This window comes from Actinoplanes sp. NPDC049598 (assembly GCF_040675435.1).
In the GTDB taxonomy this organism is placed as follows: domain Bacteria; phylum Actinomycetota; class Actinomycetes; order Mycobacteriales; family Micromonosporaceae; genus Actinoplanes.
On the sequence record NZ_JBFAOX010000008.1, the window covers coordinates 230,097 to 287,240 of the forward strand.

A 57,144-nucleotide genomic window follows, 5' to 3' on the forward strand; every position below is an offset into this window, starting at 1 on the left:
AGGACGCGACAACCGTCCGCCTGCGTTTGCTGCGGCGGCATGCGCTGATCGGCGGCACCACCGACTCGGGCAAGAGCGGCGTTCTCAGCGTCATCCTCGGCAACCTCGCCGCCTGTTCCGACGTCGTCCTGTGGGGCATTGACCTCAAAGGCGGCATGGAACTACGGCCCTGGGCGCCCTGCCTAGCCCGGCTCGCAACGACACCGGATGAAGCAACTCGATTGCTCGCCGAGGCCGTCGCCGTCCTTGACGCCCGCGCCCACGCGGCCGGCCACGACAACACCCGCGTCTGGGAACCCACGCCCGACACACCGGCGCTGGTCATCGTCATCGACGAGTACGCCGAACTCGCCGACACCGCACCGGCCGCCGTCGCCTACGCCGAATCGGTTGCCCGGCGCGGCCGGGCGGTCGCGGTCGACCTGCTCGCCGCGACGCAACGCCCAACGCAGAAGGCCATGGGTGGGGGAGCGCTGCGCTCGCAGATGAGCGTTCGCGTCTGCCTACGCGTTCGGGAGCGTCGCGACGTCGACCTCATCCTGGACAAGGGCATGCTCGCCGTCGGCTGGCACGCCCACACCCTCGACGCACCGGGCAAGTTCTACGTCCTCGCCGACGGCCACAACCAACCGCGTCGAGCCCGTGGCTACCTCGTCACCGACGAGGACGTGCGGAGACAGCCGCACGCTACGCCGATCAGCGACCGGACCTCGACGAGTTGTCGCAAGCCGCCATCGACCACCAGCCGCAAGCTATCGAACCACCGTCGTCCGGCACCATCGATCCGGAACAGGCACTCCTGACGGCGCTCGACGAGGCGCCGGACGACGGTCTCACGATTCCGGAACTCATCGATACGACCGGCATGCGCCGAACTTGGATCTACGGCCGGCTCCAAGCGCTCGCCGCCGCCGGCCGTGCCCGGCAGGTCACTCGGGGGCGCTGGCACGCCTGACTCAATCGTCCGCGCGGACGTCCGTCCGCTCGCGCGCGTCTGCGCATCCCCATCGCGCGGACGGACGACGGACGGACGACCGCGCGGACGCCCATCCCGACCAGAAAGGAGGCCCACGATCACCACCGAAGACCGAACCGATGAGAGGAGAAATCGCAGCATCCGAACGTGCACTACGCTTGAAATCGAGAATGGGCAGCTCAACACGTCCCTAGACGTCCCGGTCTCCGATGCCGCCGCAGACATGCTGTGGCGCATCATCGACCGGGCCCGGAAGACTCGGCAAACATGAGGTTCGCCTTCTACGGACGCGTGTCGACCGAAGACCAACAGGACCCGCAGGCGTCGAAAGCCTGGCAGTTGTCCCGCGCTCGGAGCCTGATCGAGCCGGCCGGCGGCGAGATCGTGGCCGAGTTCTTCGACATCGGGCAGTCCCGCTCGCTGCCCTGGAAGCGGCGCCCCGAAGCGCTGCGTTTGCTCGACACGATCAAGAGCCCCGGCCGTGACTTCGACGCCGTGGTGATCGGCGAGCCGCAGCGTGCGTTCTATGGCAGCCAGTTCGGCATGACGTTCCCGGTCTTTGTGCACTGCGGCGTTGGCCTGTGGGTGCCGGAGATCGGCGGCGCGATCGACCCCGGCTCGGATGCCCATGATCTCGTGATGGCGCTCTACGGCGGGATGAGCAAGGGCGAACGCAACCGCATCAAGGTCCGTGTCCGCTCAGCGATGAAGGCGCAGACCGAGTTGGAGGGGCGTTTCCTCGGCGGACGCCCGCCGTATGGCTACCGGCTCGCCGATGCCGGTCCGCATCCGAACCCCGGTAAGGCGGCTGAGGGGAGGCGACTGCACCGGCTCGAACCCGACCCGGTCACAGCGCCGGTGGTGGCGCGGATCTTCAACGAGTACGTCGCGGGCCGAGGCATGACATCGATCGCACGAGGCCTCACGCAGGACGGCATCGCGTGCCCGTCGGCCTACGACCGGGCGCGTAACCCGCACCGGCACACTCAGGTTTGGGAGACCACGGCCATCCGCGCGATCTTGCAGAACCCGCGCTACACCAGCCGCCAGGTCTGGAACCGGGCACGCACCGACGAGGTCCTGATCGACGTCGATGACGTCGCGCTCGGCCACGAGAACAGGCACCGATGGAACGACCCCAGCCAGTGGTCATGGTCCCGTGCCCAGTCCCACACGCCGCTGATCAGTACCGACCTCTACGAACGCGCGCAGCGAACCGTCAAGACGCGTGGCGCCATCGGCGAGGGCGGCAAGGCTCCCCGGCGCAGTCGGCACGCCTACCTCTTCCGCGGCCTGCTGCGATGCGGTCTATGCGACCGCGTGATGGAGGGCAGCGTCAACCACGGACGCATCTACTACCGGTGCAAAGCATCCCGCGACTACGTCAGCCAGCACGGCATCGCCCATCCGCCCGTCCTCTACCTCCGGCAAGAAGCGATCACGGATCCAGTCGACCGCTTCCTCAGCGAAGAGCTGGGAAACGCCAACCTCACCGAGACGCTGAGGCGGATTGTCGATGCCAGCCACCGCGCTGCGCTCGCTCGGCATCAAGAGGGCGACGAGGCGCCGAGGCTGCGCGAGACGATCAACGACTGCGACGCCAAAATCGCCCGCTACCGGAGCACCCTCGATGCCGGAGGAGACCCGACACTCTTGGCCGGCTGGATCAGCGAGACCACCGCGATCAAGAAGGCGGCGCAAACCCGACTCGGCTTCACCGAGGTACCACCCGAACGGATGAGCGAAGAGCGGATCGCCGCGATCGTCGAAGCGCTGGGCGGGCTCCTCGGCCTGCTGAGGCAAGCGGACCAGCATGACCGCGCCGAGGTCTACGCGCGTATCGGACTCCAGATGCAGTACCGGCCAGGAACCGGAACGGTCCTGGCCGAGATTCGATCGACCGACGTCGATCGTGTACCTGTGATGTGTCCGGAGGGGGACTCGGACCCCCATCCACCCCTACATTGGGTTCATGTAGGGCGACGGCGTGTTCATGGGGCTGGACCCTAGCCGAACGCCCGATGAACACGCAACTAGGTGCCGTCTCACGATGTGAAGACCCGGTGTGATGCCGATCACGCTGTAGTTGCAGGTAGGCGAGCCTGTTCGGACCTGTCCGGAGCACGCCCCTCTTCATCACCATCGGTAGTCGCAGGCCCGAACCGGGGACCCGTCGACCGGTGACTCCATACCCGCCGACGAGCCCTCGCTGATCCCTCCGGATCTACCGTGCGTGGCTCGACGATCTAGCCGCCCATGTAGGGAGACCGAGGCGACCCGCCCTCACCCTCGTCAAGGCCCTCGCGCTCGTCCCGGTCGTAGCGGCTCGCCGACAGTTGTCTGGCGGAAGGGGTTCGGCTACTGCTGCTCGCGGGACCATCGGCGGGGCGTCCAGGTCAATTCGCGTGCCCTGGACGCCCCTCAAGCCGGCCAGCGCGCCCCCGGTTCCGGACACGGTTGTCCGCCACTATCGGCGGGCCGTCGGGCTACTGCACGTACAGGGCGCACCGTTGGTGGTTCACCGGCCGGCCCGCCTCCGACGGCGTGTTCACGTCCTCGGCAGCGCCATATCCACTAGATCACTTGATTCAGTAAAGTGCCGGAACCAACTCGCCGCCCGCAACGTGTTCACCCGCTCGGTGCTCGCGGCGGGCAATCGAGGCGCGAGGCGCTGGACATCATCGACATCAGCCTCCCGGTCGGCCACCGTGACGTCGCCACGACCATGCGCATGCACCTGTCGCCAACCGCTGGAATGCTGGAACGGGTGGCCGCGGCAGTCGGCTGACCCGCGGCCTTCCCGGATAGCCGACCGTTTGGCTGTGGCTGCTGTTGCCGGCAGCAGCGAGGACCGCACCCGTTTGGGTGGGTCAACCGTCCACCGTGAGGTCGAGGTGCTCATGTCCAGTGGCCAAAGCCAAATGTTCAGCCTTGCGCTGCCCAGTATTCGAGGCAGTCCTGTCGGATGCTCTCGGCGTCGCCGACGAACGCGTCACCCGGCAGTCCCGTTCGCTGGTTGACTACAAGGGCGGCAAGCGATGGCTCGCCGAAGATGTCGCAGTCCTGGCTGAGTACGTCGAGCGGATCGCCGAACTGCAGGTTGTGGTACCGCCGGTCTACTGCGATCGCAAGTTCGCCGTAGGTGATGGTCTGGCCGCGGCGGGCTGCGGCGATCAGGACGCCGCGCACGACCGGAAGGATCTCACACATGAGTTCGGTGTAGCGGACGTTGGTGCCCGGCCGCCAGGCGCTGGATACGTCGTCGCCGATCTGCCATCCGAAGTGTTTGCTCGAACCCATTCGCATCCCCTCCAAAGCGTGGTGGAGGCCAGTCTGCCGTGGTGTGGTGATTCTTGCGCAGTCGAGGTACGGCCCCGCCAGTGTCGCTGAATGTTCAGAGGTTTACGCCGATCACCCGGCGCTGGCCGCTGCAGGTGGAGTTCGCACTACCGTCGAGCACGAACTCCCGCGGTGCGTTACTCGGCTGCGGTGATCGGTACGGGCCGTAGCTCGTCGGCCATGACATGATTGCCGACCGGCCGGTTGATCCATCGGGCACCCTGGCCTGGCCGCCGATGCGCGGGTTTGTCGTCCTGCGATGTCCACAAGACGATGTCGAGCAACTGAAGGTCCGGTAGATCCTGGATCTCGGGAACGGTCGGTGTCACGGCATCCCGCAGGGCCGCTATCTCGGCGCGGTGGATGCGGGTCCAGATCGCCACGGCGCGAACGACCTTGTCGATCCGATCGCGGCGGTCCAGGCCGTACTGCCGTGCCTTGTTCGAGAAGCCCTGACGGTTGAATCCGAACACTTCCGCCACGTGTCCGTCGAGTATGGGAATTGCCTGTGGCCGGTACAGGGCCGCCATCTTGGTGGTCTTCGGTCCCCAGACGCCGGGGTACCCGAAGTGGCACAGGTCGACGACCTTGGCGAGATCGTCGTCGTCCATCGCGTGTAGGTCGGTGTCTTCCGGGACGGCGGCGACCCGAGCCGCGAAATCCTGTCGGAGGCTCCGGGAGAACCCCGCCACGTCCTCGATGTCCACCCGGCCGGCTAGTGCGTTGGCGTAGAGCAACGACCAGGTCGTGACTTGCTCGAACATTCCGGACGAGCGAGTGCTGCGAGCGGCAAGGTGGTAGGTGACCCATCCACTGCGCGGCTCGGTGCAAAAGGCGAGCACTCGTCGGGCGGCGTCCGTCACGGTCACCGGGGCCAGGACGTCACCGTCAAACCCGGCTGCGGGGGGATCGATGACCATCTCAGGGAGATCAGAAGTCACAGCGACCACCGTACGGTCTAACCGCCAGAGAGAAGGACGGTTGCCACCGTTACGGCGAATTGCCGGAAGGCAACCCGCGGGTCGCGCATTCAGCCCCATCTTTGGGCCTGGCGGTTTGGCGGACGGAACGTAGTGGATCTTGGCGAGAGTAAGCCCGGACGTTCAGCAATCGCTGCGTGTGAGTGGAGTGTCACACGACGGTGTTCCTAGAGTGTCAGGTTGTTGTCTTGCCTGCTAGCGTGCGCGGCGCGGTGCGAACGGCAGATCGCCGGCAAGCCGTACTCGTGGAATCTGCTGTCCGTTCAGGGCCACCCGCAGTCGATCTTCTTTGAAAGGCCCTTCGTGAACTTGCGCATCGCCACCGCCGCGTGCTGCCTGCTAGCCCTTACCGCCTGCGGCAACGCATCCGACACTGTCGAGCAGGCATCTTCGACGAACTCATCAACTACGGCCGAAGCCGCCACAACGGCCGCAAGCGCCAGCAGTCTGCTGGAGGCAGGCTTCGGGCAGCGTGATGAGTACGCGTCGGTCGTCGCGATGGTGAAGAACAACTCCACCACGGTCGGCCAGACCGTCACCGTCCAGTTCAACCTTAAAGATGCCGGCGGCGCGCTTCTCGCCAGCGAATCCCAGGTTGAGACGTTCAGCGCCCCGAACCAGATCCGGCCGGTCCAAACCCAGGTCACCGTTCCCGCCGGCAAGGAGGCCGCGACCGTGGAAGCCACGCTGCTCATTGAGGACAAAAACACCTTATCGTCCGAGGCATCCCCGGAGATCCCGGCGGGCAAAGTTACCGTCAGCAAGGCCGAGTACGGAACCGGTTGGTCCGCCCGTACCGAGATCACCAACCCGACGGTGGACCTGCTGAAGTCCCCGCGCGTCGATGTCGTATGCCGTGATAAGGCCAAGAAGATCACCGGTGGGGCATTCACGTTCCCCGACCTCGTGCCGCCCTCCGGCAAGATTGTCGTCGACCTGGATATTCTTACCGCGACGAAGCCGGTCACCTGCGACGCCTACGCCTCACCGCCGGTCGGCTGACCGGCTCGCGCCGCCGCGGTGGCGAGGGCGGTTCCTGCGGTTGTCGATTCAGGAGTGTGAACGGCTTCGCTACCGGGTTCGGCGAACAAGTTCCTTGACGGTCTCGCGCACGTAGACGAGGACGGCGAGAAGCGGCAGGACGCCGATGATCCAGAGCGCGATTCCGATCGCGGTTACCCAACCGCGATCGGGCAGTTCGGGGCGGGAGTAGCCGATGCTGCCGCGGCTGCCGGGGTGCTCGCCGACCTGGAACGTGTCGCCAGGTTTCTCGCCCTTAAAGAAGCCCGGCTTGTCGATTAGTACGCGCGATGACGGGCCGCTGGTCCATGCGATCGTGACCGTGCACTGGTTGTAGTACCCGAAACCGTCCAGGGTGATCGGGCCGCGGCGCTCGCACTCTTGGACGGTCGCCGTGCCGGTGCGGCGGGCGTCGGCGAAGTCGTGGCCGGTGAACCGGCTGATCGTCAACGCCGTGCCGATCAGCCCGAACGACACCGCGAGCAGGATGACGATGCCAATCAGGTTGGTCAGCCATTTGCTGCGCCTAACCTCGACGATGGGGCCCTTCTCGTCGGCAGGCTGCTGCTTGTCCGCACGGGTGCGAGTGACGTCGGCTTCGGCCTCGGCGAGCAGTTCGGCCATGCGGCGCTTGCGGTAGGCCGCGCGGTCTTCACTGGTCATCGCTCACCTCGCGTCGGGTTCTGGGATCACAACGGCAGATCGATCGCTGGCGGCTGCGGCTCATCGCCACGAAGACCGTCACCGGTTGCGCCGCCATTCTGCAGGCTGTTCATTTTGATACCTTCCCGCAAAGCATCGACCGCCACCTTTGCCTTGGTGCCGTAGACGACCTCGTCGGCCTGACCCAACGCCCGGTACGCGGACTTGTACGCTCCGGAAACGCCTTCGCTGTCGCTGAGGTAACTGTCCGCTTGATGCAACTTTGCGCTGTTTAGGATGACTGACCCGTACGTGGTCTCCGAGATCGTCTCGTCCATGAGTTTGGTGACGCGGCTGGTGACCGCCGCCAGGGCCGGGAACCTCCCGCCCAGCGCCCGGATCGCCTCGTTGAGTCGCTTGAGCACCTTGACGATCTTCCCGGTGCATTCGGCGACCAGCAGGGCCACCTCGGCGATGACCTTCGGGATGGTGACGACGAGCAGGGCTTGTAGCGCTTTGGAGACGGCCGCGCCGACGACCTCGGCGATCAGGTCTCGCACGGTGTTGCGGACGACCCCGACGATGCTGCCGGCGATCAGGGTGGCTTCGGCCATGGCATCGGCGACCTCGCCCAGCGCGAGCGTGCCGTCGGCCATCTGCGCGGCCTTCTGCCGGTACGCCGTGGCTGCCTCGGAGCCCCAGTGCGAGGTGGTCGACTTGACCCGGTCAGCGAAGTACGAGGTCGCTTCGTAGGTGCGGGTTTGCAGGTTGCGCCACGTGGCAGCGTGACCCTCTATCTCCTTTGGATCTCCGGCCAGCCAGTCTAGCGGCTCGCGGAGGAAGGACACATGCTCCATCAGCCAGCCGACCCCAGCCGCGAAGATGGCCTGGAACGGGTCGAGGATCGCGCCGAGGGTGCTGAGGCCCACCACCGCACCGTTGCCGAGGATGCTCAGGGTGTCGGCGGAGGCGAAGCCGTCCTTGACGCCCATCGCGGCTTCGAGGATGCCCGCGCCCTCGTAACCCTTGGTGTCAGCCTCCGGAGCGATCAAGCCCGGCCGGGAGATCGATGCGGCGTCACTCATCGCGTCCCCCGCAACCGGTCGGCAGCGCGTTCGTCGCTGTGGTCGTAGTCGTCGGCCATCGCCCGCAGCAGGTCGGCCAGCGCTTGCATCCCGTCGACCGCCTTGGTGTACGAGGCGATCGCCTCGTCCCCGTGCGGGTTCAGGTAGAGGTTGGTGAACAACGGCCCGATCAGGTGGCCGTACGCGCTGCTCGATGTCCGGATGTAGGAGGCTGCGCCGCGCGCTTCGTCGAGCATCCGGGAGACTTCGTCGACGTCACGCGCGTGGGAGCGCACCTCGTCCGAGGAGATGTCGATACCCATTAGCGCTGCTCCTCACCGTCATCCGGTACTGCGTACCGGCTGGCGTAGGCGTCAGCGACGAACGATGCCGTCGCTGAGCCTTCGCCGTACACCCCGGACACAATCGCACCGACCTGCTCGGCAAGCCGGGCCTGTGCGCGCCGTGACGTGGTCAGCACCAGCCGAGCCAGTTCGTCCCGAGACAGCCGGTCGGCCTCGGGATGAAACCGCAGGTCGGCCAAGCCGCCGGCCGAGTCGACACGGACCGTGACCTCGCCGCCGTCCGAGCGCACGGTTGCCGCAGCGGCCTCCAACTCGGCGCTGACCTGCAGCGCCCGCCGGGTGTGTTCGTTGACGCTCGCCTCGAAGGCGTCGACCATCTCGTCCGGATGGAGCGGCACGTCCCAACCTCTCGTATCGACACCACAGTTCAGACATGATCACTTTCCGTAAGCATAGACGAGTATGGCTAACGGTCAGAGCCCCTGCTCCGAGGCGACGATTAAGCAGGTGGACTAATCAGGCACCTCGACGGTGGCCAGGGGCGGCCGTGCGGGATTAGCCGACCGGATCAACGACAAGCGTCCAGAACTTGGCCGGTCCCGTTTCACCACGCTCAGGCCCGGCCGGCGGGATGCGCGGGCTCCCGTCTATCGGCGGTGGATCGACGGGCCGACTTCTGCGGCATTGAGGCTACTGGACGGTGGGCGTGACCTGTCGGACGTGGCGTAGATCCTTTGTTGCGAAGGGCGAACTCGTCGCCCTCACGCCGAACCGGGAGCCCTCATCATGGCTGATGTCGCCAACGCCGACAGTGCAATTCGCTTCGCGCCGATCCCGCTCGCCTCGGGGCAGCACATCGAGCAGGGTGGACGCGTCCAGGCAATCGCCGGAGTTGCGGTCATGATCACAGGCACGGACGGCACGGTTGTCACCCTGCCGTGTCGCTTCGAGCACGGAGGCTGGTGGATCACGGCGGCGTAAGCGCCATCAACAGCCGCCAGAGATCCGTCCACCACCTCGCTGGAACCATCGGCGATGCCGATCTGTCTCACCGGAGCCGCATGGCCGACAAAGACACCCGCACCGTCCGAGTGATCCTCATTCCCGCGGATGCGCCCGAGCCCCACGTGTCATTCGGGCCGCTGCGCATGCTCTTGACCTGCTTCTGGGCGGCTGCGCCGGCCTGACCTCTTTGCCTGGCACTCGTGCGCAGGTTTACAGCAACGACCGGGGTCGTGACCTTGGGCTACTGCCGAACCCCCGCGCCACACGACTCGTCGCCAGGTTCATCCCGAGTTTCGCCCGCAACGACATGATCCTCGGGCCTGCCGTCGTGGCGGGAATCGCTGACGACGGACTCAAAGGTGACGTGCCACGCGACGTCGAGGCGATGGTGTTCGAATCAAGTTGAGCCGTGTCCCTGCATTGCGTGCGCGATGAGGGCTCCCTGAAGGTTCACGGAGGCCGCCGTGTTGTCTCCGGATGGGTCGCGGCTGAAACCGGACTTTGGGTACGTAACGTATTGATTTTTCCGATCAACGTGTTTTCGGTGAGTCCTCACGGAATCCGCAGTGAGGACTCACCGGGGGAAAGGAAAGGAAAGGAAGGGAAAGGAACGGGGAAGGGAAAGGAGAGCCCTTGCGCCTGCGGCGCAAGACGAGCAGTCGGGCCGTGAATCGAAGCGCCGGGATTTCGAAACGCCGTCACTTGGACGACTCGGCTTCGCTGCGCCTGGGAGATGCCGGCGGAACGAGATAGCCATCTCGGCGACCATCGCGGTCTTGACGCCGGAGCGCGTACCGCCAGCAGCCGGTTTCCGGTGAAGGGTGCCGAGCGCCGAGCGCCGAGCGCCGAGTCATATGACCGTCTCTGGTTTTGATGCGCTACGACGGCCCGTAGGTGCGTCGAGATGATCGGACGGCTTCGGTCAACGTGCGCTGTTCGACTGCCGATGACGCTCGCATGACAACGACAGTTTCCCTTTCCCGCACCGTCCGCCGGGTCAACGGCCTCCGTCATGTTCGCCCCGCGGAGGCCGCCGTGCTGATCGCGGCGCTGCTCGACGATCTTGCTCAGATCATCGACGACGAGCAGATCGCCAATGAATGCGCCGTCGACCTGGCGATGCGCGCACATCGAATTTTGCATCCGCGGGTGGCCCGGATCGCCGGTCGACACGGTGCTCTGCAAGCGCTGCGAGCAGCAGTTGAAGCGGCGGACGATCCCACACTGCGGGTGCGGGCGTCGCACCCGCAGTGTCTCTGCGGCCTCCCCGAATTACCACGTGCCCGGTGGCGGTGACCGCCCCCGACCCCCGGCGCGAACGCGCACGGCCGACCGAGGGGGTGATTTCATCTAGAATGGGCCGCAGCGCGATCCTCTGCGAGGCTGCGGAGAGCGAAAGATCACGAGCCGGTCGCCGGCCCTGTAGCCGGCAATCGCGATGGCGGTAAACGAGTTGGTGAGCCAGCCAGGTGACGGCGGCGCCACCCGTCGCCTTTCGGACCGGTCGGTGCCAATGTCAACGGGCACGGGCCTGGTATGAAGTGGCCGTGGAAAGGATATGACGGGCATGCTGGTGGCCGGTGCGGCGTGGTCTGCCACGGCGGACAGTCCCTCGGATGTGGGGCGGCAGCCCTTGGCGGTGGAGGCGGTGACGGCCGCTCACGCGTCCGAGTTGGTTCCTGGCGTGATCACCACGACGCCGCATGCGCGGTATCTGTCGCTTCATGCGCGGGTCGCCGTCGAGGCGGGACGGCGTGGCTGGTCGGGCGAGGATCGGTGGGAGTTCCGGCGGCTTCTGCGTCGTTGTGAGGTCGTTCTGGCGGCGGTCTCGGTTCATCATGGCGACGACGACCGGCAGTCGCATCAACGCCATGCCGGCTTGCGTAGGCCACATGGCGTGAACACGATCGGCAGGGCCCTCGACGAGTCCGGGGTGGTGGATCTTGATGAGGTGTCGCGCCAGTACAGCACGGTCGCCGATGGCTTCTACGGCACCTACGGCGGGATCGAGGCCACGCTCGGGCTGATCACCCCTGGGTTGATCCCGGAGCCCGGGCCGGCGGCCGACGCCCACGCGTTGAGGGCGTTGGACCGGGTCGTCGACCTCGCCGAGGGTTCGGACGTGCTGACCGTCGCGGATCTGGCCGGCGCTGCCGATCTGTGTCTGTGCCGGGTGGGTGGGACGACGGATGGCCGTAGCCTTCGGCGTGTGTACTTCGATGCCGGCGGCCCTGATCCCGGGCTGGCGGCGGTGCACCGGGCGAGCGGCGCTGTGGTGGCCGCGGCTGTCGACGGACAGCCGTTCGACAGCAACATCGACATGTTGATGGACGGGTTGTGTTGCTACACGCCCGATCTGGACGGGGCGCTCGGCGGCGATGACCTGACGGAGCATGCCTTGCGGTGGCGTGGGGCGCTGCTGCGTAACTGGTCGGTGTGGGCATGGCGGATGCTCTGGGCTTCCCTGGTCGCGCCGCTGGCGAACCCGGGAACGCGCGAGGAGGCGGCTGACGGCTTCGCCGCCGGTCTGCCTGTGGTCTCGGTACGGCAAGCGTTGCGCCACGGGTTGCCGCCGACGGTTGCCGCAGGCGGCGTGCTGCTACCGGCCGAGCACGACCTCACCGGCGAAGCTGAGGAGAACAGCGGCGGCTGGTCGGTGCTGCAGTTGCTGCGTCTGCTGGCGGTCGGCGCGAAGCGGGCCGGTGAACTGGATGACGGGCCGGCCCGGGAAGCGTTCGTCCGCTACGACCCCACGAGCATGGGACCCGGCTGGATGCGCGGCTGGATCGACGAGCACGCCGACCTGCCGTTGCCGGACGCGGCACGATCGCTGGCTCTCGGCCTGTTCAGCCGGGCGGAGAAGATCAGCCGCGACAAAATGCAGTGGACCCGCACCGGGCTGCGGATGCCAACCCGGTTGCGCGTAATCGGTGACCGGCTGCGCCTGGAAGGGCAAGAAGGAAGCGCGCCGGCCTCGCTGCGTCTAGAGACGTTCGCCACCGTCCTACTTCAGCTGGGCGTCCTGGAACGATCCGAGGACGGCAGTCTGTGGGGACGGGGTCCCCACCACGGCGCGGTGACCACGTGACTGACGAACTGGTCGGTGCACCCCCGCCGCGGGTCCTGCACGACATGCCGATCACGGACCCGGAGGAAATCCTGGTCCTCACCTACACCAGCGATCTCCCGTTCGTCGAAGACGTGTCTGTCCGGCAGGCACGGGCCCGCGGTGCCAGGGTCACGATTGTTTACGACGCCGACCACGTCGAGCCCGGCTTCTCCTCCAGCGCAGGGCCGGTCACTGACTACGTGCCGGTCCCGGTGGTGTGCCGTTCCGGGGGAGCATTTCATCCTAAGTTGATGGTGATCGCCTCGCCGACCGACGCGATGATCTCGATCGGCTCGGGTAACGCGACCGCGCAGGGATGGCACCACAGCGCCGAGGTCTGGACCCACCTGCGTATCGACGGCCCGACCGTGCCCGTCATTGTCGATGATCTCGCCGCGTGGCTGCGCCGGCTGCCCGAGCGCCTCTGGATCACCCCGCTCGGCCGGGAACGGCTGCATCGGGTGGCCGACCTGCTCACCACCCGTCCCACCCGCCCGGAATCCGCCGAACCGCTGCTGCTGACCAACGACGGGCAGCCCATCCTTGACCAGATCCCGGGGCCGGACGGCCCCGTGGACTGGCTGGGCATAGCCTCTCCGTTTTTCGATCCGCCGGCAGACGCCCTGGCCATGATGCTCACCAAGATCATGCCCAACGCGGTTGACGTTCTCCTGACCCGTGACGCGCAGGCCGATCCGAGCAGGCTCCAGAGCGTTCTGGACCGCGTCGGTACCGTACGGATCACCCAGCCGACCACACCGCGTTACCACCACGGCAAGGTCTTCGAATGGTGGTCCGGCCAGGCCGGAACCCTCGTCACCGGCAGCGCGAACTGCACCCGAGCCGCGTTACTGCGGTCGATGGCTGACGACCGCGGCAACTGCGAACTGGCGCTCCTGCAACGGGTCACGGAATCCTTACTGGACGCCGTTGAGGTGGACGATGCCGACCTCAACACCATGCCGCTTCGGGTCCCGGACCGTCCTGCGGAGGCGCTGCCGTCTATCCGTGTGCTGGCCGCTCACGCTCTGACCGACCCGGACCGGATCGAGATAGCCGCCCTGGTGGCTGCCGGCCCGGTGCCCGAACATCTGATCATCGATATAGCCGGCAGAGCATTGAACGCCGCGCATGTCGATACGAATGGGCCGATCCATACCTACCGACTCACCCGCGACCCCGGCGATCTGGCTCGCACGATCACCGTGCGCAACGCCGACGGCGGACCTGTCGGAACCGCACTGGTTATCGACGTGCACAGCGCGTTGTCCCGCGCCCGGCATCCGTCACCGCTGGAGCAATACTCGTTCCCGGAACTGCTGGGGGACGAGACACAAATGCAGGCGTTGCTCGAATCCCTGCGCAGGCTCGCGGAGGTCCTGCCGCCTCGTTCTGACGACGAGTCCGCAGTCGCGCGAAAACGCCGCCGCACCCGATTGGAGGAGGACATTCGCCGGGCAGTCGGATCAGCGCTGCTCGACCTCGCGTTGGGCCGCAACCGCCAACCAGCACCACCCGGCGGCGGCACCGGCGGCGAACTCCGAGGCGACGATGCACCAGAAACCGGCGACAAGCCACAACCGTCCGGAGAGCAAGACGGTCCGCCGCTCAGCGCAGCAGCCGCGATCCGGGCCCGGAGCGAGCGTCAACGCGCCTACGCCCGCCAATGGTTTCAGCGACTCGTCGAGCAGTCGGCGCAATGGCCACTTGCTGCCCAACTTGCGTCCTTCCGCAGCCTCCTCATGGCCGTGGGCGGCGGCCTCTGGACCCAGCCCCACGGCTGGACATGGCTGGTCTACGAAGGTCTTACCAACCTCTGGTACGCCGAGGAGGAGAACACGCTCGCCCACGAGCACGCCGCCCTGTCCGCCGTCGGATTAATCGCGCTGCGCCACGGGGTGCTCTCCGGTGAAACAGACCCAGATCTCGCTGCGAACTTCGACGAACGCCTCGCCGAGTTCCGAGAATACGGAGAATGGCTTCTCGACGGCCCGGAGGAGGCATACGAGAGTTACGCCCGCGAGTTGAGCGGCTATACTCTCGGACCGCGGTTCACCGCTACCAACATCCGCTCCGACATGACCTGGTTGCTTGGCCGCCACAAACTCGACGACGCCCTCGATGGCCTGCACGACATCCCCGGCACCGTGGAACGCGCCGCCGACGGTGCTGTAGTCGTCCGTACAACCAAGGACGGGAAGCGGATGACAATCGGCGTCCTCGATCGTCTGAGCGACTTCCCGAATACCCATGTCATCACATACGCCGGGACCGAGATCCATGGCTGGTGGGACCGCCGCCGCCGACGGCTCCTGCTGGCCGAGCCGACCTCCGCCGGATGGCGCGCCACGGTCTGGCGCAACCTGATGGCAGGCATCGCCGGTCTTGGCACCAACCGCCCACTGCCGCCGCAGAGCGAAACCATGATCGTCGCCAGCCCTGCTGAAGCGTGGGCTAGGTTGGCCAAGCGCTGACGAGCCGAGGAGTGCGCGCCCTGCCCCCGTGGTCCTGCCTGGCGGCTGACCCGCTGCGACCGCTTATGCCGAAGCCTCGGCGATGGCCTCGTCGCGGAGGTTGTTCAGATAATCCCAAGCGCCGAACAGGTAGTAGGTGACCCCGTCGACTTCGTGGCTGGCCGCCTCTTCCCACTCTGTCGCAATGATTGCCAGTTCGTCGTCGGTGGTGTCGGCGGTGATACCGCCGGTTTCCGGTGCTCGGGTCGGCATCGACCCTGAAGGAGCCCTAAGAGGAGCACCCGGCCGAACCTGATCTTTGAGGCTGCCGTCTGCAACGCCTCCCGGCGGCCGTGCGACCTTCGCGGCCGCGTGTCAACATCGAGCGGCACCTGTACCGTCGAATACGGGAGATGAGTCTTCCCGCAGTAACTGGGTCCGAGCGGTAGCAGGCGCGCTGTGCCGCCGGACACGGGGAGCAGCGGTGAGCGAGGTCCGGACGACCAGGGGTGATCTCCGCGGTGACGTTTGCGTACGCCGGTTCACCCAGGCCGTCGCGGAGGTCTCCGCCAAGCGCGGGCGGGGCGTCGTCGGTCTTGATCCGGACCCCTATCGGCAGGGATGGACGGGCCGCACAGGTTCCGGCGGGGCGCAGGAAAGGTTGACCGATGCCGAGCAGGTGATGTATGAGGCTCGCTTCTCAGGTGGAGCACGACCAGGCGATACGCCAGCCGGCGGTGGCATATAGGCTTCGGACGCGACAGCCCGCAAAGTCGTAGGAGCCGCTTGATGACCGCCTTCACCCCGTCTGCGTTTGCGGCGGCTGTTCAAGACGTATTCGATACTGCAGTCCGTGATGGGCTAAACACTCCCGGCGCGCTGATTGCCACGGCTGAGTGCTTCCAGGCCGACGGCACTCCAGCGTTGACTGTCTACTTCACCAGCAGTGACCTTTCCCGTTCGGCGTAACGCAGCCAGCAAGGAGGTTCTCGCTGTGCCGCTGCCGAAGCCGGGCGAGCCTGGAACCGCCTTGTCCGCGGCCTTACAGCGCACCCATACCGTCGCTGCGATCCTGTTGACCGAGGGAAGCCTGACCGCTCAAGCCCGGGCAACGGAAACGCCCGACACGGTGCTGGTTGCCGCATTTTGGCCCCAGAAGGCGACTTCCGTGCTCATCGCTGGACAGATCGCCGGCCGCATGCCTCACCGTCACCTCGACGGCGAGCCCCTCCGGTTCTCGGGCGATGCCGCCCTCAACAATCGCATTGGGCGTGGGCTGCGGTGGCTGCACGATCTGCTCCCGCGCGCCGACAATCGATAATACCGTGAGACATGCCATGTCGATCAGCCCGTACAAGCGTGAGCAGGAGGCGAGCCGCCGAGAGTCGGGTACACCGGTCTGGACGGCCGGACACTCCTCGTTGAGGTGTTAGTCCACCGCGGTGACGGGTGCGGCCCGTCTGTAGGCGCTTGTCGTTGACGCTTGGTCCCGCGACTACCCTCCTACATGGACGATCCGCCTACTCCGGCAGCGTGATTGGTGTCAAAGTCGATCGGGCATGGTGGGCGGCGGGTGCACTCGCCGTCGCGGGTCCAGAACGGCACGTCGCACTAGCCAGGTGCTGGGCTGCTGTCTGTTCGAAGCGGCGAGCGGGTCTCGTCATTTATTGATGCCGATAGCTCAGCGGCAGCCGCAATTGCCGGGTGCGGTCGGCGTCCCGTACTTCCCGCCTCCGCCTCGCCCGGCGCTTGCCTGACAGCGCTTGGCAGTTTAGTTGGCGGACGAGCACCTGCGTCACCGCTTAGCGCGTGGCTCGATCCAGGCCGCCGCTGCCAGCCCGGCCTGATGGCGTTCACGGTCTCCGGCCCTTCTCGAAAGCGTTCTTGCGTGAGAACGCGGCAGTCATGACGCGGCAGGACGATGTCTGGCGTCGAGCGACCGCTCTCGACCGCCGAGTCGCTGATCTCGCTTGGATGGCCCCGCGGATCGGTGAAGCGACGTGACGGCGATCGGCGGTGTGCCGCCGATTCACAGTGGCGGCACGCCACGTGCCGGCCGGCTGGTCACCGAAACCGCGCCCATATGGCCGGATCACGTTGCCTGATCGGCCAGAGCCACAGCCGGCCGGGCCGCTGGCCTTACCAGCAGGTGTGACCGCGGGAGATGTCCGGGTTCTTGCGCTCGAACGCCGTGATCGAGGCGCACAGCCCGACTAGCGCTCCGCCGGCGACCGCATCCTGCAGTTCCGCGCCGTCGGGAAGGTTCGTCCAGACGCCGGGGGCCAGCGCGACCGCCTTCTTCTCGTCTTTGAAGTAGGTGTCGGTGTCTACTCGGCTGGAGATCTTGCTGACTGGCACGATCTTCGGGTAGCCCTTGCTGAACACCATCACGGCCCCCGAGTCGTCGTCGGTGTAGACCGGTGACGGTTTGGTTGTCGGAGTCGCCGAGGTCGTTGTAGGGACCGCGGCGGGCGTGGTAGCCGGTGGTGGCGTACTGCTGGTCACTGAAGCCACGGTCGGCGTGGGCGACGACGCGGCGGCCGTCGTGGTAGACGCGGTGGGGGAGTCATCTCCGCCTCCGCACGCTGACAGGGTGGCGGCGGTGAATACAGCGGCGGCGGCAACCGCGAACACTCTCACAAAGATCCCCAGATTCGATGTCGTCGGGTCGTAGGCGGGTCACTCTAAGCGACGTGGCACACGGCCGTCGTGCCGGTCCCGCCCGACACTCGGCGCTGTGGGCCGCGGGCCACGCCAAGATCAACACCGGATAGTGTCCCGGCATGCTGCTGGCCACCGCCCCGACTTTCTCCCGCGTCCGTATCACCGGACTCGGCTCCATCGACCAACTTGTGCGCAATGCTCCCGTCGAGGTCGGCGAACACGTCATTCCGTGGACCCGCAGGGAGAACGTCTCCGGCAATCCGTTCGCGACCGTCCAGGCCCGCGGCGTTCTCGACGGTTACCGCGGCTTGATCCGGCTACCTGAGGACGCCACCGTCGGGATCGTCGACGCGCCGCGCTACGCCGGGCACCCCGACGACCTCATCCAGCAGGCCACCGCGGTGTCCGCCCCAGTCGGTAGTGATGGAGCCGTCGCCACCAACGAGGGCTGGCCGGAACTGATCTGGGCCTCCGACATCCTCTTCTCGCCCGTGCAAGGCTGGGACGACGCCGGCCTGTCCTCGGTCCTCTGCGCGCTCACCGTCGCCCCGGACGACGACCACACCTTAAGCCGATGCTGCTGGCAAGGCCCGCTACCTTGCTGTGACTCGCGACCCCGACACCTACCCGCCGGCCCGCTATCCATGGAATGCCGGGACAACCGTGCCGCAGCGACTGCTCGACTACCTCGAAGGCTGACCGCGGGATCAACCGGCCGCGGGTTCAGCCGACTCCCACGTCAGCACTATCGCCTCGGCCACGACCCGCTGCGCCTTCACCGTCGCGTCTTTGACCAGTTCCTCACCGAGGTGGCCGGGCCCGTCAGGGGAGTGCACCCCACCGCCGCGCACCGCGAAGGTAGCCGCGCCAAGCCGGGCGGCCCTGACGCAGCAGATGCGGGCACAGCCGCTCCGATACGTCCCAGCAGTCATCACAGCACGTCCACGTCAACTCGGCTCGGCTCGGCCGCCTCGCCGTGCAGGTCCCATTCCTCAACGAGACCGGGGACAAAATATGACCGTCCAACCCGGCCGCTATTGGGCCGATGACCGGCTCGGGGCAGTCACACCTTCGCGGCGATCACCGAACCGCCCACCCAGAGGCGATGCGGCGACGGTATTGCCGTCTACAGGTGTGGACCGATGGCCTTGACCGCCTGGGCTTCCCTTTGCCGCAATCGGCGGCACGCCGGGCGGCATCAACGCGGCGCTTCCTGGCAACGCGGAAGACGGCCTAGCCGGTATCCATGACCTAGCAGCAGGGTGGGACCATATTGGGTTCCGGGAATCAACACGTTACGAGCGAGAGCAGGCTAAACCTATGGCAAGCGAATCCTGCCCCATCTGCGGCGAAGATGCCGACGCCGACGAACTCGACCCTCACGGCCACTTCTCCAAGAACGACGGATACGACGAAGAAGACCTTGCCGAGCAGGTGGTCGTTCACCTGCTGATTCTCGGACGGCGACGAGACAGGACGGCCTGCGGAGAAGACATTGACAACAGTAACGACGGTGCGAGCACGGGCGAAAGTAGCGTGAACTGTCCCAAGTGCCGTGCCGTCATGTGACCCGGCAAGGACGATGAGGCGCGGCTAGCGCGCCTGATCTTTGGTCAGGGGTAGCGTTCCTGGCCTTACACGTTGAAGATGGGTCTTCGCCAATTCCACGCGGTGTTCGCGGAGAACCGCAGGATCAAGGGACCGGCGGGGCGAGCGAAGAGGTCTCGGCTAAGCCCAGCGGAGAGTACGAAACTCTCCTTGTCTCGGGCGATCGCTAGACCAAAGACCTCTTGGGCGTCGTGGCCGGGGATTGCGGCGAGGGGGTACCAGCCGCGACCAGCGACGGTGACACCGCCCCCGAGATGATGGTGTCGTCCAGGAACCTGCGGAGCGTACGTGTCGCCGCGGTATCGAGTTCGATGTGCGCGGTGCCGGCTTTGAGGTTCTGGTTGATGGTCGTGCCGTTGTCATGGGTCGTGATGTAGGAGCGCATGTGAGTGCCTTCCGCAGTTCGGACGTGTCTACGCTGCGGAAGTCATCGGCAGGTTTGGCTCTGGTCGTCAGTAGCGGATCTGTGCGCGTGGACCGGTCGCCGGATCTATTGCCTGGTCGGACCGGGTTGGAGGAACCGCGCGATCGTCGGCTGGCGTCCGTCCAGGACACCCCACTTGCGGCCGAAGGTCTGCATGGCCCGGTCGACCTGGTTGACCCGACCAGCGAGCGCTACAACACGCCGATCGTCAGGGAACCCACGGTAGGCAGCGAAGCCACCCCCTACCCGGCTTGCCGCAGCGACCGCAGCGAGTACGGACCCGGCGATGTCCATCGGGTCAGGTTCCCACAGCATCTCTCGCCCGCGGAGCGTCGCGCTGTCGGCGAGACGCCACGGCAGGCCGTGCACGATTCCGGACAATAGGTTATAGATCGCGGGCTGGTCTGCGAAGTGCTTCGCGGCTAGGTCGCTGGCCTTGACCGCGGCCGTCTGTTCGGGGCTGTCTCCAACCGTGATGCTCTTGGTCGCGGTGTTGTTGCGGTTTCGCACTTGCACGATCCGGGCCCGGTCGACCAGCGCAAGCAACTCGTCTCGGTCGGCAGTGGCCTTCGGGCCGGGTGAAGGCATGTACGGGTTGCCCGGTACCCGCCGGGCCGCCTTGGCGGCCTCTCCTGCGTCCATGATCAGCAGGGCCACCCCGCGGGCCAGGCGAGCGTCGAACGTTTCACCGTCGGCGAGCAGGTGCAGCAGTAGGGCGGCGGATTCGATGGCGGCGCGGGCCAGTCCGGCGTGCGCGTAGACCGGTACCCGGGCCCGCGGGGCGGAGAGCACCGTGCTTAACGCTCGGACGTGGTCGATGGTATTCACGGCCAGATGCATTTGGGCCAGGCCGACCTGGTGCCACAACTGCTGTCGGTCTGCTGACCGCGGCGACGCGAGCAGCGCGCGATGATCGAGATCTGCCGGAGACCGCTGCGGAGCGCGGTCGGCGAGGACCGTTTCCATCAGTGCTTCCAGATCGACGGTCTGGTCGGCGCAGAACTGGCTGAGGCGGGTGAGGAACTCGGTGGCGAGGTCGGCAGGCACGGGCGGTCCCTCATTCGTGAGAAGTAGCCGGCTCATCGTGCCCGACCTGCCGGTGCGTTCGCATCCTCGTCTGGACGGTTTGCGGAGGCGGAGGTCAGCGCTGCGTCTGCTCCCCGGCCGGAACCAAGTCCTCGGCGGTGATCGGCTCCGGGTGTAGATCCTCGAAGCGAACGTGCGGGCCGACCGGACGATCGATCCATCGGGTTCCGTGGCCGGGCCTCCGGTGTTCGGGCCTGTCGTCCTGCGAGGTCCACAAGACGATGTCGAGGAGTTGCAGGTCGGGAAGATCCCCGATCTCTGGAACAGTCGGCGTCACGGCGTCTCGCAAAGCCGCGATCTCGGCGCGATGGACGAGGGCCCAGATCGCCAAGGCCCGTACGACCTTGTCGATCCGCTCGCGGCGGTCCAGCCCATACTGCTGCGCCGCGGCAGAGAAGCCCTCACGGTTGAACCCGAACGCCTGGGCAACATGCCCGTCCAGCACCGGGACAGCGTGCGGCCGATACAGAGCAGCCCCCTTGGTGACCTTCGGTCCCCACACGCCGTGATACCCAAATCGAAACAGGTTGACCACCTTGGCTACGGCTTCGTCATCCATTGCATGCAGGTCGGTTTTCTCCGGAACGGCAGCGACCCGGGCCGCGAAGTCGCGCCGCCGGGCGCGCGTGAAGCCGGCTACGTCCCGGATCTCCACGCGGCCGTTGAGCGCGTTGGCGAACAGCAACGACCATGTGGTGACCTGGTCGAACAGCCCGGAGGTGCGGCTGGCGCGGGCGGCGAGGTGATAGGTGACCCATCCACTGCGTGGCTCCGTGCAGAACGCCACGACCCGTCGAGCTGCATCCGGGATCGGCACCGGAGCCAGGACCTCACCGTCGAACCCGACCGAAGCCGGATCTATGACCATCTCCGGGACCGCCGCATTCACGGCGATCACCGTACTTGCCCACCGGAGACGAGTCGACCGGCGAAAGTTTACGCGACTAGGCCTAGTCGCTGCACTATAGTCACGGTCATGATGAAGTCGATCCGACTCATGGGCGCACATGAAATCCGAGTCCGCCTCGGCGGCGTGAGTCGCCAACGCGCGTACCAGATCACCAGCCGGCAGGACTTCCCGCAACCGGCAGCAGACCTCGCGCAAGGCAAGGTCTGGCTGACAGGGGACGTCGAAGTATGGATGGAAGCGCATCGGGACGAACCGCTTGATCCAGACGCGTAGAGATACGAGCCGGCAGATTCTGTCTACGGATGTGGATCGACGACCTCGGCCGCCTAGGCTGCCCTCTTGCGGTCGGCGGCACGGCTGGCAATATTAACGCGGCGCTGCTTGGCGAACTCCTGGCACCGAGGGTCTAGATCGAACACCTCTTGATGGCGGATCATGACCGCGTAACCGCCGGTGGGCTCATGCCAGCCTCGGCCGCGACGCGTTCCATGGTCAGTCCGATCCGCAGCCCCGACGCGATCAAGGCGTACCGGTGCCGGGCCATCTGCTGCACGAACGTCGTCCCATCTGCCTGCTTGTGATTGTTGGGGCAATAGTTAGCTGAGCGCTGAGCCACTAATGAACGCGGCGCTGATCGCTCACCACGTGATCAGGGCCGTGGTTATCAAAGCCAGTAGCGACTTTGATGGCCCGGGACAGCAGGCGTTGGTGGTGGCCTTGGTCTTCCGGACCTCGTGTGAGTCGGGGATAGACCCGATAGGGGTCTTCTTGCGCGGCACCCTGGGCTCCTTTCCAGACATGTTCCTCTAGCTCATGGGCCATCACGGGTGTTGGTTCGGCGTTCGGCGGAGATGCCTGTACACCGATAGGTGGAGCCGGTGCAGCACATTCCCCGCCATCTCGGACCGGCGCTGCTCTACCGCTGACGCGCGCCTGGCGGACGGCGCTGCGCAAGAGCCGGGTTCTTGAGCGGACCGTCCAACTCGCGCGGAGCCGGACCGTGGGGATAAGGCCATGAGGAAGAACAGCCCTTCCGCCATCCTAGCGTTGGACCGCGTGACCGATTTGAACCGCTTCGCCCACCGACAGCCGCCGGTCGTGCACCTAACCAGGCTTCCGGCCGACCTGGCGAACCGGCCGGCGATCTGCCGGACCGCCCGGAGAGCGGCTGGCCGCGTCCGACTGGGCCGGCGGCCACGGGGTGATGGTTGATCAGCGCAGCAAGAGCGCGCAGCACGACGTCGAGGGGGCGGCCCTGCCGAGTCTGGAACTGACCGCAACCGAGCGCTCGACCCCCGCCGGCCCCAGATTTGCCGTCCCACCTGGAACCTCGCTCTCATCGAGCCGACCCCTGCCGACCCGGACTGACCTGCAAGATCGAATTGAAAGGGCTCAGTGTCCAATTCCCGACAATTCGATAACAACGAGTACCTGTCGCCGTCAGGCACTCGAAGGCGAGACAACCCGACCAGGGCCTACCTCATCGGTCATGAGTGCCGCATCGGAGTAGCGATGAGCAGCAATGATGAGCGGTTGAGAGCGCGGTTTTTGCTGTAGTTGGCAGCCAATGCTCGTTACTGCCCAACGACTGAGGTTGCACTGCGTAAGCGGACGCAACATTGACAAGCTACTTTGGACATGAGTAGTGTTCTAAATCGATGGCCATCGTTGAAAAGAGCTGTTGGATTTGCCGTAGCTTCCGCCAATCGACGACACCACGGGAGATCTTTTGAGTCGCCAAGTGCTAAATCTTACCGCAGTAGCAGCGCTCGCAATCGGAGGTGGGGTATTCGCGAGTGCAGCTCCGGCGATGGCCTATCCGAACTGCGAGCGCTCAGCAAGCGCGCCCACATTTGAAGGTAGCAAAATCAGCGGGACAGTAAGAGTTAGTTGCAACGGCACAGTCCCCGATGCCTACCTCTACGGTCGGATCAAGGAAGACCGGAACGCCCTGCCGGATGTTGTTCACGACACGGAGTCGATAATTTTTGACAGAAGTCAGTCACACACGGTTCAAACGACGACGTGTCAGGACGACGATGACATCTACACCGAGGCTCAGATCAATAATGAGGCCGCGACGGGGAGCAGCCGTTCGGAAATGAACTGCTAGGTGACGATCACATCCTTGATTGATCTGACTCCGGCCTTGTCGAACTCGTCAAGTACTAACTGGTATTGACCATTTCGATTGGTGACCGCCACTTCGCAACGGCATCCGAAAGTTACACGGGAGGAAATTTGAACCGACAGTTGTTAAATCTCGCTACCGTAGCCGCAATAGCAATTGCAGGTGGTGTATTCGCGAGCGCAGCGCCCGCGATGGCATACGCCAACTGTGAACGCCGAGCACTCACGCCCACATTTTCGGGCAGCACGATCCGCGGAAGGGCGCAGGTAACGTGCACCCGGAGCGTTCCTGCGGCCACGCTGTACGGTCGAATCAAAGAAGACCGAAACGCCCTCCCAGATGTCGTTCATGACACCGAGTCCGTGACTTTCACGGGTGACTACGAAATCGAGGTGACCACGTCAACGTGCCAGGACGACGACGACATCTACACCGAGGCTCAGATCAATAACGAGGCCGCGACAGGAAGCAGCCGAGCTGAAATGAACTGTTAGCCGAACTACGTGTAATTCGATTGATTCTGGCGTCTTCCTGCCCGCTGGGCGAGAAGACGCCAGATCATGTAATATGTGCCTTATTGCCCAACTCCCAGTTTGATCGCTGCCGTCGTCTGCGAAGGAGCAGTCATGAATGGAATAGTAGTCCGAGGGACTAATCTGGCAGTGAAGATTCGCCAGCACACCGTCATTCATGATATGAATTTGGAGTTGAGCGACGGAGTGACGGCTCTCCTGGGGCCGAACGGCGCTGGTAAGACCACATTGGCCAGAGTGCTAGCTACAGCCCTTCGCCCAACTTCAGGGACTCTCAATTTTTTCGGTTATGAGCTAGCACAAAAAGTACAATACAAAGAAGTTCGTCGGCGGATAGGGTACGGAGCCCAGCACTCTCTTGTCCTTGGGCATCTCAGCGTTGTCGAACAAGTGGCTTATGCCGGGTGGCTTAAGGGTCTGTCCAAAACATCAGCTATGAGTCGCGCCCACGAAACCCTCAAGCTGGTGGGCCTAGAGCGCCGGGCTAAGTCACGGACTCGAAGCCTCTCCGGCGGGATGATAAAGCGTATGAACATTGCTATGGCTCTCGTACACGAACCAGATTTTATAATATTGGACGAGCCTACGGCCGGCTTGGACCCCGAACAGCGAAATAATTTCCAGGAACTTATTGTGGAGTTAGGGAGGCGGTCCTCAGTGTTGCTCAGCACTCATCTTTTGGAGGATGTCGCTTCGGTGTGCAACAATGTAATTGTGATGCTGGGCGGCAGATCCGTCTTTAGCGGTTCGGTGAACGACCTTGCCTCCTACGCAACACTTAACGGTTCCGGACCGGAAACAATTCTTGAGGGGTACTCCCTCCTTACGGAAGTAAAGCAGCGGTGAGCATCCGATTTTACCTGGACCGCATATACTCGGCCACCATTGTCGTGCTTTTAACAATGTTTATGAGCTACGATTTAGCCGACTTGCTCCTGCGCCTAGCCAACCCGCCCCAAAATCTTTTGCAGTTGGCCGGTCGACAATTAGATACAATTATCGTGGCTGGTGCTGTGGCTAGTGCCCTTGCGGCGTTAATTGCTGCACGACATAGCCATCGGTCTGGTACTGACTATTCAATTTCTGCCTCACGCTCTCCACTTCAGCGGAGTGGTGTACAGTTTGCCACTGTATTGATTCCAGTTGCGTTAAGCTGGCTTCTCTTCTCAGTGATAAGTGCTGTTCACTCCGGGCTAGCTGAAAAATTCTTTTCGTGGCTCACTGTCTGCGTCATCGGCGTGGCTTCGCTTGCGGTGAGTGTAGCTCTAGGGCAGACTGTTGGCGGACTTGTGCGGCCCGTTCTGGCTGTACCACTAGCCTTCGTTGCCAGCTACGCATTCAGCGGCGTATTCGCGATCTTTGGTGATGACTCGTGGGCCCAGTGGCTGGGAACCGGTTTTGGGGATAGTCTTAACGGTAATCTGTCTCAACTTTGGTCGGCCGGTGAATTTGTTTGGTTCTGCGGACTAACAATGGTCCTTTTAGGAATTTCAACTCTGAGAAATAGTTTGCCCCGGCGAGTCCCTGTTTCGTATGGTGCCATGACGGCCGCATTACTGATTATCGGTATTGTGCTGCTTATTGTGAATGGCCCAGACGCCTCAACCAATGACGCGGTGTAGGTACCCCGCTGTGCACTTCATCGTCAAGGTTCACAGAATTAGATTAGCGGCTACGGTTTTAGCAGTCGGCCTTACATTCGCAATCATGCTCGCAAGCAAAACACCCAGCGTGTCTCGATATGCTGCCGTTTCCAATATCGGACCCTCCGTTCTGGCCATATGCGTTGCCTGCGCCATATCCAACGCTTTGGTTGTGGTGCCAAGATCAGAGTCTCTCGAAATCGTTTCCACAAGGCGGCTGTGGATGATACGCGCATCGCTTATGATTTCAATCATTGCTGTGACTGCCCTGTGTGCGAGTGCAGTCTCAGTCATCCTTAACTCATGGTGGTTCAGTTGGCCAGCGCTAAGGCCCGGTATGATCGCAGTCTCAATTTCTTCTATCACGGCGATTGTCCTACCTCTTAGGTATGTGGCAACGATGCCAATGCTATATGCGATCGCTTGCTACTACCTAGCACATGGCGAGACATGGTGGGATCTTATTCTGGGTTATCCCACAAAAGCGTCGAACCTCTTTGTTGTCGCCATTTGCGTCATTTCAATTGTAGCATTCTCAACGATAGGCGCCAGGCGTATGAAGCCAATCGAAGATTACGACTAGCCGATGTATATCCGCCACGGAAAAAGTGATCAGTACTACTTTAACGCAATCGTCAGAAACGGCTCGGCCGTGCGAGCGCTTGTCCAAGGACTTCGCAGCGCATCCCGTTGAAGTCGGCTACTGACCATCCACCTCAAGAGGCTCACGCCGTTGTGGGCATGGCGGACGACGAGGCAGCTGGCGTGGTTGAATCCGTTGTTCGTCAGGACGGCACGGTGGAGCTTGTGCGAGGCAGCGCCCAAGACGCTGATGTTCTGTTTGCAGCGCGGGTATCGACGCTGGGTGAGCAGTCCCTCGATGGGCTGTTGACCGACTCGATGGCGTTGGTGGAGCAGACGACCTTGCGGATCTCGGTGTCGAAGGCCAGGAATGGCACGAACTCGGCCCAGGCGTTGCTCCAGAGCCTGACGATCGCCGGATACTTCTCGCCCCAGACCTCGCCGAATTCAGGAAGCGTTGCTCGGCGGCGGCTGGCGTGGGTGCGGTGTAGATCGGCTTGAGCGCTTTCGCGATCGCGTCCCATCGTCGGCGCCATACACCTCGGCCAGGTGAGCACTGATCTCCCCAGTCGTTAGGCCCTTGGCCGACAAACGACAGGACCATGTCCTCGACATCGGTCAGCCGCCGCTGCCGCTTACGGACGATCTGCGGCTCGAACGAGCCGTCACGGTCGCGCGGGACGGTGATCTCGACCGGGCCGACATCGGTCAGCACCGTTTTGGCGCGGGTGCCGTTGCGCGAGTTGCCGCCGTCCTTGCCGGCTGGGTCGTGTTTGTCATAGCCGAGGTGGTCGGTGATCTCCCCGTCTAGGGCGGCTTCGATCTCGCGTTTGGTCAGCTGCTGCAGCAGACCGCCGTCGCCGGTCAGTTGCAGGCCCGCTGCGCGGGCCTGCTCGACCAGCCGGCCCACAAGCTCGGCGTCCACACCTTCCGGCGTGATCGCCGGGTCCTTCTTCTTGGCCACCGTCGAAGTATCAACGGCGTCTGTCGTTACGGTCATCGGGTGTCTCCTTGATCAGGAGTTACACCGTTTTGCCTACAGTCCCGCGACGCCCTATTGGGGAAATTGGGGTATCGAACAGGGGGCTCGGCGGCAGCGCCGAGCCCCGCAGTGATCTCACTCGCTGAACGCGGCCTTCGCCCACTTCGCAGCGGACTTGGCCGAGACGGTCCCTAGCAGCAGGGGACCACCGGGGCGTGCGAAGAAGTCCTTGTCGAGGTCGACGGCGAACGTGTAGCTCTGTGGGTGTCGCATGATCGTCAAGCTGAAGACCTTCTTCATCTGACGGTGGCCGCAGCCCGCAGTGATGGGGTACCAGCCGCGAGCGCTGATCTTGATGCCGCCGGAGAGGATGGCGGCGTTGGCGATGAACTCGCGAAGTGCGTGCGCCGCGGTAGCGTCGAGTTCGACGTGTGCGGGTGCCGGCGTCGAGGTCGTGGTGGATCGTTGCGCCGTTGGCGTGAGTCATGATGCTGATGTGCATCGTGTTCCTTCCGCCGATCGGACCTGTCTGTACTGCAGAAGTCATCGGCAGGGTGCGCGACGAACCGGACCAAGGCACGCTGGAGGACAGCAGCACTGGTTACGGAGCGCGTCGTACGGCAATTCACTAGCGGAGAAAGGGCACCCCAGATCACCGTTCGCGTCGTAACGCCGTATCGCGGGTCCGAGCACGGTTCGGCTCGTCTGTTGCGCGTCTAGGCACAGCCACCGAGAGTTTGAAGCGGGTGACGTGTTCGGCTAGGCGAGGACTGGTTGCCCGGCCCTTCACAGAGGTCGGGAGTCAGAATGCTGGGAATCCAGCCTAAGAACGCGCCGTGTTAACCGACCTCGCGCTGGCTGCGGCCGCAGGCGGTGGGTGGCGATGCGGCTGCGCGCAGTCGCGGCTTGGCAGTCCACATCTGTGGAAAGCCGGCTCCCGTACAGCGCCGTACCGGTCGCGGCGACGCCCCGCCGTACTCTGTGACTGCCGTGAATAGTCCGAGCCCACACCATCGCGGCCGGGCGGACATCGAGTACGTCGGCGATCAGCGTGACGATGAGTCTGTAGCCGCGGACCACCTTGATCAGGCGTGCAAGCGCGGCCGATGAGGCGATCAGGTTGTGAGCGCGAGCATCTCGACTGGTCTGCTGCGGCCCGCCGGTGACTTCGAGGGCGCGCATCCCCATAGGCTTGAGCCATGACTGGCCCTGCTCCCATCATCGAAAACAACAAAGGCCGCCGCGAGTTCCTACTGCCTGGCGAAGGCCAGCCGCCGTACGCCAAGTCGAAGCTGGGGCCGTTTCCTAACGCTGAGTCCTTGGAGACCGTGCTGAATTTCCACCGCAAAAAGGACGACTGGCAGGAGCAGTACGGCATCGCGCGTGCCGCGAACAACCTGGCGGCGGCCCACTTCTACACCGGCGATCTTGAGGCGGCGTTGACGGCCCTCCGGGAGGCGGAGTCGAAACTGATCGACATGATTCAGGACGGCAACCCGCACCCCAAGCCGCTGACGTTTGCTGGATTGGCGATGGTGAAGTACAACGCGGCTGTCCTGTTCTGGATGGCGGGCGACTCTGAGAATAACTGGACGTTCGCGGACGACAACCGGCTGGGCGCGCATGAGGCGCTCATGGAGATCGGCGAAGACGCGGACGAGGACGCCGAGTTCATCCGGGCGGCGCTGCTGGCGTTCCCTGCGGTGAGGTAGCCAGCCTGCCGACACCCTTGCGCAGCGAGTACGGATGGTCACTTACGCGTCGGCTCGGTCGTCGAGGACCGGTGGAAGGTCGTCGTAGATGAAGGCCGGCGGCGTCTCTGTCAGTTCCCGATAGGGGCATGACCTGGGGAGTCGGGACCTGAACTCCGTCGGCACCCATTCAGGCGAGCGCTTGTCCAAGGCCCTCGCGGTGCCGGCGCAGCGTCTGCAAAATCCGGTGTGACCATCCGCCGCTACGATAGAGGCAGTCCCACCTGATGCATCGGCGGGACTGCCTTAACTCTTTACATACGGGGTCAGGCGGCCTTCCGGTCCAGGCCCTGCGCCTTACGCCAGGTTGTTATGCGACCACTGATTTGCCGCCGAGGCCGGGCATACTGCCGCAGCAGCGGCTGGTGCGCCAGGACGACCTCCCACTCCTCTTCACCGACGATCCGACCGGTGGAGGCGAGTTCCTCGATCGCGGCGTGTGCCAGGGCGGCCAGGTCGAGGTCACCACCCGGGGTACGCGGCGCGTTGGCGGGAACTTCTAGGTGCCGCTCCAGAGCCGGGTCTGGCAGGGACTCCAACTCCGGCTCGGTGACCGGCTCAGCGTCCGCGGCGGCTGCGGCAGCGGCGATCTGCTCAGCGGTTGGCCGGTCGAGCGGCAGACCAGCCGGCGGGGCCTCGGCCGCAACCGGGGCGGACTCAGACTCAACGCTGGTTGGCACCAGCACTGGCGCAGGGCTTACCGGGACCGGCACCCCGGCCAACCGGTCATCCGCACGATTCAACCGCGCCGACACCAGCAGCAGCAGCAAATGCAGCGCCAGCGCCAACCCGAGCGGCAGGAACGCCAACACGGCCATCCCAACCAGATTCCCATCCGGTGCACTCACAGCGTTCGCAGCCGCCGACACGACCGCCGTGCCGATCACTACCGACCACGGGTAGACAACCCGACCGCCGATGCGCGTCATCACCAGCGTCACTATGCTGCCGACCGCACTCAATCCGTCGATCGTGACGGGGACCGTCCACGACAACTCCGGGCTCAGCCCGGCGGTCATCTCCGCAACCTGCCGGAGACCATGGAACGATGCTGCGGCAGCAGCGGCAGAAACAGCGAGGGTCCCGACAACGGCGATTCCCTCGAACAGGTAATCGGCTCGCGACAGGGACCGGCGTCGCGGCGTTGCGGTGCTGTGACTCTGGGACACCAGGTACTCCTCGGGACAGCCGTGGGACTGCGGACTGCATCCTCCCGTCCAGGCAAGCTCAGCACGCGATCGGGGTTCAGCCCTACATGCATCGGCACCAGGGGTTATGCGCCTTGAACCCCGAGGTCTAAGGAATTTAAGATCCGTGTCATTGGGGTCGTCGCTGAGAGGGGTACTGCACGCTCTACCTGCGCAAACGGGTAATCGACGGCAGGTTTTGCCCATAGAGCGCTGCTACAAGAAGACATCAGCCCCGTACCGGCTCGGACGGGCTGACCTGACCAATAGGTCACTCAATGACCCGGGCGTTACAGGTGGGGTTCGGGGGAGTCGATGCGATCAGGGAAATCGGCCGCTCACCGCCCCATAGGAGTTCCAGTGACGAAGCCCAAGCCGCATCCCGGCTACTACCTGACCGATGACGATCTGGCCGTACTGCGGTTCTTAGAGGCGCACCGGTTTGCGACCGCGCCGCAGATCGCCCGCTGGCGGCAAACGTCCCAGCAGGCCGTATGGCACCGGTTCAAGCGGCTGCGGGCCCTCGGCCTGGTCGAAAGCGACGTGGTGCCCTTTACCCGCTGTCACCGTGTCCACTGGCTTACCGAGGCCGCATACAAGCGGCTCGGCAGCGTGTACGCGCACGCGGTTACGCCGACATCCGCGCGCATCGAGCATGATCTGGCCTGCACCGACCTGGCCGTTACCTACCGGCTCAAGAACCCCGGCATCGAGATGGTCACTGAGAGGCAGATCAGCCGTGACCTCTACCTCGCCCGGCGTGGTTGGCGTACAGACCCTGAGCCTGGCCCATGGATGATCCATCACGACGATCAGGGCGGCACCCACAGCCCTGACCTGGTCCTGATCACCAAGGAGCCTTTGGACCCGGACGACCCGACCGCAGGTACGCGCGACCGTTTCCACTGCACCGAGGCGGAGTTGCACGGGAAGGGAACGGTCCGGCTGAAGCGGATCATGCGCAGCATGATGAGCGACGACCGAGTCGCCAGCCTGACGTATTTCACCCCGTCGACGACGCAGCGCGACCGGCTGGCCGCCATCTATGAGGGCCTGCGGACCGAGTTTCCCGCCGACCGCTTCGGCGACGACTGGTTCCTGATCCGCAAGTACGTACCGCTGCACAGCACGCTGTTCGAGCACCCGAACGGCCGCGACGGGCAACCCCGCAAGACTGCTTGATCATTCCCGGCACCACAGCCTCGGTCACCGTCTGGTGGCCGGGCTGTTCCGTCCAACGCCGGCGGTTGGCCCGGTACGGAAAGCAAGGCCGAGGGCCACGGCTCGGCCCACGGGGCGGTACCGGACCATTCAGTCGTGGTACCACGCTGGTTCCTGCCGGTACCGGTGCGGGACCGCCCGGTTGGTCCGGGCCACCGAGGCGCGAACCCCGTCGAACGTTGTCGCCGTCCCCGACTGGCTGATGGTTCAGCGGCTGGTCGGGTGCCGAGACCTCGGCCCGGGTCGGACCAGTCAAGCCATCGGGCAGGCGTAGGGCTCCTCGCGGTTCGGTACCGCGCTGGAACCGCTGATGGCCTGAGACCGGCGCAGCACGGGGCTCGTCAAGGTCACCAAGTGCACGATGGTACGGAACCATCAGCCGGCCCGGCAGCACGAGCAGATCAGCCCGTCGGTCGGTGTCGGCGTCATGGTCGCCGTGGTTCTCTCCGAGTCGCCTGCTGCAGGCCCGGCCCGCGGCTGGGGTCGGGCCGCCCGTGGGCGGCCCGGACCCGGACCGTTGAAGCGCAGGTCCGGGCGTCGGGCCATCGGACGGACCGGTCAGGCGGTCACCGGGTCCTCGACATCGGGGTGGTTCACCGATGGTGAACGACTCGGCATTGCACTGGCGAACCTGGAGCGCTTACCCCCTGATGAAGCGTCTCTCCGGGACGGGTCTCAACTCTCGTGCGCTTCGCGTCGGTGTCCGCGTCATCCAGGCCGGCGGGCGCGTTCCGCACGGAGCCCTTGCTCGTAACCCGTTCCGCGTCAGGCGGCACGAGGGCGTCGGCAAAGATCTTTGTCGGGAACGGTGGGGGCCGCGGATGAGGTGAGGCCCCTAATGCGCTGCTCGCCAACCGGCCGGTAGCCGGGTGAGGGCGCGTCGCAGCCTGGGAGCCGCGCCTTTCGCGGGTGCGCTGTACGCGACCGCCAGGCGGTGATGTCTGTTGGAGACGGTAGGGGGTCGATCATCAGCATCATGCTCACGGTCTCGATAGCGTCCGCCAGAGGCGACAAGGTGGAGCCGGCGTCGTGGCTGTGGAGGGCACGGTGGTTCTGCTGTGTCGCGGCGATGCTGCGGCGCACCCCGACGATCAGCGTGGTGATGGCGTGAATGTGTGCGGGCCATTCGTGGAGGTTCGTGTCGAGCTGCTCCATGATCGGTGTTGTTGGTGCCGCCCATCGGAGGACTTCGCTGTGTGAGTGGGGTGGGATGGGCGTCCGGGTGATGGCGGCGGCTTTCACGACGTCGAGTACGGAGTGCCGGACTGGCCGGGAGCGCGGGGTTTGGTCTAGCCAGATCAGCAGGCTGGCGAGCGCCGTAATCGCCGATGGCGGCAACGCTGTTCGTAGAAGGCGCAGGTCCTGGGGCTTTCCAGTGCGGCCGAGCAGCGCATCCGCGATGACCGCCGGGAGGAGTCCGGTGCTGTGGCGTAGCCGTTCCGCGGCGACAGCGGCTGCTCGCTGCTCCCGACGTCCGGCGACGTCAAGGTCGGCAGCAAGGCTGTCGATCGCTGCTGGATCGGTGATCTCGCCGCGTAGCACCTGGCCAAGATGATGTCCGTGCTCGGTGGCGGCGATGCGACCCGGCGGCATCTTGCTGACCAGACCCAGACTTGCCAGTGAGACGGGCGAGGCGGTGCGGGTTGCTTTCGTAGCGGTCGCCCGGTGCACGCCGGCGGCCTCCGCCCATTCGACGTTGGTGAGGGTGGCGTTTGGGTCGGCGGGAAGCGCCGCGAGAAGACGCCGGTCGGCTTGCGTCAAACCGCGGCCGAGTCCACGCCGACTCGACCACAGGTCATGCCCGATCGTTGACGCCGCCGCCCGGGTCAGACCCGCCGGGGCTGGCCCGGCGGCCGGTGGCACCGCCTCGTGCCCGATGGCGGTGACCTGCCCTGCGTCGAGGAGCCGGTACACGCCCGCCGTAGCACTACGCTTCGAACCGTTGCTCACCACCGCCAGGACGGCCCGATCACACAACCATCGCAGCGCCCTGCCGGCCGAGCCGCGGGACACACCGGCGTTCACCGCCACGTCACGCACCGCGAGCCGCAGCGTGGTCGTACCCCGCTTCTCCGCCTCCTGCAGGACCCATTCCAGAACCACCCGCTGACCGCCGGACATCCTCCTCACCGACCACGACCACGCCCGGACTCGTGCGATGACACCTGCCGGGTCAAGCGGACCGCGTTCACCGAGGTCGGGCAGAGGATGGTGCTTGCCGCAGTCGAGCGCCCGGATGATCGTGTCGGCCGCTTTCGTCGGGTTGTTGCCCCCAGCAGCGGTGTACGCGTTCAGCAGCGCTCGGCGGACCTCGGCCGGTTTAATCCATCCCGCTTCGGTCACCGCACCCATCGCGATACCCGCCGACCACACCATGGTGTTGCGTTCCGTCGCCGACGCATGCCGAACCTTCGCGCACTGGGCTTCCAGCCGGTGAGAGACCCAGGCACTTTGGCGGCTTGCGCCCGGAGCCCCGCGACCGGACGTCGCCGGGGAGGTCAGCAACCAGCCCAGGTCGGCCCCGAGCGACGCACCCAGGGCAGGATCACCGGCAGGCAGGATCACCGGCGTCCACGCGTAGGTGCGTCCGCTGCGATGCACCGCCGGCGCAGCCACCACATAGCCGCCAACACCCCGGTAATCGACACCGGGCAACATCTTCTGCTTGTTCCGGCCGCCGGTCGACGCGACGACGACGTGCAGCCCGCCGGCGCGTCCCGTGGACGCGTACGCGATCACCGCCGGCATCCGACCCGCTGCGGCCACGTCCGCGACGTTCTGCCACCCGTTCACGTCGTCCACGTCGATCACATCGATGCCGTGACCGGTCGCGATCCCCGGATTGGACGACGGCCACCGCCACCACCACGACTCGATGACGGTCCGATCGGTCGACGCGTCATGGACCCCGTTCGCCGTGCGAGGGTGCTTGGCGATGTCGGCTTCCTCACAGCCACCGATCACGTGTTCGGGATGACCGCACGAGCACGACCCATCACCGACCATGTGATGCAGCGGCAGCACTGGCAGACCGAGCGCCGCATAGGCAAGCGCCACCCGAAGCATTCCCTCACCCTCCGGAGCGCCCTCGCCCGCGCCAGCGGCAGCAGCCAGCGCGGCGGCAGTGACCGGCCCGGTCACGCGAATACTCCGGTCACATGCGAGACACCACCGGCCACCGGCACGTGGCGCGGCGGCGGGCCGGCCTGCGAGCCGGCGAGAAGCGCATCGCTGCGACAGAGAAACAGAGCGAACATCAGGATTATCCGAATCGTTCAGCGGCTGCGTGGGGTCCCGCCCTGCCTGGTAGCAGCAGGTATCGGCACTACGACTGGCGAACCGGGCAACCGTCGGCCCCGCCCTCTGTGCGGCCTCGTAACCGAGCACGAGGGCCAACGGGTAGCACTGCGGGACCGCCACTACCTCATGGCGCAGATCCACGCCGGCAGGCCGCCCAGCCAGTGGAACGCGGGACATGCGAGCCTGTGCCGCCGCCAGACCACGGCACTATCCGGCCATGCGCCCACGGTGGAGTACGCCGCCACCTTGATCTCGCGGGTGCCCAGCCGCGTTCATCCTCGGATGAGGCTGTCCGACTCACGAAGCGCGAGCGCCAGATGTAGCCGGATGGGACACCCCCCAAAGGGGGAAGCCGCTATGCAAAGGCATGTCCCACCTGGCTACATATCAAGCCGCCAGACTGGCTGTTCTTCTGCAGAGGCCGTCCCGCGCTGGGGAAGCAGCCATGGCGAGTCGCTCGGCCTGGTCATAAAGGTTCTCGGCGCTCCACTGGGCGGCGGCCCGGCGTGTGCGGGGCGACGGCGGCATGGACGATGTCTGACCGGCGGTTGTGGTCTGCACGGCCGATCTCTCTCTACCGAGCCGGGTATCCGGTGAGGCGCGCATGGTCGGGGGTACAGCCACGCGGCTTGTCTTCCGAACGGCAACCAACCCGAACCGTCGAGCGAAAAGGCATGAGTACGCCGTAAACGTCATCCGTATCCCCGGTCCCGGAGGTCTCACTGCATCCTCCGTGAGGACTCTCCGGGGGAAAAGGAAGTGGAAGGGAGAGGAAGGGAACGGGGAGGTACTTCCCTTCCGCCTCCGGCGCAAGGCGGCAGGCAGGGCCCCTACCGCGAGTGCGAGCGCCGCGGAGAACGCGACCTCGCCGGCCCGCAACGGTCGGCGGTCTGGAACAAAGGTACCGAAGACGCGTGATCGCGCGGTGCTGCCCGATCCGCCCTGGACGCCGGTCTGCCGATTACTTCCGCAGTTCAGACAGGTCCCACTGCGAAAGGTCCACCACGATGTGCATCACCGCTACGGCGAACCCCGAGACCGGCGTCACGCTCTCCCTCCACCTCCCGCACGGCACGGCGTGCCTCTCACTCGATGAGGATGCCGCCGCCCACCTGCTCAACTTCATCCAGGCTCCGCTGCTGTTCCCGAGCGACACGACTCGCGTCGGCGCTCACGGCCACTACCCGGGTGTCGCGGGGCGTTGCCTGTACGAGGACGAGTTCCCGGTCACCGGGATGACCGTCGTGCGTTCCACCGAGGGCTACACGCTCCACGCCCACCTCGTCGCGGGTGCGTTCAAGCGCCCCGACGGCCGGACCCCCGCGCTGTTCACGGTGCCCGCCGACGAACTCCAGAAACTGCTGGCCCCGACCGGCAACTGCTGAAACCGCTCCGTCGCGGCCCATATCCGCTCGCGCTGCTAGCAGGACGCTACAGCGCGAACGGAACTCTGCGGCTTGTCGTGCGCGCCATACAGAGGTGGGCTGAGTTCGCCGAGGAGTCGCGGCAGCTCGGAAAGTGAGGCGGCGCTACAAGCCCAAACCGAGCAACAATCGGCCGGGGCGGCCAACGGCCGAGCAACTGGACCGCTGGGCCGCCGGCTCGACGCTCAACGCCTCATCGACGTCGCTCGGCGTCTCAACCAATTTCAGCTGGCGCTGGAGGGCGTAGCCCGAACCGGGCTGACCGATCCAGGTGGAGCGATCCGCCAGGCATCGATCGCCAGGTGGTTACCGCAGCGAACGGCAGTCCCGTCCAGTTGAGGATGCGCTTCCGGAGGTGGGGGCATCGCCGCGTTTTGGGGCTATCCGACCGCCGTGGCATCCAAGTTGGGCCGCTCCGGCTGGGGCCCTGTGACCGCCGCGCCGTCGGTAGGAAGCGGCAGGGCAGCCGCTTCCTCGCCTCGGTACTCGATGCGGCAGACGAGGGCCTCCAAGAGTTGATCGTGGCGCGCCGGGTTCTGCTGGTAGATCGGGAACCAGTAGCGCGCTGCTTCAAGGGGTGTCATCCCGCCGTCGAGACGATCGACGCCGACCTGCCGGTAAGTCGTGCGGTACTCGTGCCGCAGTGTCCATGGGATGTCCCGGACGGCGGCGGACATCCATCCCTCCCGCGCGGCCTCCAGAGCAGAAGATGCATGCGTCGTCACATCGTCGATCTTGTAGTAGTCCAGCCATGCGATCAGTTCCACCGGGTCGACGCCATACCCGATCAGCGGCTCGACGACCTCCCGCCAGATCCCGCTGCCGGAGCAGCGGTTACCGAGAACCCGATGCCACACCAGGGCTGTCTGCGGGGAGATGTTGTGGTGCCACAGCGGCGCGAGAGCGGCGACATGCTCAGCGGTTTCGGTCAGCCCAGCGCGGCGAGGACCTCCCGCCATTCAGGTACGCGCGCCTGCGGCGTTTCGTAGGCCAGCCAGAGGATGTCACCGCTGTGGCTCTGCCCGGGCCGCGCGGCGGCGAGGGTGTACCCAGCGGCGAGCCAGTGGCTCAGCGCTTGAATGCGGGTAGGCGTCGCTACCTGGGCGATGTCCCTAATCGCGGGAACGGCGCGCTGGGACCAGCCGTCGGCAACGAGCTGGTCCAGCCGGTTTGCCGCGGCGACAACTTGCACCGGCGTGAGGTCGACGGTGAGCCCGAGTCGGGATTTGACTGCCTGGGGTGAAGGAAGAGGCGCTTCATCCCAAGGGGCGCTGCTGTCGTCGCTGGCGGCGAACACGGCTGACCAGGCGATCACCGCGTCTAGGGACGCGGCTTCGTCCGTGGACTTGTGGGATTTCGAAGGAGGTCGGTGGCCCGGCGAGCGAGCCGGCGTGCGGCCCGATCAGGCAGACCGAACATCGCCCACGTTGGGTCCATAGCCCAGTAAGCCGGAGCAGTTGGAGTGCTCGGCCGCACCTCGCTCCTGGCGATCGGCGACTCGTAGTCCGAGTGGCGCGGCTCGATGCAGGAGGCTAGATGCCTCGCCAATTCGTTTCCCTGGGCCTCGGTGTCGACGGCAACGCCTTGCCAGGTCCAGCGAGGCCCGGTCGGCGCGATGATCAGCGTCTGAAGCGCTACGTACCAGCGCCTCGCTTCGTCGGCCTCGTAGAACAACTCGGTCCACCAGAGCCGGCCGTCGACCTCAGGCTCCTCCGCCGGCAGGGCCCGCCATGCGGCTTTGAGAAGGCGCTGACCAGTCAAGTTGAACATCCTTTTCCGCGAGGAACCTGGGCGCGTCGAACGTGAGTGTCCTGCCACTCCAGCCCGCGGGAGGATATAGGGCATTATCCTGCACTGACAAGGCGCCATCTGCCCTTTTGGGTTTCTTTTGTGATCACCCCGCCTCCACCAGCCGATTTGCCTGCGCTCGGACGAGCGGTGGCGAAGGCGAGAGAGCGTGCCGGGCTGACCCTGGACGGCCTGGCGGAGGCAAGTGGCGTATCGCGGCGCATGCTCGTTGAGGTGGAGGCCGGTCGGATCAACTGCACCGTCGGCGTCCTACATGCGATCAGCCATGGGGTTGGTGTCGCCTTGCCGGATCTCGTGCGGGCAGCATGCCCGCATCTCGACAACTCGGCCGCCTGACTTTCGTCGCCACAGCCGCGCCCGTTGGGTGATGGTCGTCTGAGCCGTCAGCGAGATGGCTGTGGCCGATATGAGCGGCACCGACTGGACGTCGCGGGGCGCTGGGCTAAGCCCTCGGATCGTCGTAGTTACGCAGCTCTTGGACATGGTCATCTAACCTTTGCCGATCCTCCGGCGTCAGTTCCGACTCCCACCTCTGATGTCGTTTGAGGCCCTCTAGCAGGCCGTTGGAGTACACCTCGGTCGTGGCGAGGTCACGCAAGCGGATGTGTCCCTCAAGCAGATCTCTCGCATCTCGGGCATCTCGGGGCCCGCCTCGCCGGCCCTAATCCGTCGAAGGCTCTCCTTGACCTGCCTGGCGATCTCGGGACGGCTCGCCATCGCCTCAAGGTCGCGGTTGATGGCCTCTTCGCTGCGATCCCTCATGTCAGGCTCCCGGTGGGGCGTACGCCGACGTCGGCAGCGGGATGGAATCGAGGCTGCGACCCTGATTCGCGATATCCATCGCCAGGCCGAAAGGGCCAAAGATGGCCATCATTCTGATGATCCTCGGCACGCCGGACTGCCGTGCACAATGCCCGGGCGAAATCGGCTGGGCTGGCGCGCCGCGGCTGTTGCACATGGAACTGCTGGGAGCGGCGGAAGACCCGGTGTGCCTACCGCTCAACTTGTCGTGTCCGCTCGGGGCCGGCGGCGGCGCGTTGCGCGGTGATTCGGTCTTCTCGCGCCTCCATCGCCTGGGTTCGCGTGGCAATCTGGCCGAGATGATCAATGCCGGTCAGGTAGGCGTGCTCTTCGATGCTACGGGCCAGATCGTCGAGCCGGCCCGGCAACGCTTCGGCGATGTACTTCCAGGTACGCGCGCGTGCGTCGCTGTGTCATCGGTCGCCCGCATCCAGGGAGCGAGGCCCGTCGCCCTCTGAATCGAACAGGTGTTCGTAACTCACGGCGATGACGTTATCGGTGAGGTGATCGCCGGGCAAGCGGTCGAGGGCGACGTGTTGAACCGTCCAAATGGCCTCACAGGTGCGCGGCGCATTGAGGTCCGCGGTGGCATGACGGTGTTTTGTTCCGGTGCGTAAACCGTCCAAACCGCGTTCTTGAGGTTCCGTTGATCATGGATTACCGTCCAACGCGATCACCACCTGCATCGCCGAGGAGGATATTGCCGTGCGCGCCAAGAGGGGGAGGATCGCATGCGCCGGAAAAATGTACGGAAAGTTCGAGAACAGCGTTTGGGGGCCATTGTCGGTAGGCAGGTACCAATTCGCTTGAACGCGCGTCGAATCGCTGCGCTGGCCGACAATCCGGCGTGTCAGCGTCGAGCCCTCATCGACATCTGCGGGGTGGACCCGGTAAAGCTGGCGGCTGCCGCGGGCAGACCGGCGAGGTATGGGATGTCACCGCTCGCCCTCGTGCGAGGCCGCCAGTTCGAGCGAACGGTGCTGGCCGACGACGCCCGCGTGCTCGGAAAACTTGTTGGAGAGCATTTCGGTGTCTCGGCGCACCCGCTTCGGGTGCTGGATATCGGCGCACCGGTAGCCAGTGCGACGGCCGAGAGTACGCCGCTGGAGTTGTTGAGGCTGCGGGCCGCGGACACCCGGCGCGAGGTGGATGCGCTGCTGCGCGTTGCTGTCCCGTCGTCGGTGGTGGTGCATCCGGTGCTGACCATGACGATGCCCGGATCTCGGTCGCCGGTCTTCCTGGAACCGGACGCGTTGGCGCTGGTCGCCGACGAGGACGGTCGGCTCGTGTGCGTGGAGGTCAAGAGCCGCCCGACGATAGACGGGGTGGCTGACCCGGCGACCGCCGGTGCCGCAGCTCGGCAGGTGGCGGTGTACGTGCACGCGCTGCGGGATCTTCTCGCCGACCTCGGTCACGATCCTGCCCGGGTGTCCACCGGGGCGTTGCTGATCACGCCGTGGAATGCGACAAATATCGCGGTCGGACACGTCTTCGACGTCGGTAAAAGGCTGGGTTCACTGGCACGGCAGTTGGCCCGGGTCGCGCGTATCGACGGCATTCTGGACCTGCTTCCGGACGGGTTCACCCTCGATTTCGACGCGATCGTCCAAACACTTTCTCCGGATGCGCCCGAGCCGGTTCGTGCGGCGACAGTCGCGGCGCATATCCGCCGCCTTCCCGCTAATTATGTACCCGGTTGCCGGTCGCATTGCCAGATGAGTGAATTCTGCCATCATGATGCGATCAGCACGGGCGATCCGGCGCTTCTCGGAACCGGGGTCCGCGACCACCTTGCCGGGATGGCCGACCTGCACGCGGCGGCTAGGCTCGCCCGCAACGCCTCAGCCGCACCACCGGACGGGCTCACCGACGACGAGCAGGCAGTGCTCTACGCCGCGCTCGCCGACCAGGCGGCTCGCGCCGCCGTCCAGGACACCGCATGAACACCCTCGCCGCGCTGCGCCGGGCGATCGCGTTCGACGACGGCCGCGCCGTCCCGCGAGCCTCCCTGCGCCACTACCACCTGACCGATGCGCCGCTCGTGGTGTGCCTATGCACCGTCGCTGGTGAACCCTTCGCCCCGTGGTGTCTGGTTTTCGGGACGGACCCGGACCATCCGACCGGCAGCGTAGTGATCGCCGAACCCCGCGACCGGACCCAGCGCTACCGGGGGCTAGCAGCGTTCGCCGAAGGGTTGTGCGACTACTTGTCCGGTCACCTCGCGTACGACATGGTCCGTAACCCACTCTCCGGGGTCGAGCACCCGGTGACGGCGGGCGCACCGCAGATCGTGGTCCCCACCGCGAGCGTCGCCGAAGCCCTCATCAGGGTCGCCGGAGTCGGACTGCGCAAGGTGAAAGGAGTCCCCCCGGTGTCGCACTGGTGCAACGCGCACCTGACATGGCTGGGGCAGCGCCTGGAAACCGACGGTCAGGCGCTGATCCTCCCCGCTGCCACCGCCTTGACCTTTCACTGGGCGACCGGACAAGGCGTGATGGAGGATGCCAACCTTCCCAGCGTGCTGGAGTGGCTCACCTCCACCAAGCCGACCCGCGACGGCCGGCTCGCCGACATCGCCGCAGCGGAACAGCAAGCGTGGGGCGACCAGCGCGATCCCGCCCGTGACCATGGGCTGATGCTGCGGGTCGACCGGCACAACAAGGCTGACAACGCGGCCGACCGGGAGGAGGCCAGGCAAGCCATCGCCGACGAGGTTCTCCCACCGATGCTGGCCGCCTACCGTGGTTGCTTCCAGGCCCTCGACCTGCTGCGCACCCTTCCCGAAGCACCAACCGCCGCCGAACGGTGGACTGCCGACAAGCGTGCCTGGGCGCAGCACGCCAAACGGTGCGATGCCCCGACACCGCCGCTGTTCACCGTCCGCGACAGGCCGAGCCAGGCCGTCTCGAACGCCGCCGCCTTGGAAACCGCACGTGCCCGGTTCACTGCCCAACCCGTCCACGACGATCCCCTCATCCTCGCCGAGGCGATATCCGCCGGCGACGCGTTTACCGGCGAGGTCCTCGCCACCGACACCACGAACATGGAGATCAAACCGGAAGGTTCCCGGCGCACGAAGGTGCCGCTGCTGACGATCCGATGCCGCCTCCGACCGGCCAGCGGTGACGGCCACGACCACGCGCAAGTGTGGTGGGTGGTGTCCGGCCGACCGGTCAGCGGCGAAACCCGGCACGTCACACCCGCCGCCCGCCGCGACACCGACCTGCCCTACGACGAGCCGCACACCGTCCTGATCGCCTTACTCTCCGGCCACGACCACGGCCGGCGCACACCTGCCGTCGGCACCACCGTCACCTTCACCCGGCTCGACCCTCGACCGTCCAACGCGATCCGGCCCGTCATCGCCACCCCATGGCCCTTCATCCCCGACACCCCGACCAGCCCATGACCCCATCTCGTCGGGCATTCACCCGCCTCGCCGCCGACGTCCGGGCCGTGCGCGTACTCATGGCGACGACCGGCGAACGGGCCGTCATCGTGTCCGCCCCGCCTGGCGGCGGAAAATCGAGCCTGATCAGGGCGATCGCCCGATCCTTGGCCCGGCCCGCCGGCGCTGTCGTGCCCATCCTGAGCCAGACGAATGATCAGGCAGACGATCTCGTCGTCCACCTGCACCGGGAACGCCCTCGCCTCAGCATCGGCCGGCTGCACGCGCCCCGCCGGCTCAGCCCCGCCGTCGCCGCCCTCGCCGCAGTACCCGGCAGCCGTCTGCACGTGTCTACAGATGTCGACGAACTCCTCGCCGCCAAAACCAAAGTCATCGTCGCGCCGGCCGCCAAATGGGCGCACTCCACGCTGAGCAGACAGGTCGAGTGGGCGATCGTGGACGAGGCATACCAGATGCGGGCCGACGCCTTGTACGGCATCGCGGACCTGGCCGACCGGCTGCTGCTGGTGGGTGATCCCGGACAGCTCTCGCCGTTCACCACTCTGAACACCACCAGGTGGGTGGGCCTGCCGCACTCGCCGGTCCGGCCGGCCATGTGCACCCTCGCCGCCACCCGCCCCAGGCTGCCCGTCCATTCGATGGCGGTCTCGCACCGCCTGCCCCCATCCGCCGCGACGATCATCTCCGATGCCCTCTACCCAGACACCCCGTTCATTGCGGGCACCAAACCCGCGGACCGGACCCTGACCCTTCGCCAGCCACCCCGACGGCTCGGCCACCAAGGACTCAACCTTGACGCGGTACTCGACCTCGCGGCCGCCTCGGGCTGGGCGTACGCCGAGCTACCCGCACGGCACACCCGCCCCGACGACCCCGGCCTCGCCCGCCTCCTCGGCGCACTCGTGCACCGCCTCCTGCAACGACGGCCCGCCGTCACGTCCGAGCTGCCGCACGAGCAACAACCACGAGCACTCCGCACCGCGGACATCGCGGTGATCGTCAGCCACAACAGCCAGGCCGACCGTGTCCGAACAGCACTCGCAGCCGCGGGCGTTCCCGCCGGCGTCACCGTCGCCACCGCCAACCGCATCCAGGGCCGCGAATGCGCTGTCTCGTTTTTCTGGCACCCGCTGTCCGGTCGCCGAGACACGAGCCCTTTCCACATCGACCCCGGACGCCTCGCGGTGGGCCTGACCCGGCACCGGCACGCCGTCATCGTCGCGTCACGAGCCGGCCTCGACGACTGCCTCCTCGAATCCGCCGACACCGACGACCTCTACCTCGGCGAACCCGAACAACGCCTCGACCCGATCGAGGTCAACTGGAGAATTCTGAACCACCTGATGAACCATCAGGCCGGGTGACAGGCACCCAGGGAACTCCTGCGCCCCACCGCCTATGGCCGTTGCGTCGTCTCGCCATATGCGCGGGTCGACTGCAGGCGGCGTCAGTAGAGGGCCGCGGGCAGGGCTCCGATCTTGGCGAGTCGCTGTGCGCGTGCGTACCACTCGTCCCGGACCAGCGCCGGAGGGACGAATCCGTCCGCCCATGTCGTCAGGAACCGCTCGGCGGCCTGCTTTCGTACGCCGACCGATCCGGCGCGCTGCAGGATGTGGATGCCGGCCCCTTCACTGTACGAGGAGCCCGAGTCGGCCTACCGGTCCTCGACAGCGGTTCCATGGTCGTCTTCGTCCAGGTTCGGATGGGGCCAGACCCCTGGCGCAGGCACTTCCTTCTTGCCGCCGTCGACATACCAGCGGACGCGCAGGTCCAGACGAGCGGCGGCCTTGAGACCCGGTCCGAACTCGGATATACCAAACAAGAGGTTCAAGCGCACGTCTGCGCTTTCCTCGGCGCGGATCTGCGCCGGAGAGTGCCCTTCGCGCTCAATTGGGGGCGTCTTCTGCGGCCGGGTCCTTGGAGACTGTCGCCGTTCCCGTCGCTATCGCGATCTCGTTGGTCGCTGCGTCCTTTGCCCGGAGAGCCACGACAAGGGTGCGCGTCGCTGCCGAGTCGGTCCCGGCGGTCGATAGGACGACGGCGTCAAGCCGGGCGAGCCGCTTTCCGCTTTTGTCCAGGAGCAGGATCGTGATGCGGTCTCCGGGCCGCAGTACCCCGCCGAGTACGGCTGAGGGGGCGACGTCGAAGCCGTGAACCGCGAGGTCGTCGCCGAGGATCTTGGCGACGTCGGGTGCGATGTCGTTCGCGCTGAACGGCTTGTCCTTGGCCAGCGGTTTGAGGCTCAGCCGGCCGTCGATCGGGGAGGTCACGTATTTTGCGTTGTCGTCGGCGTCCCGGGTGCTCAGGGTGACATCGTCGGCGGTGATGTGGTGGTAGGCCGGGATGTCACGGGCGGCGACGTACACCGGGACCTGCTTGGGGCTGCCAGCCGTCACGTAGATGGCCGCGGCGATGATGATCAGAGCGAGCACCAGCAGGTAGCGCGACAGCGGTCCGGCACCCCGGGCTGTCCGCAGCGGCGTACCGCGCGGATGGGTGCGTGTTGCAGGTGCCGCGTCCGGGGCGTCGTCCGGTCGGCGTGGTGCCGGCATCGGGTCCGGGCCGGCTGCGCTGAGTTCAGCGTCGCTGACGGGTTTCCCGCCGACCAGGCCACCCCTGGCCGACTGCGGGGTGTCGAGGGCCGGCTGTTCGTGTGGGTCATTCTGGTGCACCGCGGAACCCTAGAACGGCGCTCATGTTTCGGGTTGGTTCGCCACGCGGTGTTCATATGCCCACTGCGGCGGAACGCCCCGGCCGACGAAGTTGCCGAACTGCTGCCACTGCTCGCGCTCCGCGGCGAGGTTTGCCGGTAGCGGCAGGTCGAGCCGCCGCAGCAGGGTCAGTCGATGCGTGTCGAACAGGGCGCGCAGGTATTCGCCGTACTCGCTGGCGGCGGAGATGCCCGACAGGTACGCCGCGTACGCTCCGCCTGCCCCGGCGGCGAAGCAGATCAGCGCGACGATCCCGGACCCTTTGGTCAGCAAGAGCATTGCCGGGGCCAGGGTCGCGAAGCCGACGAACCACAACGAGAGAACAAGGACGAACTCCAGGGTGCCGCGTGCTTCCTCGACGTCCTGGACGGACTCTCGGGGCAGGATGTGCAGCAGCCGGGGCCAGACCAGGATGAGATCAGCGTCGTAGCGCTGGGCCGGGTAACGTTCGGCGGCGCGCATCACGTTGCCCAGCCGCGTCGGCAGGACCTCTGAACTCGGGGGATAGTCGAGGTAGGCGGCGAACCAGTGCTCGTCCGCGTCGTCGATTTCCTCGCTGCGGGCCCGATGCCATTGCTTCCCCACCCGGTCGATGACATGCCAGCGGGCCAGGGGATAGCCCTCGAAAAGCCGGATGATGTTGCGCCACTGGCTGGCGACGATGACCGCCAGGAACCAGGCGAACGTGAAATAGCCGCCCGCGATCAGCCCTTTCGTGGCGACCGGGAGGTCACCGAACGAGGACAGCAGCCGATCGAGCCGCCGCCCCCGCACTAGACTGGGGAGCGCGACCGCCGGCGGCAGCAGCAGGACCGGCAGGAACGCGGTCGTGAGAAACTTGCGCTCCAGGACCGACGTCGCGCGATCAAGAATGCTGTCGATCATGGAAGCCGCCTGAACTCAACAACATCCAGCCGGTGAGGGTCACCCGGCGTGTCGTTGATACAGCGAGGCGGACTGCGATACCACCCTTCGCCGCAGCCCTTGGAACAGCGCACCAGAGCAAGCACGGCGATCGGAGCCGGGTGCTTGTCGTCGCGGGGACATGCTTGCCGCAAGCGATAGCTCACCTCGTACCAGCCGCAGCGTGGACATGCGACGAACACCTTGTCGCCGGACGGAGAGCCAGGATCACCGGCGAGGCGCGCCCTGCCCGGCGTCACAGCGGCCCCTTCCCCGGACTGGTGCTCCTGCCCACTGTTGAGCCTCAACGACGCGCTTCGGCTCGTCAAGGCGCGAAATCGTCGCCATTCATCAATACGTTCGGAAGCCTTGCGCGGACGGCCACAGCGTAGACCGGACTGCCCGCGGTGTACGCCGGGCGTTCCGGAAGGACTTAGGTCGCTGCCGGTTTAGTCCTGGCTCATGGTCACCTTGGGTGGAAGGGTGAAGTCCCTGGGCCTTTGCGCCTGGGACGTCGCCTTCGCCGATCAGGACTTCCAGGGCGTGGCTGACATCGGGAGCAGTCGAAGGCTTTTGAACGTAGAACTTCTTGGTGATGCTCTCGTCGACGTGCCCGAGTTGGGCGGCGGCCTCGGTGACCAGGCCCTGTCCGCTCAGTACGGTGGCGACGGTCTTGCGGGACACGTGAGGACTCACCCATTTCAGGTCGGACTGCCGTTGTAAAGCGCAGCGCAGTGAGCGGCGCATGTTGTCTGGCTGGAGGAACGTGCCGACGCGACTGGCGAAGAGGGGGTCGTCGCGGTCGTGGGGTTCCTCGGATTGGCGGCGACGAAGCATCGTCACGGCGAACGGCGGTAAGTGGACCGTGCGTTGACCGGCGACGGTCTTGGGGAAGTCCTGCCGTTCCCAGCCGGTTCCTCTGAGGTAGACCATGGTGCCGGCGACGGTGAGGGTTCCGGCGTTCAGGTCGATGTCCTGCCAGCGCAGGGCACAGGCTTCGCCGATACGACAGCCGGTGGCCAGGAGCAGGTCGAACAGGTCGGTGCAGGCCCGGCTCTTCTTGGGTCCGACTGCTTTGGTGGTGCGCCACAGGTGCAGGGCGTGGCGAACTCTTTCGATCTCGTCGAGGGTCATGGCCTGGACGATCTTGCGTGGTTTCGGCAGTCGGCCCACGTCGCGGACCGGGTTGGCGGGGAGTGCTCCGTGGCGGACGGCCAGGCTGAACATTTGCAGCAGGGTGCTCTTGCAGCGCTGCGCTCCGGAGGGATGGGTTCTGGCGAGGGTCTTGAGGTAGCGGTCGAGCGCGCCGACCGTGGCTTCCCGAATGATCAGGTCCCCGATGGCGGGCAGGATGAGGTGATGCAGGTTGCTGGCGTAGTCGTGAACGGTCTGCCGCTTGACCCGGTTCTCGATGAGGATCTCGTCGATCCAGGCGTCGGCGAGTTGCTCTACGGTCATGTCTGCGGTGACGTCGCCGCTGATGTCGCGGGCCGCTGCCCGGAGGTGTTCGAAATGTTCATGTTCACCGCGTAGCGCGTTACACAGCACCTTGTGGGCACCTCTGAGCAGGCGTCGCTGTTCATCGGAGAAGCCGTGGGCCCTACCGGCAAGAGTGACGGTGGCTTTGAGTAAATGCATGTGAGCGCTGCTCAGGTTTAATAGTGCCACTCCGGCAAAATAGCCACAGATGGACAGCGCAAATTGCTGCTCGGCAAGATGACCGCCATTCAGGTATTACCTCGCAGTTCTTGCCGCAGGGTGCCAGGACGGCCCTCGGCGGCGCAGGCAGGCCCGATCAGCGCGGTCCGCCGACGCGCTTGCGCTGGAGGGATGGCCCGCCGGTGGTCGACGAAGAGCCAGGTGATCGCAGTCAAGGCGGCGTCCATCCCTCTGACGGACGGTAGCCTGATCAGGTGCCTGATGATCTCGCCGACGTCCGCGCCGGTGATCGGAGGCGGTTCTTGCCGTCACCCGCACTCGCGCATCAGCCCGGGGGACCTTATCCCCGGCCACCCGACTCAACCGCTTACTTTGCCTGCAGGAACCGGGCGACAGTCGGGCGGACACCGTCGAGGACGCCCCACTGCCGACTGAACGCGGCCAGCACCCGATCGGCCTGGTGCGCCCGGTCGGCCAACCGTCCAACGACCTGGTGATCACCGAACCCGCGGTATGCAGCGAACCCGGCTCCCGCCCGCGATGCCGCGGCCAAGGCGGCGAGTACCGATCCGCCGATGTCCACCGGATCGGGTTCCCAGAGCATCTCCCGGCCGCGGATGTGGGCGCTGTCGGCGAGCCGCCACGGCAGGCCGTGCACTACTCCGGACAGCAGCCCGTAGATCGCCCGCATGTCCCCGAAGTGGGCCTGCGCCAGTTCGCTGACCCGGATGGCGACGGGCTCCTCCCGGCCGTCGGGGGAGACCCGCATGCCCTTGGTTGCCGTGCCCGGCTTGTTGGGCACCCGCTCGATCAAGGCGTGGTCGACCAGCGCCACGAGCCGGTCGCGTTCCGCGGTGACCACCGGACCCGGCGACGGCATGTAGGCGTTGCCCTCGACCAGGTTGGCGGCCTTGACCGCTTCGCCGGCGTCCACGATCAGCAGGGCCACCCCGCGGTCCAGCCGAACGTCGAACGGCTGACCTTCGGCGAGCAGGTGCAGCAGCAGTGCTGCTGATTCGACCGCGGACCGGGCCATCCCGGCGTGGGCGTAGACCGGCACCCACGTCTGCGGGTCGGCGAGCGAGGCACCCAGCGCGCGGACGTGGTCGATGGTGTGCACGGCTAGGTGCATCTGGGCCTGACCGATCTGGCTCCACAACTGCTGCCGGTCGGCGTTGCGCCGTGACGCGAGCAGGACCCGATGGTCGAGGTCGGCCGGCGACCGTGGCGGGACAAGCGCGGCGAGCACCGCGTCCACCAGCAATTCGAGGTCGGCGGCCTGGTCGGTGCAGAGCGGGCCGGCACGGGTGAGGAACTCGGCGGCGATGTCGGTGGGCACGGGTGCCTTCTATCGCTGGGCGGGGCGGGTCACCCGACATCGTGCCCGATGCCGGCATGCATCTGCATCCGCGTTTGGACGGCCTGTGGACTACCAGCCGCCGAGCTGGAGTGGGTCACCCAGACTCCCCGCTGCAGACCTCGACACCGCGACCACGCTCGACGACATCGGAGTACGCCGGAAAATCATCGAGGTCGAGCTGACGCTGGCCGAGATCGGCATGATCGACCGGCTCGCCAAGCGTTACGTGGCCTTGGACGAGAACACGTTCGACGCGGAGGACCAACCGTCCAAAGCGAGAGACAAGTGCCGAGCCCTGGATCGGTAGGCTGCCGGTATGAGCGAGCATGCCTCCGACGATGCCGAGCACCCTGCGCAGGCGTATGGGCGCTGGCTCGCCAATCAGAACGAGATCGAAGTGGCAGAGTCGACCTCGCTCGACCATCTGGACCGCATCAGTGCCGCCAGTGCTCTCGATGGCGCGGAGTGGCCTGACCAGCCCTAACTCCCCACCAGCGGTAAGACGGCACCAGCCGGGCGCGGCGCGGAGACCATGGTGTTCGCGGTCACCAGCAAACCGAGAGCGGCGGCGAGGTCACCGTCCGGGCATGCGCGTTGGGGCACGCCGGCGACCCTACCGCCCGGGGGTCAGGAGCATCCGCAGCGTCTCGTCGGGCCGTCCGGTGAGCATGTCGGAGTCGTAGCCGTCCGCGTCATCGGTGATCAGGTAGCCGGAGTACGTTCCCTTCGGCGCTGGCGGCGGGTTTAGGGCTGATGTCGTTCGGGACAAATAGGTCCAGGCATCAACGAGCCGTACGCAGGCGATGCCGTGGGCCTGCGCGTGTCGCAGGGCACCGCTCTGGAATCCGGACGCCGCTACGACCACGCCCTTCTCGCGCCGGTTGACTGCAATTTCGTGTGGAGTGTCTGTACGTGTTCGCGTTTCACCGATGATTTGTGGCGTTTGCACTCGAACAGGACGAGGAAGTCCATGCCGGCAAGCAGGAATCGTGCGGTCACGTCGATGATGTAGGTGCCGTCCAGTCCGTCGACGGGGTCGAGGTGCTGGACCCGCCAGCCGGTGATCTCCCGGCCGACCGACTTGGCGATGTCCGCGACGGCCTGCTCGCATTTGACGGAGGTGAGGGGTACGTGAGTCGCTGAAGGATCTGCTCCGACGACGGCGATGACGCCGCTCACCAGCAGCGCCGCACGACCCGATGCGGGAGCGAAGGGCAAGAACCGCAGCGCGTAGCCAAGCCGCGCCATCGGTCAGTTCACCAACGACCGATGCTTCAACAATCGACGGCCGGCCGAGGCGTTCGCCACCTCAGGGGCGGCAAGGCGGTCATGCGCCTAGGACAGGCTCCGGCAGGTGTGCGTTCGCCACGTGCTGCACAACTCACCTCGCCTTGCTTCTGGTATGGCTGAGCGCGGGATAACGTGTGGGCACTGGTGACCACGAGGTGAATCACGCTCGTCTATGCGAGAGGGGGACACACTGCCGCCGATGCATTCGAATCGATCTGAACTCCGTGAAGGAGAGTGGGTTGGCCTACCTGACGCGGCTGGGCTCCTGCTTGACTTCGATGGCCCCGTCTGTGACCTATTCGCGAGCGGTATTCCCCGAGACGCGGCAGCGGCCGGACGATCAATTTTCCTAAAGGCAGGAGTCGAAATTCCGCGCGAGATGAGCGACACGAATGGTGCGCTTGTTCTGCTTCAATGGGCTGCGATCCACGCAGTTGATCTGACCCCAGAATTGGAAGCGATACAGGAGGCTAGAGAACATCTAGCCATCACTACGGCGCGACCGACACCACACAGTCGAGACGTCATACTCGCGGCGAAAAGCCATGGCATGAGGGTGGCGATCGTGAGCAATAACTCTAAGAACGTGATACTGCGATATCTATTAAAACACGATCTCGCACCTCACATCGACTTCATAGCGGCCCGCGAGCGAGGAGAAGCGCACCTTCTGAAGCCATCGCCCGCCCTCCTCTTGAGGGCGAGCGAAACGTTAGACATACCAACACAGCATTGCGTGATGCTTGGCGACACGACAACTGACATTACGGCCGCCAATAGGGCGCACATGCCGAGCGTCGGGTTCGCAACAAAACCAGAGCGCGCGCAGCCGTTGGCCCTCGCGGGGGCGAGCACGGTCTTTCATGACATGAAATCAGTTGTATCGATTCTACACGGTGTAGCCGGCGATTAACTTACAAGACGGGCCTGAGGCAGGTAGACACCCTGAGCGTATCGCCACTTTCCGTAAGGGCCGTGATAACCCTCGACTTGGCTGGAATCACGATCAAAAACTGCCCTCCTGAGCCATCGCAGTAGAGGGTTCCGTCTTCGCAGACCCATATGCCATAACCGTAACCTGATGCCTGTAGCGGGCTACTTGGATCGTAGCCGCTTGAGGCAGCGATCACAGGAGAACACGCGGCCTTGATCCAAGACTCCGGAACAATACGCTCCTCCCCGAATCGACCACCTTGTAGCAGCAATTGACCTATCTTATGCAGGTCTTCGTTTGCCATTGAGAGCCCGGTTGCCCCCGCTTCGTACAGACCGTACTTAACCCAATCGAAGTTAAGAATTCCCAGCCGCCTAAGCAACATCCCTTCCACCCATTGCGACAGCGGAACACCCAACTCGTCACGTACGATTGCAGAGAGCAAATACCATCCGACGTTCGAATATGAGAAGTGAGTTCCTGGAGGATACTCCAGTGGTTGTGCGAAAATATAGTCCAACAGCGAATTGGGGTCCCTGCCTCCGACGTCTGCTCGAAAGAGGAAGCCGTTTCGATGCCCAATCGTGTTGGTAATTAAATGACGGAGTCGGATTTCTTCGGCGAATTTCTTCTCGTCACCAGCCTTTGACACCACGAAGTCCGCGAAGAACGGCGCGATTCTTGTGTCGAGGGAAAGCGGCTCACCTCGCAGTTGGACACCTGACTCGATCGCAACGCCTAGAGCTAGCGAGACTACAAGTTTGCTGATCGAGCGCAAATCCGTCGGGGTAGGGTGCTCTATGAAATCTTTCTTGAGGTACCCGCGCGGATCGGAAATAATTACGCTCTTCATCTGCAAGCCGTCTTTGCTTGCCGCGTTAAACTGCGCGATCGCGGCGTCGAAATTCCTACGGTTCATCTGGCCATCCCCCTACTTGCGACAATTTAAGGCGCTCCCTGGCAACGAGCACTAGACGCGGCCTGCCTGATTTAGCAAAGCGGCCACCCGGTCTGCATCGGACTTCCGGTGGCTCATGGTATATAGCTCTAGAGCCTGCCGCCAAGACTCATCTGCTTCGGCGCGCTGATCGAGTTTGACCAGCGCGCCTCCGAGGTGCTCCAGGACGATAGCCTCGTCATAGGTATTCCCTAGCCTGCGGTACTCCTTCAGTGCATCGCGGTAGTAACGGACGGCGTCCTCGTCTTGACCCATCAGTAGAGAAATGGCACCGAGACTTGTAAGCGATTCCGCCTCGCCAGCAGTATGACGGTATTCATTATGGAGGGCGTATGCTTTCGCGCAGTTCTCCCTAGCAGTGCCATACTCGCCCAGCCTCATGTGACATTCGCCTAATTGATTGAGTGCGTGGGCTTCCCACACCGGATTCGCAAGGCTGCGGTAAAGTTCCAACGAGGCGCGAGCATGCGCTAAAGCCGCCGAGTTTTCGTCGAGCATCTGGTAAATCCATGAAACAATTCGCTGAGAGTGGGCTTGGCCCGGCACATCGTGAGCAGCCTCCGCCATCCTTAGTCCGGCGGTCATATGCTCCAGTGCAAGATCATATCGCTTAGCTCTCCCATAGGCGCGGCCGAGGCGTCGGTGCGCGAGTCCGATTTCAAAGGGCTTTTCCATGCGCTGGGCAGCGTCGAGACCGGCGCTCCAGGTCGCTATGTCGTCGTAGATATGCCCTCTCCGCCAGTGGAAGTTATCTAATACCCATGCGAATTGCCAAACTCGATCTAGCAGGTTGCGAGACCCTGCAAGGCGTTGGACCGCGAGCATGTTGGAGTGTTCGATGGAGAACCAGCCCATTGCCGCGGGATCATCGGGAAGTTCTATAGGATTGCTACCTTCGACAGGAGAGCCGATATCTATTGGACGCCGATACTCTGCTATTAGACGATCACTGCCATATGCAGTAAATAGGTAATGATCTATGAATCGGCGTAACGCGCTGTCCCGATACTCGCTAGTCTCATCATGCTCGGCACAGTCTCCCGCGTATATCCTGACTAAGTCGTGCATGTTGTACCTCGTTGGGCGGTGCTGAGATATGAGAGACGCCGCCTCTAGTTCTCTAACAGACGCGCGCGCCGCTGGGACCGTATGTCCCGCTAAGGCCGCGACCGCTGAGATTCCGATATCAAATGCGGGCACAAGGCCGATAAGTCGAAATACTTCCGCGGCTTCTGAAGCCAACGCTGAATACGACCAAGAGAACACTGAGCGCAAACTGGCGTATGGCGCATCAATGTCAATAGAGTCTATCCTAGCGGACGACTCACTCAGTTCTTCCGCGAGGGATTCCAGCGGGAAGTCGGGATGGGCGACGACACGACCTGCCACGATTGTTATTGCCAGGGGAAGGCCGGCGCAGGGAGCGGTAAGTGCCGCTAGGGAGTTGCTGAATCGCGAACGTTCATCCCCTACATGACTTCGCAGTAGCTCATCTGCCTCTGCTTCGCTTAGTGGGTTGAGCCCAATAAAGTTCGCGCCTCGCAGCGCGAGTGAACCTATCCTGTTTCTGCTAGTTACTAGCATGGCGCAAGTTCCAGAGCCGGGAATTAGCGGCTCTAGTTGGGAGAAGTCCACCGCGTTGTCGGCAACGATTAGTATCCGCCTTCCGACAAGCATGCTTCTGTACAAGCCCGCACGCGCACCAAGATCTGTCGGTATGACTTGCGGGTCCACACCGAGCGCTTGAAGGAATTGATGGACGGCAGCGGAGGCGGGAAGAGGCGGCCCCGAGGGATCGAAGCCGCGGAGATTAACGTATAATTGTCCGTCCGGGAACCGCTCTACATTCCCATGAGCCCATTGCAATGCCAGAGCGGTCTTCCCGATGCCGCCCAGACCAGTAAGGGCAGCCACAGACACCGTCTTGGCACCAGCCCTTTGTTGAGCCAACGACGCGGTTAACGTCTTCTGCTCCTGTGAGCGTCCCACGAACCAGCGCGGCGGTGCAGGCAGTTCGTGAGGAACCGCGATGCCTTCTCGGTGGGCATTATTGGCTGGCGTGAATGTAGTCGCGGTCGCAGAGAATGACCCTACTTGTGTCCTGTCCCGTGGGTCGGCGGGAGCAGGGCGACTTCCGCCTTCATTCCATTCGGTCGCGGCTCGCCTTCTCAACCTCTCGGCTTTTGCAACGTCGCCGCCCAAGTGCTGAATCAATAGCTCAAGGTTGCCCTTGTTGACGAGTCGCACGCCTGTAAAGAATGGCGAAAGGGTGCTTGCGCTAAGCCCAACCGCCTTTCCGATGTCGCGCAGTGAGGGTTGGCCTGCTTCTCGGTGAACCTCATCGAGGTACTCAAGCAGAGCGCGTACAGCCCCGTCGGCCGGCCATCGCGCTTTGCTGAACGTAGGCATGAGATCACCTCCAACCACGGAGCGCCTCGCGCACGCGAGACGTGTTCGCATCTTGTTCGCATCGCTACCGGTGCTTCATACCACGCACTCCCCTGCAGTGCACGATCCATACCTTGATCAATTTCTTGTTTCTGTTCGGGAAGCGTTCGTGTTTCGTTCGCCCCAGTCCCGCTGCCACCAGTCTTGAAGGACAGCAACCTCAAAGTTCATCTTTCGAATGGGAGCAGAACATGGATCGCTGGGCCTTAATCCTTCAAGCGGGCGCTGCTGCCGCTTCGTTCGTCGGAGCGGTGCTCAACCTTTGGACCACGGCAGGCCGTCGCCGCTCTTCCGATCATGTACACAGCGACATCGAGCGACGGTCGGCGTCCGACTCCAAGGACCGAGCAACATAAGGTTCGCGTTAAGCCGGCTCCGCGTCTCCTGGGTGTGCACTTCACCGAGCGCACCCAGGCACGGCGTTGACGATCGGCCGGTTCACCGGCCACGACTTCGCCGACGCCCGCCGTACCGGCACCGCGACCGTCCAACAGTGCGAGCGCCGCGGCCCGATCACCCTGGATAGCTTCGGCAACTACGGCCAGTGCACGGTCACGATCGCCTGGACCAGCGGCCCGTCGTCCCGCGTGTTGATCGACAAGCCCGGCTTCTTCACGGGCGAGAACCCCGGTGACACGTTCGAGATCGGCGAGCACACCGGCCGCCGCGGCTGCATCGGCTACTCACGGCCCGAACTTCCCGACCGCGCCAGGCCGATCAGGAGATCTTCGCGCCGTTTAGGAGCACGGCTTGCTCTGGGCTATTTGGTGCTGGCTTACCCGTCGCGAGTCGGTCAAGTTCGTCGCGGGTGAATAGTCTCGACGGCGCATGCACCTTGTGCCCGAACAGCGAGATGGCGGTTCTTGGTCCCGCCATGAGTGCCGACAGCGTCACTGATCCCGGTCGTGCCGTGAGTATGTTGATCGCTGCGCCGCATGACCAACACTGCGCGTCGGCCGGTAGTCCGACGCCCGCCGATAGGGCGTTCACGTTGTCCTCACCGAACGCCCGGCGGACCGGGCCCGAGATCGCGAGCACTGTCATGACCTCACCGACTCTTAGTGTTCTTAGCCTTTCAACAGGATCACTCCCGCCGCCCTTGCGACCATCAGCAGTTCGTGGAGTCCTGTCGCTGCACCTTCAGTATCGGCAGCCTGCGCTTCCAGTATCGGCAGCCTGTGCGTCGGCCTGAGCCATTCGTAGAACCTCGCTGGTGATCCGTCATGCGCTCTCCGGTTCGCCAGCGAGGAGCAGATGGAAGGGCTACGGCCCGCCGGGAACCTGCATGTACCGGCCAGTGCTCGCTTCCAGGACATCTCGGCGCACGACGCCGTCCGGCTCGACGATTCACGTGGGTGGAATGCCGGCTGCGGCATACTCGGCCAGCCGGTAGGCCGCCCGGCCATTCACGGCCATCACCTCGATGACGAGCACCAGGCGGTCGTCCACAGAGTCATACCCTGCCGACCTGGCGGACCTGCGCGGACCGTCCAGCGGCGCGGCTGGCCCCTATCGAATCGGCTGGCCTGGTCCGGACAGTTCGCTGCGGCGAGCCGCGGACCCCGGCATTCGGACACCGATGACGTCTTCGAAGGTGTCCGGACCGCTGGACAGCAGATCGGCAAGCAGTAGCGGCCCCGCCGGGTCCGGCACGTACTGGCGACCACGGACGTCAAGAGCGTGTCGGAGCACGGTACCGTCCTCCTCGACGATCCAGTAGCGCAAAATCCCGGCTGCGGCGTACTCGCCCATCCTGCCGACCTGGTCGAACACTTCGGTCCCCGGAGCGACCACCTCCACGATCTGCAGCAACCCGTCCGTGGCCGCGTAACCGGCCTGCACCGACCGCGGCGGCTGACCCTTCGCCCACACCGTCACGTCCGGCACCCGCACAGCGGCGGCGACCTTTATGGCGCAGGAAATGACGACCTGCTCGGGCGACAGCCCCTGGTCCATCAGCCAGCAGACCAGTCGGCTCACCGTCAGCGCGCGCTCGGGATCGCCCGCCGGCATGATCGACAACGCCCCGTCGGCGCTCAGTTCGTACCGGTGCGTTTCGTCAGCCGCCGCCATGGCGGCAAGGGCATCCAGGTCCACCGGCTTACATCCCGTCCGCCGCGGCCGATGCGGCTGCCTGGTTCAGGTACCGCTGCAGCGAGGTCTTCGGGACTCCGACCCGCTCGGCGACCTGCCGCACACTCAGCGCCGGGTCCTGCGCGAGCAGAACCTGCGCAACGGTGATCTTGTCGTCGCTGTGGGCCCTCTTTCGTCCAACTTGCTTGCCCCGCGCGCGGGCAGCCTCGCGTGCGCCGGCGGCCCGCTCGTTCAGGAAGATCCGCTCCCACTCCGCGAAGAGGGAGATCAACGCAATGGTGATCGATCCCATTGCCGAGGTGTCCCGGGAGTCAACCGGCACAGGGTCAGCGAGGCTGCGAATGTGGATGCCCCGCTCGCGGAGGTCATGAATCAAATTCAGATACTCACGCAAATTTCGCCCGAGACGGTCCAGCGTATGTACGACAA

At 65.1% G+C, this 57,144-nt stretch carries 54 protein-coding genes and 2 pseudogenes (2 of these 56 running past the window's edge); 26 read left to right on the forward strand and 30 right to left on the reverse strand.

What is annotated here, in order from left to right; all coding sequences use genetic code 11:
* Window positions 1-803, forward strand: the 3' portion of a protein-coding gene (locus tag AB0J66_RS20310; RefSeq protein ID WP_364662625.1) for an FtsK/SpoIIIE domain-containing protein. It extends 724 nt beyond the left edge of the window; the window shows 803 of its 1,527 coding nt (coding positions 725-1,527); its start codon lies off the left edge, out of view; the stop codon is at window positions 801-803.
* A 440-nt stretch (window positions 804-1,243) separates the two neighbouring features.
* Window positions 1,244-2,986 carry a recombinase family protein gene (locus tag AB0J66_RS20315; protein ID WP_364662627.1) on the forward strand — a complete coding sequence of 581 codons (1,743 nt, stop codon included), beginning with the start codon at window positions 1,244-1,246 and terminating at the stop codon, window positions 2,984-2,986.
* A gap of 915 nt (window positions 2,987-3,901) precedes the next feature.
* On the opposite strand, the gene AB0J66_RS20320 is transcribed toward AB0J66_RS20315, so the two are convergent.
* Both AB0J66_RS20320 and AB0J66_RS20325 read right to left on the reverse strand, forming a co-directional pair.
* On the reverse strand, window positions 3,902-4,276 hold the full coding sequence (locus AB0J66_RS20320; protein WP_364662630.1) for a hypothetical protein: 375 nt from the start codon (window positions 4,274-4,276) through the stop codon (window positions 3,902-3,904).
* 176 nt (window positions 4,277-4,452) lie between these two features.
* Entirely contained in the window at window positions 4,453-5,256 is an 804-nt protein-coding gene (locus tag AB0J66_RS20325) for a DUF6308 family protein (protein WP_364662632.1), read from the reverse strand.
* Between the two features lie 219 nt (window positions 5,257-5,475).
* On the opposite strand from AB0J66_RS20325, the gene AB0J66_RS20330 reads away from it, so the two are divergent.
* Window positions 5,476-6,297, forward strand: coding sequence for a hypothetical protein (locus tag AB0J66_RS20330; protein WP_364662635.1), 822 nt, complete (start codon window positions 5,476-5,478; stop codon window positions 6,295-6,297).
* A gap of 69 nt (window positions 6,298-6,366) precedes the next feature.
* Here AB0J66_RS20330 and AB0J66_RS20335 read toward each other — a convergent pair whose 3' ends face one another.
* From AB0J66_RS20335 to AB0J66_RS20350, 4 genes are read right to left on the reverse strand one after another with little or no spacing between them, the layout of a single operon-like run.
* Complete coding sequence (locus AB0J66_RS20335; protein ID WP_364662638.1) at window positions 6,367-6,978, reverse strand: DUF6346 domain-containing protein; 612 nt, start codon at window positions 6,976-6,978, stop codon at window positions 6,367-6,369.
* Between the two features lie 26 nt (window positions 6,979-7,004).
* The gene (locus AB0J66_RS20340) at window positions 7,005-8,042 is read right to left on the reverse strand and encodes a hypothetical protein (protein ID WP_364662641.1); all 1,038 of its coding nucleotides are present in this window, start codon (window positions 8,040-8,042) and stop codon (window positions 7,005-7,007) included.
* Window positions 8,039-8,344 (reverse strand): type VII secretion target, encoded by a 306-nt coding sequence (locus tag AB0J66_RS20345; protein ID WP_364662643.1) that lies wholly within the window; start codon window positions 8,342-8,344, stop codon window positions 8,039-8,041. The genes AB0J66_RS20340 and AB0J66_RS20345 overlap by 4 nt, the downstream gene beginning before the upstream one ends.
* On the reverse strand, window positions 8,344-8,724 hold the full coding sequence (locus AB0J66_RS20350) for a YbaB/EbfC family nucleoid-associated protein (RefSeq protein ID WP_364662646.1): 381 nt from the start codon (window positions 8,722-8,724) through the stop codon (window positions 8,344-8,346). Before AB0J66_RS20350 ends, AB0J66_RS20345 begins: the two co-directional genes overlap by 1 nt.
* Window positions 8,725-9,112: 388 nt before the next feature.
* On the opposite strand from AB0J66_RS20350, the gene AB0J66_RS20355 reads away from it, so the two are divergent.
* The 4 genes from AB0J66_RS20355 to AB0J66_RS20370 all read left to right on the forward strand — a co-directional run bounded on the left by AB0J66_RS20355 (window position 9,113) and on the right by AB0J66_RS20370 (window position 14,914).
* Window positions 9,113-9,307, forward strand: a complete 195-nt coding sequence (locus AB0J66_RS20355; RefSeq protein ID WP_364662649.1) for a hypothetical protein — start codon at window positions 9,113-9,115, stop codon at window positions 9,305-9,307.
* Between the two features lie 981 nt (window positions 9,308-10,288).
* Window positions 10,289-10,627 carry a hypothetical protein gene (locus tag AB0J66_RS20360; protein ID WP_364662651.1) on the forward strand — a complete coding sequence of 113 codons (339 nt, stop codon included), beginning with the start codon at window positions 10,289-10,291 and terminating at the stop codon, window positions 10,625-10,627.
* Between the two features lie 262 nt (window positions 10,628-10,889).
* The gene (locus AB0J66_RS20365) at window positions 10,890-12,419 is read left to right on the forward strand and encodes a hypothetical protein (protein ID WP_364662653.1); all 1,530 of its coding nucleotides are present in this window, start codon (window positions 10,890-10,892) and stop codon (window positions 12,417-12,419) included.
* A complete protein-coding gene (locus tag AB0J66_RS20370; protein ID WP_364662655.1) occupies window positions 12,416-14,914 on the forward strand; it encodes a hypothetical protein in 2,499 nt (832 codons plus the stop codon). The genes AB0J66_RS20365 and AB0J66_RS20370 overlap by 4 nt, the downstream gene beginning before the upstream one ends.
* Window positions 14,915-14,977: 63 nt before the next feature.
* Here the strand turns inward: AB0J66_RS20370 and AB0J66_RS20375 are convergent, their stop codons facing one another.
* The gene (locus AB0J66_RS20375) at window positions 14,978-15,166 is read right to left on the reverse strand and encodes a hypothetical protein (protein WP_364662657.1); all 189 of its coding nucleotides are present in this window, start codon (window positions 15,164-15,166) and stop codon (window positions 14,978-14,980) included.
* Window positions 15,167-15,682: 516 nt separating this feature from the next.
* Here AB0J66_RS20375 and AB0J66_RS20380 point away from each other — a divergent pair.
* Window positions 15,683-15,862, forward strand: coding sequence for a hypothetical protein (locus AB0J66_RS20380; RefSeq protein ID WP_364662660.1), 180 nt, complete (start codon window positions 15,683-15,685; stop codon window positions 15,860-15,862).
* 25 nt (window positions 15,863-15,887) lie between these two features.
* Window positions 15,888-16,214, forward strand: coding sequence for a hypothetical protein (locus AB0J66_RS20385; protein ID WP_364662663.1), 327 nt, complete (start codon window positions 15,888-15,890; stop codon window positions 16,212-16,214).
* Between the two features lie 818 nt (window positions 16,215-17,032).
* Here the strand turns inward: AB0J66_RS20385 and AB0J66_RS20390 are convergent.
* On the reverse strand, window positions 17,033-17,398 hold the full coding sequence (locus AB0J66_RS20390) for a hypothetical protein (protein WP_364662666.1): 366 nt from the start codon (window positions 17,396-17,398) through the stop codon (window positions 17,033-17,035).
* Window positions 17,399-17,676: 278 nt separating this feature from the next.
* On the opposite strand from AB0J66_RS20390, the gene AB0J66_RS20395 reads away from it, so the two are divergent.
* The gene (locus AB0J66_RS20395; RefSeq protein WP_364662668.1) at window positions 17,677-18,606 is read left to right on the forward strand and encodes a hypothetical protein; all 930 of its coding nucleotides are present in this window, start codon (window positions 17,677-17,679) and stop codon (window positions 18,604-18,606) included.
* A 271-nt stretch (window positions 18,607-18,877) separates the two neighbouring features.
* On the forward strand, window positions 18,878-19,126 hold the full coding sequence (locus AB0J66_RS20400; protein ID WP_364662671.1) for a hypothetical protein: 249 nt from the start codon (window positions 18,878-18,880) through the stop codon (window positions 19,124-19,126).
* A 205-nt stretch (window positions 19,127-19,331) separates the two neighbouring features.
* Here AB0J66_RS20400 and AB0J66_RS20405 read toward each other — a convergent pair whose 3' ends face one another.
* The 3 genes from AB0J66_RS20405 to AB0J66_RS20415 all read right to left on the reverse strand — a co-directional run bounded on the left by AB0J66_RS20405 (window position 19,332) and on the right by AB0J66_RS20415 (window position 21,564).
* Window positions 19,332-19,550: a hypothetical protein gene (locus AB0J66_RS20405; RefSeq protein ID WP_364662673.1), complete on the reverse strand. Its 219-nt coding sequence runs from the start codon at window positions 19,548-19,550 to the stop codon at window positions 19,332-19,334.
* A 105-nt stretch (window positions 19,551-19,655) separates the two neighbouring features.
* Window positions 19,656-20,636, reverse strand: a complete 981-nt coding sequence (locus AB0J66_RS20410) for a hypothetical protein (protein ID WP_364662676.1) — start codon at window positions 20,634-20,636, stop codon at window positions 19,656-19,658.
* Window positions 20,637-20,730: 94 nt separating this feature from the next.
* The gene (locus AB0J66_RS20415; RefSeq protein ID WP_364662679.1) at window positions 20,731-21,564 is read right to left on the reverse strand and encodes a DUF6308 family protein; all 834 of its coding nucleotides are present in this window, start codon (window positions 21,562-21,564) and stop codon (window positions 20,731-20,733) included.
* 90 nt (window positions 21,565-21,654) lie between these two features.
* Here AB0J66_RS20415 and AB0J66_RS20420 point away from each other — a divergent pair, with 90 nt between their 5' ends.
* The 3 genes from AB0J66_RS20420 (at window position 21,655) to AB0J66_RS20430 (ending at window position 25,871) form a co-directional block, all read left to right on the forward strand.
* Window positions 21,655-21,858, forward strand: coding sequence for a DNA-binding protein (locus AB0J66_RS20420; RefSeq protein WP_364662995.1), 204 nt, complete (start codon window positions 21,655-21,657; stop codon window positions 21,856-21,858).
* A 2,484-nt stretch (window positions 21,859-24,342) separates the two neighbouring features.
* Window positions 24,343-25,095 carry an ATP-binding cassette domain-containing protein gene (locus AB0J66_RS20425; protein WP_364662682.1) on the forward strand — a complete coding sequence of 251 codons (753 nt, stop codon included), beginning with the start codon at window positions 24,343-24,345 and terminating at the stop codon, window positions 25,093-25,095.
* Window positions 25,092-25,871: a hypothetical protein gene (locus AB0J66_RS20430; RefSeq protein WP_364662685.1), complete on the forward strand. Its 780-nt coding sequence runs from the start codon at window positions 25,092-25,094 to the stop codon at window positions 25,869-25,871. The genes AB0J66_RS20425 and AB0J66_RS20430 overlap by 4 nt, the downstream gene beginning before the upstream one ends.
* 30 nt (window positions 25,872-25,901) lie before the next feature.
* On the opposite strand, the gene AB0J66_RS20435 is transcribed toward AB0J66_RS20430, so the two are convergent.
* The 3 genes and pseudogenes from AB0J66_RS20435 to AB0J66_RS20445 all read right to left on the reverse strand — a co-directional run bounded on the left by AB0J66_RS20435 (window position 25,902) and on the right by AB0J66_RS20445 (window position 27,729).
* The gene (locus AB0J66_RS20435; RefSeq protein ID WP_364662688.1) at window positions 25,902-26,186 is read right to left on the reverse strand and encodes a hypothetical protein; all 285 of its coding nucleotides are present in this window, start codon (window positions 26,184-26,186) and stop codon (window positions 25,902-25,904) included.
* 590 nt (window positions 26,187-26,776) lie between these two features.
* Window positions 26,777-27,474, reverse strand: a pseudogene (locus AB0J66_RS20440) (transposase); the annotation flags it as partial.
* Between the two features lie 117 nt (window positions 27,475-27,591).
* Window positions 27,592-27,729: a hypothetical protein gene (locus tag AB0J66_RS20445; RefSeq protein WP_364662690.1), complete on the reverse strand. Its 138-nt coding sequence runs from the start codon at window positions 27,727-27,729 to the stop codon at window positions 27,592-27,594.
* A gap of 926 nt (window positions 27,730-28,655) precedes the next feature.
* Here AB0J66_RS20445 and AB0J66_RS20450 point away from each other — a divergent pair.
* Window positions 28,656-29,168: a hypothetical protein gene (locus AB0J66_RS20450; protein WP_364662693.1), complete on the forward strand. Its 513-nt coding sequence runs from the start codon at window positions 28,656-28,658 to the stop codon at window positions 29,166-29,168.
* Window positions 29,169-29,473: 305 nt separating this feature from the next.
* On the opposite strand, the gene AB0J66_RS20455 is transcribed toward AB0J66_RS20450, so the two are convergent.
* Complete coding sequence (locus tag AB0J66_RS20455) at window positions 29,474-30,601, reverse strand: DUF2637 domain-containing protein (protein ID WP_364662695.1); 1,128 nt, start codon at window positions 30,599-30,601, stop codon at window positions 29,474-29,476.
* Between the two features lie 153 nt (window positions 30,602-30,754).
* Between AB0J66_RS20455 and AB0J66_RS20460 the strand changes: the two genes are divergently transcribed.
* Entirely contained in the window at window positions 30,755-31,576 is an 822-nt protein-coding gene (locus tag AB0J66_RS20460) for a helix-turn-helix domain-containing protein (RefSeq protein ID WP_364662698.1), read from the forward strand.
* An 804-nt stretch (window positions 31,577-32,380) separates the two neighbouring features.
* Here the strand turns inward: AB0J66_RS20460 and AB0J66_RS20465 are convergent.
* Window positions 32,381-34,756 carry a bifunctional DNA primase/polymerase gene (locus AB0J66_RS20465; RefSeq protein ID WP_364662701.1) on the reverse strand — a complete coding sequence of 792 codons (2,376 nt, stop codon included), beginning with the start codon at window positions 34,754-34,756 and terminating at the stop codon, window positions 32,381-32,383.
* A gap of 1,166 nt (window positions 34,757-35,922) precedes the next feature.
* On the opposite strand from AB0J66_RS20465, the gene AB0J66_RS20470 reads away from it, so the two are divergent.
* A complete protein-coding gene (locus tag AB0J66_RS20470) occupies window positions 35,923-36,300 on the forward strand; it encodes a hypothetical protein (protein WP_364662704.1) in 378 nt (125 codons plus the stop codon).
* 419 nt (window positions 36,301-36,719) lie between these two features.
* Here the strand turns inward: AB0J66_RS20470 and AB0J66_RS20475 are convergent, their stop codons facing one another.
* Complete coding sequence (locus AB0J66_RS20475) at window positions 36,720-37,196, reverse strand: hypothetical protein (RefSeq protein WP_364662706.1); 477 nt, start codon at window positions 37,194-37,196, stop codon at window positions 36,720-36,722.
* 71 nt (window positions 37,197-37,267) lie between these two features.
* Window positions 37,268-37,654, reverse strand: coding sequence for a hypothetical protein (locus AB0J66_RS20480; protein WP_364662708.1), 387 nt, complete (start codon window positions 37,652-37,654; stop codon window positions 37,268-37,270).
* Between the two features lie 575 nt (window positions 37,655-38,229).
* Here AB0J66_RS20480 and AB0J66_RS20485 point away from each other — a divergent pair.
* The 5 genes from AB0J66_RS20485 to AB0J66_RS20505 all read left to right on the forward strand — a co-directional run bounded on the left by AB0J66_RS20485 (window position 38,230) and on the right by AB0J66_RS20505 (window position 43,722).
* A complete protein-coding gene (locus AB0J66_RS20485) occupies window positions 38,230-38,484 on the forward strand; it encodes a helix-turn-helix transcriptional regulator (RefSeq protein ID WP_364662711.1) in 255 nt (84 codons plus the stop codon).
* Between the two features lie 527 nt (window positions 38,485-39,011).
* Window positions 39,012-39,407, forward strand: a complete 396-nt coding sequence (locus AB0J66_RS20490; protein WP_364662714.1) for a hypothetical protein — start codon at window positions 39,012-39,014, stop codon at window positions 39,405-39,407.
* Window positions 39,408-39,881: 474 nt separating this feature from the next.
* Window positions 39,882-40,892 (forward strand): hypothetical protein, encoded by a 1,011-nt coding sequence (locus AB0J66_RS20495; RefSeq protein ID WP_364662716.1) that lies wholly within the window; start codon window positions 39,882-39,884, stop codon window positions 40,890-40,892.
* Complete coding sequence (locus AB0J66_RS20500) at window positions 40,889-42,358, forward strand: hypothetical protein (protein ID WP_364662718.1); 1,470 nt, start codon at window positions 40,889-40,891, stop codon at window positions 42,356-42,358. Before AB0J66_RS20495 ends, AB0J66_RS20500 begins: the two co-directional genes overlap by 4 nt.
* Window positions 42,359-42,417: 59 nt before the next feature.
* A complete protein-coding gene (locus AB0J66_RS20505) occupies window positions 42,418-43,722 on the forward strand; it encodes an AAA family ATPase (protein ID WP_364662721.1) in 1,305 nt (434 codons plus the stop codon).
* 290 nt (window positions 43,723-44,012) lie between these two features.
* Here AB0J66_RS20505 and AB0J66_RS20510 read toward each other — a convergent pair whose 3' ends face one another.
* The 5 genes from AB0J66_RS20510 to AB0J66_RS20530 form a co-directional block, all read right to left on the reverse strand.
* Window positions 44,013-44,195, reverse strand: coding sequence for a hypothetical protein (locus tag AB0J66_RS20510; protein WP_364662724.1), 183 nt, complete (start codon window positions 44,193-44,195; stop codon window positions 44,013-44,015).
* Window positions 44,196-44,244: 49 nt separating this feature from the next.
* On the reverse strand, window positions 44,245-45,030 hold the full coding sequence (locus AB0J66_RS20515; protein ID WP_364662727.1) for an SAF domain-containing protein: 786 nt from the start codon (window positions 45,028-45,030) through the stop codon (window positions 44,245-44,247).
* A gap of 21 nt (window positions 45,031-45,051) precedes the next feature.
* Window positions 45,052-45,954, reverse strand: a complete 903-nt coding sequence (locus AB0J66_RS20520) for a hypothetical protein (protein ID WP_364662730.1) — start codon at window positions 45,952-45,954, stop codon at window positions 45,052-45,054.
* Between the two features lie 369 nt (window positions 45,955-46,323).
* Entirely contained in the window at window positions 46,324-47,610 is a 1,287-nt protein-coding gene (locus AB0J66_RS20525; RefSeq protein WP_364662732.1) for a tyrosine-type recombinase/integrase, read from the reverse strand.
* Window positions 47,611-47,998: 388 nt separating this feature from the next.
* Complete coding sequence (locus AB0J66_RS20530) at window positions 47,999-48,970, reverse strand: hypothetical protein (RefSeq protein ID WP_364662734.1); 972 nt, start codon at window positions 48,968-48,970, stop codon at window positions 47,999-48,001.
* Window positions 48,971-49,055: 85 nt separating this feature from the next.
* On the opposite strand from AB0J66_RS20530, the gene AB0J66_RS20535 reads away from it, so the two are divergent.
* Window positions 49,056-49,298 (forward strand): hypothetical protein, encoded by a 243-nt coding sequence (locus AB0J66_RS20535; RefSeq protein ID WP_364662736.1) that lies wholly within the window; start codon window positions 49,056-49,058, stop codon window positions 49,296-49,298.
* Window positions 49,299-49,307: 9 nt separating this feature from the next.
* Window positions 49,308-49,475, forward strand: coding sequence for a hypothetical protein (locus AB0J66_RS20540; RefSeq protein ID WP_364662739.1), 168 nt, complete (start codon window positions 49,308-49,310; stop codon window positions 49,473-49,475).
* Window positions 49,476-49,604: 129 nt separating this feature from the next.
* On the opposite strand, the gene AB0J66_RS20545 is transcribed toward AB0J66_RS20540, so the two are convergent.
* A complete protein-coding gene (locus AB0J66_RS20545; protein ID WP_364662741.1) occupies window positions 49,605-49,856 on the reverse strand; it encodes a hypothetical protein in 252 nt (83 codons plus the stop codon).
* Window positions 49,847-50,239, reverse strand: coding sequence for a restriction endonuclease (locus AB0J66_RS20550; RefSeq protein ID WP_364662743.1), 393 nt, complete (start codon window positions 50,237-50,239; stop codon window positions 49,847-49,849). The genes AB0J66_RS20545 and AB0J66_RS20550 overlap by 10 nt, the downstream gene beginning before the upstream one ends.
* A 421-nt stretch (window positions 50,240-50,660) precedes the next feature.
* Between AB0J66_RS20550 and AB0J66_RS20555 the strand changes: the two genes are divergently transcribed.
* On the forward strand, window positions 50,661-51,194 hold the full coding sequence (locus AB0J66_RS20555; protein ID WP_364662997.1) for an HAD-IA family hydrolase: 534 nt from the start codon (window positions 50,661-50,663) through the stop codon (window positions 51,192-51,194).
* 1 nt (window position 51,195) lies between these two features.
* Here the strand turns inward: AB0J66_RS20555 and AB0J66_RS20560 are convergent, their stop codons facing one another.
* The 3 genes and pseudogenes from AB0J66_RS20560 to AB0J66_RS20570 form a co-directional block, all read right to left on the reverse strand.
* On the reverse strand, window positions 51,196-52,134 hold the full coding sequence (locus AB0J66_RS20560; RefSeq protein ID WP_364662746.1) for a serine hydrolase: 939 nt from the start codon (window positions 52,132-52,134) through the stop codon (window positions 51,196-51,198).
* Window positions 52,135-52,185: 51 nt separating this feature from the next.
* Complete coding sequence (locus AB0J66_RS20565) at window positions 52,186-53,241, reverse strand: tetratricopeptide repeat protein (protein WP_364663000.1); 1,056 nt, start codon at window positions 53,239-53,241, stop codon at window positions 52,186-52,188.
* Between the two features lie 189 nt (window positions 53,242-53,430).
* Window positions 53,431-54,633, reverse strand: a pseudogene (locus AB0J66_RS20570) (NB-ARC domain-containing protein); the annotation flags it as partial.
* A gap of 410 nt (window positions 54,634-55,043) precedes the next feature.
* On the opposite strand from AB0J66_RS20570, the gene AB0J66_RS20575 reads away from it, so the two are divergent.
* Window positions 55,044-55,433, forward strand: a complete 390-nt coding sequence (locus AB0J66_RS20575; RefSeq protein WP_364662749.1) for a DUF6346 domain-containing protein — start codon at window positions 55,044-55,046, stop codon at window positions 55,431-55,433.
* A gap of 697 nt (window positions 55,434-56,130) precedes the next feature.
* Here the strand turns inward: AB0J66_RS20575 and AB0J66_RS20580 are convergent.
* The gene (locus AB0J66_RS20580; protein ID WP_364662752.1) at window positions 56,131-56,718 is read right to left on the reverse strand and encodes a Uma2 family endonuclease; all 588 of its coding nucleotides are present in this window, start codon (window positions 56,716-56,718) and stop codon (window positions 56,131-56,133) included.
* A gap of 4 nt (window positions 56,719-56,722) precedes the next feature.
* Window positions 56,723-57,144, reverse strand: partial view of a recombinase family protein gene (locus tag AB0J66_RS20585; protein ID WP_364662755.1) — the 3' portion only. 193 nt of this gene lie beyond the right edge of the window; only the last 422 of its 615 coding nucleotides appear in the window; its start codon lies beyond the right edge, outside the window; its stop codon occupies window positions 56,723-56,725.

Excerpts from the sequence above, each read along its gene's own strand:
- AB0J66_RS20315 (WP_364662627.1), top strand. The coding sequence starts at position 1,244 with ATGAGGTTCGCCTTCTACGGACGCGTGTCGACCGAAGACCAACAGGAC.
- AB0J66_RS20320 (WP_364662630.1), bottom strand. The coding sequence starts at position 4,276 with ATGGGTTCGAGCAAACACTTCGGATGGCAGATCGGCGACGACGTATCC.
- AB0J66_RS20335 (WP_364662638.1), bottom strand. The coding sequence starts at position 6,978 with ATGACCAGTGAAGACCGCGCGGCCTACCGCAAGCGCCGCATGGCCGAA.
- AB0J66_RS20340 (WP_364662641.1), bottom strand. The coding sequence starts at position 8,042 with ATGAGTGACGCCGCATCGATCTCCCGGCCGGGCTTGATCGCTCCGGAG.
- AB0J66_RS20345 (WP_364662643.1), bottom strand. The coding sequence starts at position 8,344 with ATGGGTATCGACATCTCCTCGGACGAGGTGCGCTCCCACGCGCGTGAC.
- AB0J66_RS20355 (WP_364662649.1), top strand. The coding sequence starts at position 9,113 with ATGGCTGATGTCGCCAACGCCGACAGTGCAATTCGCTTCGCGCCGATC.
- AB0J66_RS20360 (WP_364662651.1), top strand. The coding sequence starts at position 10,289 with ATGACAACGACAGTTTCCCTTTCCCGCACCGTCCGCCGGGTCAACGGC.
- AB0J66_RS20365 (WP_364662653.1), top strand. The coding sequence starts at position 10,890 with ATGACGGGCATGCTGGTGGCCGGTGCGGCGTGGTCTGCCACGGCGGAC.
- AB0J66_RS20375 (WP_364662657.1), bottom strand. The coding sequence starts at position 15,166 with ATGCCGACCCGAGCACCGGAAACCGGCGGTATCACCGCCGACACCACC.
- AB0J66_RS20380 (WP_364662660.1), top strand. The coding sequence starts at position 15,683 with ATGACCGCCTTCACCCCGTCTGCGTTTGCGGCGGCTGTTCAAGACGTA.
- AB0J66_RS20395 (WP_364662668.1), top strand. The coding sequence starts at position 17,677 with ATGCTGCTGGCCACCGCCCCGACTTTCTCCCGCGTCCGTATCACCGGA.
- AB0J66_RS20400 (WP_364662671.1), top strand. The coding sequence starts at position 18,878 with ATGGCAAGCGAATCCTGCCCCATCTGCGGCGAAGATGCCGACGCCGAC.
- AB0J66_RS20405 (WP_364662673.1), bottom strand. The coding sequence starts at position 19,550 with ATGCGCTCCTACATCACGACCCATGACAACGGCACGACCATCAACCAG.
- AB0J66_RS20420 (WP_364662995.1), top strand. The coding sequence starts at position 21,655 with ATGAAGTCGATCCGACTCATGGGCGCACATGAAATCCGAGTCCGCCTC.
- AB0J66_RS20425 (WP_364662682.1), top strand. The coding sequence starts at position 24,343 with ATGAATGGAATAGTAGTCCGAGGGACTAATCTGGCAGTGAAGATTCGC.
- AB0J66_RS20435 (WP_364662688.1), bottom strand. The coding sequence starts at position 26,186 with ATGACTGAGACTGCACTCGCACACAGGGCAGTCACAGCAATGATTGAA.
- AB0J66_RS20445 (WP_364662690.1), bottom strand. The coding sequence starts at position 27,729 with ATGCGACACCCACAGAGCTACACGTTCGCCGTCGACCTCGACAAGGAC.
- AB0J66_RS20450 (WP_364662693.1), top strand. The coding sequence starts at position 28,656 with ATGACTGGCCCTGCTCCCATCATCGAAAACAACAAAGGCCGCCGCGAG.
- AB0J66_RS20455 (WP_364662695.1), bottom strand. The coding sequence starts at position 30,601 with ATGGGCAAAACCTGCCGTCGATTACCCGTTTGCGCAGGTAGAGCGTGC.
- AB0J66_RS20470 (WP_364662704.1), top strand. The coding sequence starts at position 35,923 with ATGTGCATCACCGCTACGGCGAACCCCGAGACCGGCGTCACGCTCTCC.
- AB0J66_RS20490 (WP_364662714.1), top strand. The coding sequence starts at position 39,012 with ATGGCCATCATTCTGATGATCCTCGGCACGCCGGACTGCCGTGCACAA.
- AB0J66_RS20495 (WP_364662716.1), top strand. The coding sequence starts at position 39,882 with ATGTCACCGCTCGCCCTCGTGCGAGGCCGCCAGTTCGAGCGAACGGTG.
- AB0J66_RS20500 (WP_364662718.1), top strand. The coding sequence starts at position 40,889 with ATGAACACCCTCGCCGCGCTGCGCCGGGCGATCGCGTTCGACGACGGC.
- AB0J66_RS20505 (WP_364662721.1), top strand. The coding sequence starts at position 42,418 with ATGGCGACGACCGGCGAACGGGCCGTCATCGTGTCCGCCCCGCCTGGC.
- AB0J66_RS20520 (WP_364662730.1), bottom strand. The coding sequence starts at position 45,954 with ATGATCGACAGCATTCTTGATCGCGCGACGTCGGTCCTGGAGCGCAAG.
- AB0J66_RS20525 (WP_364662732.1), bottom strand. The coding sequence starts at position 47,610 with ATGCATTTACTCAAAGCCACCGTCACTCTTGCCGGTAGGGCCCACGGC.
- AB0J66_RS20540 (WP_364662739.1), top strand. The coding sequence starts at position 49,308 with ATGAGCGAGCATGCCTCCGACGATGCCGAGCACCCTGCGCAGGCGTAT.
- AB0J66_RS20550 (WP_364662743.1), bottom strand. The coding sequence starts at position 50,239 with ATGGCGCGGCTTGGCTACGCGCTGCGGTTCTTGCCCTTCGCTCCCGCA.
- AB0J66_RS20555 (WP_364662997.1), top strand. The coding sequence starts at position 50,661 with ATGAGCGACACGAATGGTGCGCTTGTTCTGCTTCAATGGGCTGCGATC.
- AB0J66_RS20560 (WP_364662746.1), bottom strand. The coding sequence starts at position 52,134 with ATGAACCGTAGGAATTTCGACGCCGCGATCGCGCAGTTTAACGCGGCA.
- AB0J66_RS20565 (WP_364663000.1), bottom strand. The coding sequence starts at position 53,241 with ATGCACGACTTAGTCAGGATATACGCGGGAGACTGTGCCGAGCATGAT.